Origin of the sequence: Halobacillus sp. B23F22_5, from assembly GCF_043497085.1 — a bacterium.
Classification (GTDB): domain Bacteria; phylum Bacillota; class Bacilli; order Bacillales; family Halobacillaceae; genus Thalassobacillus.
This window is the reverse complement of the sequence record NZ_JBIEKI010000001.1, coordinates 1-57671: the sequence shown is the minus strand read 5'-3', so window position 1 is coordinate 57671 and position 57671 is coordinate 1. Positions and strand designations below refer to the sequence as shown.

The following is a 57671-nucleotide window of genomic DNA, read 5'->3' as shown; positions in this document are numbered from 1 at the left end:
AGTATTCTGGAGATATCGTAAAGGCACTGGCAGCAGGTGCACATGCGGTCATGATCGGCAGTATGTTCGCCGGCGTTTCTGAAAGTCCTGGGGAAACAGAGATTTTCCAGGGCCGTCAATTCAAAGTCTATCGAGGCATGGGCAGTGTCGGTGCAATGGAAGCTGGATCCAAAGACCGCTATTTCCAGGATTCCGAAGAGAAGAAGAAGCTTGTGCCAGAAGGTATCGAAGGCCGCGTGCCATATAAAGGACCTTTGGCGGATACGCTGCATCAGCTTGTAGGGGGACTTCGTTCTGGCATGGGTTACTGCGGAACGGCTGATTTGCCGACACTTCGTGAGGAAGGTAAGTTTATCCGCATCACTGGTGCAGGATTACGGGAAAGTCATCCTCATGACGTACAAATTACAAAAGAATCCCCTAACTACTCCATTTAACCTAGATAATTTTTCGTAGACAGGGACTTTTCCCTGTCTATTTTTTTGATTCCTCCTGTGATAAAATAACAAAGATGCATAATTTATACCGTGGAGGTCGAGTAAGTTGAAACAAAAGTTTAAAACATCATGGCTGGTAGTGATGGCAGCAATGATAACCTTAATTGGGTTTGTACAACCTGGCACTACATACGCTCAAATCGATATTGAGGCGGAGTCTGCTATTCTAGTAGACGGAAACAGCGGGCAAGTCCTATTTGAAAAAGAAGCGGATTTGGCTTTGCCACCAGCCAGTATGACAAAAATGATGACAGAATACCTGGTATTCGAAGCGATAGAAGAAGGCGACATTACGTGGGAGACAACTACCCGCATCAGTGATTATCCATACAGTATTTCTGCTGATTCTACTTTCTCAGGAGTAGGTTTGAAGCAGAATAAAGATTATACAGTCCGTGAACTGTATGAAGCGATGGCTATCAATTCTGATAACGCGACAACCATCGCCCTGGCAGAACTAATTGCCGGTTCTGAAGGCGAGTTCGTAAAAATGATGAATAAAAAAGCTGAAGAAATGGGATTGAAAGACTATCAGTTTGTCAACTCTACTGGTCTTCCTAATAGTAGTTTAGGAGATAACACTCCGGAAGGAACGGATCCGGATGACAAAAACTTGATGTCAGCACGAGCCGCAGCCTTACTGGCTTATCATTTAGTCAGTGATTACCCGGAAGCTCTGGAAATTTCAAGTATTACGGAAACAGAATTTGATGGACAGCAAATTCATAACTGGAACTGGATGCTCCCTAATATGCCTGGATATCTTTCTCAATACGGGTATAAAGGCATGGATGGAATGAAAACAGGCTATACCGACCTTGCTGGCTATTGCTTTACTGGTACAGCGGAACGGGATAATAGCCGTTTGATTTCGGTAGTAATGAAAACAGACAGTGAAGAAGCGAGATTTGAAGAAACCCGGCGCTTACTTGATTATGGCTTCCAACAGTTTGAACAACAAGAATTATACCCGGCTGGTCATCAAAAAGATGACAAAGCAGATCTTCCGGTAGCTAAAGGGAAAGAAAAGCAGGTAGGAATTGAAACAGGCGAAGCAGTACAAGCTATGATAAAAAACGGTGAAGAAGATAAGTATAAATTGAACTATATTATTTCTGAAGATAAATTGAACGATGAAGGTAAGCTGACCGCCCCAGTTGAAAAGGGAGAGCAAGTCGGTACTGTCGAGCTCGTTTACAGTGGTGAAAACTCTTATGGAAACATTCTTGATGGACAGCAGGATGACAAAAGCATTCCTTTAGTAGCAACAGGTGCAGTTGAAAAAGCGAACTGGTTCATGCTGACACTTGGAGCTATCGGTGACTTTTTCGGTGATATTTTCAATAGCGCAGTAGATACCGTCAAAGGCTGGTTCTGATTTGTGCCACCTGTGTAGGCAATTGTGTGGAGTTACGTTATAATAATTAAATAGTCCTTTGAATTAAACTTTTTGTTGAAGTTAATTATATATGCTAGAAATGGGAGGAAGATGATTATGTCTAAAGTAGGTACTGATTTAGTAAAACGCGGGATGGCTGAGATGCAAAAAGGTGGCGTCATCATGGATGTCGTCAACGCAGAACAGGCTAAAATTGCAGAAGAAGCAGGTGCTGTTGCAGTAATGGCACTTGAACGTGTTCCATCTGACATCCGTGCAGCAGGCGGAGTCGCCCGTATGGCTGACCCGACTATCACGGAGGAAGTCTTGAATGCTGTATCTATTCCGGTAATGGCTAAAGCTCGTATCGGCCATATTGTTGAAGCCCGAGTACTGGAATCCATGGGTGTCGACTATATCGATGAAAGTGAAGTGTTGACTCCAGCAGATGATATTTATCATATCAATAAAAGAGATTTCACCGTGCCTTTCGTTTGTGGATGCCGTGATCTCGGCGAAGCAACCCGTCGTATCGGAGAAGGTGCTTCCATGCTTCGTACAAAAGGGGAGCCAGGAACAGGGAACGTTGTTGAAGCGGTAAACCATATCCGTAAAGTACAATCTCAAATTCGCCAGCTACGTGCGTTGTCTGAAGACGAAGTAATGGTATTTGCTAAAGAAAATGGAGCGCCATTCGAAATTTTAATGCAAATTCGTGAAGAAGGACGCCTTCCAGTCGTAAACTTTGCAGCAGGCGGAGTTGCAACTCCTTCTGATGCAGCTTTGATGATGCAATTAGGAGCAGACGGCGTATTTGTCGGCTCTGGTATCTTCAAATCTGACAACCCTGCAAAATTCGCTCGTGCGATTGTTGAAGCGACCACTCATTATGATGACTATAAATTGATTGGCGAACTTTCTAAAGATTTAGGTACAGCGATGGCTGGTATTGAAATGTCCACATTGACTCCAGCAGACCGCATGGCCGACCGCAGCGAATAAAAAGGAGACATGCAGCATGATTAAAATCGGTGTATTAGGACTTCAAGGAGCATTCCGTGAACATGTCCGCTCTGTTGAAGCTTCTGGTGCTGAAGGCATCATTGTAAAGCGTGTAGAACAACTGGACGATTTGGACGGTTTAATTATCCCGGGCGGAGAAAGCACAACGATGCGCCGCCTGATTGATAAATATGGCTTTCTCGAGCCTTTGCGTCAGTTTGGAAAGCAAGGGAAACCGATTTTCGGCACTTGTGCGGGAATGATTTTGCTTGCTTCTGAAATCGCAGGTACAGATAAGGTCCATCTTGGATTGATGGATATCAAAGTGGAACGTAATGCATTCGGCCGTCAGCGGGAGAGCTTTGAAGCCGATTTAGACATGAAGGGGATAGCAGAAGGGTACAATGCCGTTTTCATCCGTGCTCCTTACATTCTGGAAGTAGGAGCGGGCGTTGATGTCCTGGCCACTTATAACGATAAAGTAGTCTTGGCACAGCAAGGTCATTTACTGGCTTGTGCTTTCCATCCCGAGTTGACGGATGACCATCGTTTGACTGCTCATTTCGTCGAGATGGTCGAAGAATCCAAAAAAACACTTGCATCCTAAGATGAAATTCGCTATTCTTTATAAACAACAAATCTATTTCCAAAGCGATGACAGGAACTAGTAGCAAGAACCCTTTTCTTAAGAGAGTCAGTGGTGGCTGAGAACTGATGTGAAGGGCTTGTGAATCCATCCTTGAGCTGATTTGCTGAAACGATCAGTAAGCAAATCCGGTGATTCACCGTTACAGAAGATGAGCCGGGAGGCATGTTTGCCTCCAATCAGGGTGGTATCGCGGGAATACAAGCTCTCGTCCCTATATTTATAGGGATGAGAGCTTTTTTAATTGATAAAACTAATGAAATGAGGAGGAAACTGCCATGTTGGACATGAAATACTTACGCAGCAATTTTGAGGAAGTAAAAAGCAAGCTGAAAAATCGTGGGGAAGATTTATCTGATCTTGATAAGTTTGGTGATCTGGACAGCCGTCGGCGTGAGTTGATTTCAGAAACGGAAGAACTAAAAGCGAAACGTAATGAAGTTTCTAAAGAAATCTCTGTGTTGAAGCGTGAAAAGAAAGATGCCGATCCCATGATCAAAGAAATGAGGGAAGTCGGAGACCGTATCAAGGAACTCGATAATGAACTGAAAGATGTGGAAGAACAGTTGGAAACGATGCTATTGTCCATCCCGAACATTCCGCATGAGAGCGTGCCGGTCGGAGAAGATGAAGATGACAATATCGAAGCACGTAAATGGGGAGATATGCCGGATTTCGACTTCGAAGCCAAGCCACATTGGGATCTTGCCACCGAGCTTGATATCCTTGATTTCGAACGTGCTTCTAAGACAACAGGAAGCCGGTTCGTATTTTATAAAGGTTTGGGCGCACGGCTCGAGCGTGCGTTACTCAACTTCATGATGGATCTACATGCTGATGAACATGGCTACGAGGAGATGCTGCCACCATATATGGTCAACCGTACAGCAATGACTGGGACCGGCCAGCTGCCTAAATTCGAAGAAGATGCATTCCGTATCGCTGACTGGGATTACTTCCTTGTACCTACGGCAGAAGTACCAGTGACGAATTACCATCGGGAAGAAATTCTGGATGCAGAAGACCTGCCTAAAAAATATGTAGCATTCAGTGCTTCTTTCCGTTCTGAGGCAGGATCTGCCGGTCGTGATACACGTGGTTTGATCCGTCAGCATCAATTCAATAAAGTGGAACTTGTCCAGTTCTGTAAACCAGAAGAGTCTTATGATGTTTTGGAAGATCTCACAGCCAATGCAGAAAAAGTACTGCAGTTATTGAAGCTGCCATACCGTGTCATGAGCATGTGTACAGGCGATCTTGGTTTCACAGCGGCTAAAAAATATGATATCGAAGTTTGGCTGCCAAGCTATAACACCTATCGTGAAATCAGCTCTTGCTCTAACTTTGAAGACTTCCAGGCTCGCCGTGCAGGAATCCGTTTCCGACGTGATGCGAAAGGAAAACCGGAATTCGTTCATACCCTGAATGGCTCCGGACTGGCAATCGGGCGGACTGTTTCAGCTATTTTAGAAAATTACCAGCAGGAAGACGGAACAATTGTCGTTCCTGAAGTACTACGTCCATATATGGGCGGCAAAGAAGTCATTAAATAAAGTTACAGAACGAGCCTGAGATTGTTTCAGGCTCGTTTTTAATAACAAGAAGGGCCGCTTGTATGTGGAGGACAGACTCTCTTCTGCGAGTTGTTTCCTTGCCTGTTTCTTTTTTAAAAAATAGCTTTCATCGTTTAATTATCACAAAATTTAATCTTTTGGCTTTTGCGTTGACAGTAGGATGAGGGGCATGATATATTTTTATTTGTTGGACAAGACGGAGGAGTACCCAAGTCCGGCTGAAGGGAGCGGTCTTGAAAACCGCCAGGGGGTTTACGCCCCGCGGGGGTTCGAATCCCTCCTCCTCCGCCATTTTTTACAAACAAAGCGCATAAAATTTGGAGATTATATAAAAAGTCGTTGCCCCCAGGGCAGCGGCTTTTTTCTTTCTTCTTTCAGGAAAAAATTGGCTTATAGCCACTTCCTTCCTCGGCGAAAGCCTAAATGTTTCTTACACTTTAATACTTTAAAAAATTAAATTTTCTTAAAGTACAAAAAAAGAAAGCCCTCAAGGGGCTTTCTCCAGGTTTATTTTGTCAGTAAACGGCTGGACCGCCATTTGCGTGACTGATTGATGAAATGGCCGATCTTCTCTAATACAGGCTCGATGCTGTTTTCATCATTGATAACATCGTAGTCTGCGATATTCAAACGTAGTATCGGGCAGGAATTGAAGTTATCAATCCAATTTTCATAACGCTGGAACATTTCTTCCCAGTAAGAAACCGGTGTCTGCTGTTCCATCGGGCGGCCACGGTCCTGGATACGCTCTAAAATATCTTCAAACGAACCTTCCAAATAAATTAAAAGGTCTGGATGAGGGAAGTAAGGCGTCATCACCATGGCATCAAATAGATTGGTGTATGTTTCATAATCGGTTTCAGACATTGTCCCTTTTTCATAATGCATACGGGCGAAAATACCTGTATCTTCATAGATCGACCGGTCCTGGATGAACCCGCCGCCATATTCGAAAATCTTTTTCTGCTCTTTGAAACGTTCGGCCAGAAAATAGATTTGCAGATGGAAGCTCCAACGTTCAAAGTCATAATAAAATTTATCTAAATAAGGGTTTGTTTCCACTTTTTCTAATGAAGTACGGAAATTCAAAGCGTTAGCCAGTGCATTGGTCATCGTCGATTTTCCGACACCGACAGTGCCGGCGATTGTGATGACACTATCATGAGGGATGCCGTGACGTTCTCTTGCGTTCATGTAATAACTTCTCCTTTATATAGGTGATGTTCGACCTGGTCGAGAATATAGCGAAGATCATCCTGATGTTTGACGAAGTCCAGTTTGTCACCATCGATGCGAATGACTGGAATCTCGGGATGGGTCATTTCAAAATGATTCATGAAATCTTCATAATCGCGGGACAGCTGTTCCAGGTAGGAAGGCTGAATATTAGCTTCCACCCCACGGTTACGCATACGAATGCGCTCAAGAAGTGTATCAAGGCTCGCATCAAGATAAACCATCATGTTTGGACGTGGCATATCGTGGGTCAAAATATCATAAATTTGAGTGTACTTTTCAAACTTTTGACTCGGCAAGGTACGACGTGCAAAAATCATATTTTTGGTGATATGGTAATCAGCCACAACGGGCTTGTTACGTTGTAAGTATTTGGTTTCTATATCTTCTAGCTGTTTGAACCGGTTGCATAGAAAAAACATTTCCGTTTGAAAACTCCACTCTTCAATGTCATCATAAAACTTTCCTAAGAATGGATTCTCCTCTACGATTTCCTGTAATAAATGAAAATCAAAATGGGAGGCGATTTTTTTAGACAGCGATGTTTTTCCTACTCCGATTGGCCCTTCCACAGCAACAAAAGGCAGTTGTCCCATCTCTTCTCCTCCTTACCCAACAATAAGAGACATAATTCGATACGTTCAGACAGACAGCTTATATTTTACCACACAAATGGCAGGAATGGACAGTTATTGACGGAATTAAAGAGCATGAAATCTTTTCAAATGACGAGATCTTTTGTATAATATACTTTGTGTTTGAAAAACATCATGCCCCCGTAGCTCAGGGGATAGAGCATCGGTTTCCTAAACCGTGTGCCGCAGGTTCGAATCCTGCCGGGGGCGTCTCTACAGAAAAAGCGCCGCATTCAACTTTGAATGCGGCGCTTTTTGCATAGTATCGTTTTTTCATCGATGTGTGTATGCGATAAGGATGACTGGTTCATTGGTATAGGCCTTCAGTTTTTGTTCCAGGTCCTGGACCTCTCTTAACATTTGTTCATTAAGGATTGCAGTATTATATTCTTCCATTCCTCTCAATTGCTCTTCCAGCATCGTTTAACCCTCTTTTCTCAGTGAAGTTGCACTTAGGTTATGCAATGAGCTGGAAAGTACACATCCCTCATCAGCTGGCACTGAATTTCTCTTGCGACAGCTCTGCAGGATCCTGTTCTTTCTGTTTTCGGTAAATCGTTGCAATAATCGGACCGGAAATATTATGCCAAACACTGAAGATTGCACTAGGCACGGCAGCTAACGGACTAAAATGAGCGGCTGCAAGTGTGGCCCCAAGTCCGGAGTTTTGCATGCCGACTTCAATAGAGACAGCACGTTGTTTCGCAGGCTCCATTCCTAACATTTTTCCAAGTCCGAGACCAATCAAATAACCGAGCACATTATGCAGGACGACGATTGCAAAGATAAGTGCTCCTGTAGTTGCTATTTGCTGCTGATTAGCACCGACAACTGCGGCAACAATTGCCACGATGGCAATAACGGAAATCAGTGGAAATGCTTTTACTCCGCTTTCAACCTTATTGCCGAGTAAAGCTTTGACAATAATGCCAAGAATAATTGGGATTAAAACGATTTTTACAATGGACATAAATAGAGCTCCAGGAGAAACAGGCAGCCATCTGCTGGCGAACAGTAATACCAATAATGGTGTGAAAATTGGTGCAAGCAGGGTTGAAACAGATGTGATGGCGACAGAAAGCGCCGTATCTCCTTTTGATAAAAAGGTCATTACATTCGAAGAAGTACCTCCCGGACAGCAACCGACGAGAATGACTCCGGCAGCTACCTGAGGCGAAACTGGTAGAGCCAGAGCAAGGATGAATGCTAAAACCGGCATGATCAAGAATTGTGCTCCTACGCCTATGGCGACGTCCTTAGGCCGCTTGAAGACCTCTTTGAAATCTTTCATGGAAAGCGTCAACCCCATACCAAACATGATGATACCTAACAATGGCATGATGTATGGGACTATCCAGGTGAAAGCTGGCGGATAAAGAAAAGATACGATTGCAAATAGTATCACCCAGACAGCGAACGTACTCCCCATAAAACTACTGATTTTTTCTAAAGTTTTCAATGCGCTCACTTCCTTCTGATAAATTAATTTTTGATTATACCTTATAATCTGAAAAATCTAAACCTTTTTAAATAAATAATTTAAAGCGTTAATGCTTTTTCTGATAAAAGCTATAGAATAAAGGTTTTCCATATTTCTTTTGGACATGTTCTGCTGCGAAAAATCATACCTATAAGTAAGCTCAAAAAAAATACAACTTCATACGGACACAGCTTTTTAAAGAAGTGAGGTGATTGGGAGTAATGAAGAGCGCATTATCTGGTATCAAAGTGCTCGATCTGTCGAGAGTACTGGCGGGACCCTATTGTACGATGATCCTTGGTGACCTGGGGGCGGAGGTTGTTAAAGTAGAAGCTCCAGGAGGCAGTGATGAAACAAGGAAGTGGGGACCTCCTTTCCAGGAGGGTGTCAGCGCCTATTATTTATGTACGAATCGCAATAAGAAATCGATCACAATTAATTTGAAAAGTGAAGAAGGAAAACAACAGATCATGGACTTAGTCCGTGATTTTGATGTGGTCATCCATAACTTCAAAGTGGGGACGATGGAGCGGCTGGGACTAGGATACGATGCTTTAAAAGATATAAATCCCAGACTTGTCTATTGTGGTATCACGGGTTTCGGAGAGACAGGCCCCTATAAAGACCTGCCAGGCTATGATTTTATCATCCAGGCGATGAGTGGATTGATGAATATTACAGGGGATGAAACGTCAGGACCTCAAAAAGTGGGTATAGCTATTACCGATGTGCTGACCGGACTTTATGCCTGTATCGGGATACAAGCTGCTTTATTAGAAAGAAACCAGTCCGGGAGTGGGCAAAAAGTCGATCTCGCCTTATATGACACAGCCGTCAGTTCCCTGGTCAATATCGCGAGTAATTACCTGATGTCCGGAAAAATACCAAAGCGTTTAGGTAATAATCATGCCAATATTGTTCCTTACCAAACTTTCCGGACGGCAGATGGTGAAATGGTAGTGGCAGTGGGGAATGACCGTCAATTTCAACGATTATGCGATCTGTTAGAACTGTCTGAAATAGCTATGGATGATCGTTTTTCCACTAACCCGGCTCGTGTTGAAAATCGGGAAGAACTGAGAAATATCTTACAAGCAGCCTTCCATAAACAGCCATCCTTCTATTGGAAAAGGCAGCTGGATAAAGCCCTCATACCATGCGGTCCAATACAAAACTTAAAGGTGTTATCTAATGATCCCCAATTAGCTGCCAGGGAGATGTTTTTTTCTATGCAGCATCCCAAAGCCGGGGAGATAAAACTGGTCGGGAGTCCATTAAAGCTGTCCAGGACGCCTGTCTCCTATCGGTATCATCCCCCTGAAGCAGGCGAGCACCAACAGGAATTTTTTAATGGTGGGGAGTAAATAAAGAAACTGGAGGATAAACGAATGAATTTTGACTTTACGGAAGAGCAGCAATTATTACGTAAAATGACACGTCAGTTCGTGGATAAGGAAATCATGCCGTATATGCAGAAGTGGGACGAACAAGGTCGTTTCGATTCTGCCGTTTTAACCCAATTGGCGGACTTAGGGTTGATGGGTGTCTGTATTCCAGAAGTCTATGGGGGCAGTGGGATGGACTATAATTCTCTCGCTATTGTCTGTGAAGAATTAGAAAGAGGGGATACTGCTTTCCGTACCGCCGTATCGGTCCATATCGGCTTGAATAGTCTAACTTTACTGCAATGGGGAACCGAAGCGCAAAAACAAAAGTACCTTGTTCCACAAGCAAAAGGCGAAAAAATAGGAGCATTCGGCCTGACAGAACCAGGTGCAGGGTCTGATGTAGCGGCACTGCAAACAACCGCTGTCAATAAGGGCGATCATTATGTATTGAATGGGCAAAAAACATGGATATCGCTATGCGATACAGCCGATCACTTTATTGTCTTTGCCTATACCGATAAAAGTAAAAAGCATCACGGCATATCGGCTTTTATTGTTGAACGCAGCACCCCGGGATTTTCATCGAAAGCTACAAAAGGAAAACTTGGGATACGTGCAGGCAATACAGGAGAGCTTTTCTTTGAGGATATGAAGATTCCTGCTGAAAACTTGCTTGGAAAAGAAGGAGACGGGTTTAAAATAGCCATGGCTGCATTAGATAATGGCCGTTTTACAGTCGCGGCCGGAGCCTGTGGTTTGATCATGGCCTGCATGGAGGCCAGTGTCGATTATTGTCATGAACGAAAAACGTTTGGCCATGAAATTGGAAAACATCAATTGGTACAACAAATGATTGCCAATATGGAAGCAGGCCTCCAGATGAGCCGGCTTCTTGTTTACCGGGCCGGTGAGTTGAAAAATCAAGGGAAGCGCAATACAAGGGAAACGTCACTTGCCAAATGGCAAGCCTGTGATTTTGCCAATAAAGCTGCGGATGATGCGGTTCAAGTTCACGGTGCTTATGGTTATTCGAATGAATATCCAGTCGAACGTCATCTGCGAAATTCGAAAGCACCGGTCATCTATGAAGGAACCAGGGAAATCCATACGATCATGCAAGCCCAATATGTACTTGGTTATCGGAAGGATAAGCCTTTGGATCATATGCTGCCAGCATGGCCTTATGAACCTGATGAACAATAGGAGGTTTTGGATTGATTACTTTTAATAACTATATTCCTAGTATTTATATCAATGGAAGGTGGAAGAGCGCTTCTTCACGGAAAAAAACACCGGTACGTAATCCGGCTACCTGGGATATCCTTACCCATGTATCTTATGGTGATGAAGTTGATACGAAGAATGCTATTGAAGCTGCCAGTGAAGCCAAGGAAGGATGGGCCTCACTATCACCCAGAAAACGCTCCAGCATTCTATACCGGGCCTATCAATTGATGGAAGAAAGTGCGGATCGCATAGCGGCAGTCCTTACAATGGAACAAGGAAAGCCATTGCGGGAAGCGAAGGGAGAAATCAAATCAGCTGCCAGTTTCCTATTATGGTATGCAGAAGAAGCGAATCGCCTATATGGAGAATGGATTCCATCCTCCATAGAATCGAAACGACTGTCTGTCATCCCACAGCCTGTTGGAGTTGTGGGTGCTATCACCCCATGGAATTTTCCGGCATCGATGATCACGCGAAAAGTTGCTCCTGCTTTGGCAGCGGGCTGCTCCGTTGTATTGAAGCCGGCTTCTGAAACACCATTGACAGCAATCGAGATCGTTAAAATTCTGGAGAAAGCAGGAGTGCCCGATGGTGTAGTTAATCTGGTGACCGGCAACTCTGCCAAAATAGGTGATGCTTTATTGCACCATGAAGCTGTCCGGTTGATAACATTCACCGGCTCTACTGAAGTAGGAAAACATTTAATGCGTGAAAGTGCCGACCAGGTGAAAAAGTTGTCTCTGGAGCTTGGCGGGCATGCCCCGATCATTATTTTTGCTGACGCTGACCTGGAAAAGGCGGCTGAAATGACGTTGGCGAGCAAGTTCCGGAATAGTGGACAGACATGCATTTGCGCGAACCGGGTTTATGTGGAAGACAAAATCTGGGAGGATTTTAAAAAGGTACTGGTCGAAAAGGTCGAAGCAATGAGGCTTGGCGACGGTCTGGGCGACGATATTGATATGGGACCATTGATCAATGAAGGAGCTACCGAAAAAGTACACGAGCAAGTAAATGATGCGGTGTCAAAAGGGGCGGAGATCGCTTGTGGCGGCAACATTTGGGAAGGCACAGGCAAAGGCCATTATTATTTGCCAACCGTTCTTTCTGATGTCAGAAACGATATGCTGGTCATGAAAGAAGAAACTTTCGGACCGATATTGCCGCTCCAGGCATTTACAAGTGAAGAAGAAGCCATTACAGCTGCCAATGACAGCGAATATGGCCTGGCTGCTTACTTTTTCACGAAAAATCTGGATAGATCTGTCCGGGTCGCTGAAAAGTTGGACTATGGGATCATCGGCATTAATGATGTATTTCCTGCCGTAGCAGAAGCCCCTTTTGGTGGTATCAAACAATCGGGCATAGGTAAAGAGGGTGGGCACCATGGCATCCATGAATACGTAGAGTTGAAATATATATCGATGGGAATTGAAAACTGACAGCTGGAAAACCTCCGGATATTAAAAACTAACCGGAGGTTTTTTGTTTACTTACCAAAAGGGATATCTAGTAAACTCAAGGATGTTAGTTAAAAAAATGTATGATATACAGTTTTTTTGTCGAATAAAATGATAAGATCGCCATTTAGCAAGCGTGGTCTGTCAAAAAAATGTTGTTAATTCTGTGAAATTGACTCTGAGATTTAACACAGCACCAACTTAAAAAGCAGCCGAACCACCCTTTAAGGTGATAGGCTGCTTTTTAACATTGTATTATTCTGAGTCTTCCACATGCACCTTTTCCATTATGTTCACACCACGTTTTGCCATCTCATCTATATAAATATTTCCCGGGACGATTTGTTCCGGAGGATAGACCCCACGCTTTTCAATAATACCTTTTCCAAGCATTTGAGCGACAACAGATATTGAATTAGCTGTAGCACGAGCCATTGCAGTTACATTATTTTTCCGGTCCTTGAACGTCGTCATTTCATAAGAGTAAGTAGTGGATCGGCCATTTTTATCACCAGAAACAAGTACACGTAAAAGAACGGCGTCATCTTTATCTTTCAAGTCGACTATTGGATCCAATACTTTTAATAGAACTTCTCTTGGGCTGACATCATTGCCGTTGACATCGACATAGTAATCATTCTTTGTCAGATTTAAATCTACCAGCAGACCGAATTTTTCTGCATGCCCAGGGTAACGGATGGTTTTGTATTCTAAAGTATCTAAGTATGGATAAGAATAAGATAAAGTTGATGTACCTCCTGCCGTATGGAAGGCTTCTAACGGTCCAAATTTTTCAAAATAGATTCTTTCGATTTCTGATAAAGATGGGATTTCCTGTTTCATGCCATTACGAATAATCAAAGCAGGGTCGGTATAGTGATCGAAGACACCTTCCATCGAAAACACATGATTATATTCAAATGGAGGCTCAGCTTGGACAGGAATACCTCCGACATATAGCTTGATTGATTTGGCCTGATCCAGTTTGCTTACTCCATATCCCGACAAAATATTTATCATGCCTGGCGCTACGCCTAAGTCCGGGATTAAGGTTACTCCAGCAGCTTTTGCCTGATCTTTCAGCTGTAATACTCGGTCCGTCATATGGCCGATATGGCCTCCTAAATCGACAGAATGGACACCGGCTTCAATCGCTTTTTTTGCTACAATTTCATTAAAAGAATAAAAAAGTGCATTAATTACCACGTCATAATCACGAATGAAATTCCCAAGTTCTGTTTCATTACTGGCGTCAAGCTGGGCAGCTCCCAGTATTGGACTGTTCAATTGTCTGCATGCCTGCTTTGATTTCTGATAGTCGACATCAGCAAGCGCTACTTTGGTGACGCCCGGACTTTGAACTAAGTCACGGGCAGCTTCCTTTCCCATCAAACCAGAACCTAATACAGCTACTTTCATTTAAAAACCTCCTTCACATGCTAGAAAAATCCCCTATGCTTCTGTGTCGATCTGCGCACGCTGTAATTTTCCGCTGAAATCGACATAGACGCTTTTCCATTCTGTGAATACATCAAGTGCCGCTAATCCTGAATCGCGGTGACCGTTTCCGGTTCCTTTTGTTCCACCGAATGGAAGATGGATTTCAGCACCAATTGTTCCTGCGTTGACGTAGACGATCCCTGTATCTAAATCGCGCTGTGCTGCGAATACCTGGTTGACGTTCTGAGTGAAAATAGAGCTAGATAATCCGTAGCTTACTTCATTATTGATTTCAATGGCTTCTTCTAAGCTATCTACTTCAATCAAGGATACGACAGGGCCAAAAATTTCCTCTTTGGCAATTCGCATCGTTCGATCCACATCGGAAAATAGGGTAGGAGCGTAATAATAGCCATTATTGTCTTTTTCGTCATGGAGCGTATACCCGCCAGCCAGCAGCATCGCTCCTTCTTGTCTTCCGATTTGTACATAGCGGTCGATTTTCTCCAATGCTCCCTGATTGATGATGGGGCCGACCTTGATTGATTCATCCAGACCATTCCCGATCGTAAGTTTTTCCATTTCTGTCAGAAGCCGCTCTGTTAGTTCCTCTTTCACATCTTTATGGACAATCACCCGGCTGCATGCGGTACAACGTTGCCCGCTAGTTCCGAAAGCACTCCATAAGATCCCTTCGACAGCTAACGACAAATCAGCATCATCCATAACGATGACCGCATTTTTCCCACCCATCTCCAAAGAGACCTTTTTCAGTTTCATCCCGCATTTTCCAGCGATATTACGACCGGTTTCATTCGATCCGGTAAAAGAAATGACACGAATATCATCATCCGCTACCATCGCTTCTCCAACATCCGATCCAGAACCAAATACGACATTCAATACACCATTCGGCAAGCCGGCTTCTTCAAAGATCTTGGCTAGCTCATAGGCCATGATTGGTGTTTCGGTAGCTGGTTTCCAGATGACCGCATTTCCCGCTACAATCGCCGGGAATGATTTCCACGTCGCGATGGCAATTGGAAAATTCCAGGGTGTGATGATGCCGACAACTCCTACAGGAGACCGGACGCTCATCGCGAATTTGTTTTTAAGTTCGGATGGGGTAGTTTGTCCAAATAGGCGCCGTCCTTCGCCAGCCATATAAAAGGCCATATCGATGCCTTCCTGGACTTCACCGCGTGCTTCTTCCAGGACCTTACCATTTTCCATCGTCAAAAGTTTAGCCAGGTGTTCTTTTCTTTCTTTCATCATGCTTCCAACGCGGTATAATAGCTCTGCTCGTTGTGGTGCAGGTACCAGCGCCCAGCTTTTTTGTGCTTTTTTAGCCGATTTAACTGCAGCTTTTACATCATTATCCGAAGATAATGGCACTTTTGTAATCGTTTGTCCTGTCGCCGGGTTCACAACAGCCGTATAATTGTTCCTGTCCGGAAGCACCCATTCTCCATCAATATAATTGACCAGCTTCTTTTCGATATCGACCATGATCGACACCCTCCCTATAAAAATTATCTGGTTTAGTGTTTTCGTAAATCTTCGATTGTCCGCTTAGCTGAAATTTGATTCTGATCCATCGGCACTTCAATGACAGTAGGGCGGTCATTTTTAACTGTCTTACTTAAGACATATTTAAAATCTTCGAGACTATTCACAAAAAAACCATCGGCTTCCATACTTTTGGCTATCTGGGCAAATTGCACGGATCCTAAATCAGTTCCAGATACTCGCCGGGGAAAGTGGATTTCCTGATGCATCCGAATTGTGCCATACATCCGGTTGTTGAACACAATACTGATGATGGGGATGTTATAACGTACAGCCGTTTCCAGTTCCTGTATCGTCATCATGAAACCGCCATCTCCTGATAACGAAACGACCGTTTTTTCGGGGCAAGCCAGCTTGACACCTAATGCTGCTGGCATGCCATACCCCATTGCACCGGAAGTCGGTCCGACATAGGTTTGTTTGTGCTTGAATTGATAGTAGGAGTGGAGCCAGCCTGCGAAGTTTCCGGCATCATTCGTGATGACCGTATTCGCGGGCAATAGCTCCTGCATACAGGAAATTACCTGATTGTTCGTGATCGTGGTGCTGTGATCTATTTTCATTTGAGAAGCAGCTTCATAGCACTGTCTTCGTTCCTGTATCCAGTCTCTCCAGCCTGTATCCGTTTTTTGTTGTTGTAATAAAGTATCCAAAGCTTCCTTCAAGTCAGCTACAATACCAAGATCAGGAGCAAATGATTTACCTAGAACAGAAGGTGTAATATCGATGTGAATCAATGTCTGAGCAGGTGAAATAATGGAATAATCCTGTGTCGTCACTTCAGATAGACGCGTTCCCAATGCCATGATGACATCTGCTTGTCTGACCGTATCCAGAACTTTAGGGTTTGTCCCTAAACCGAGATGACCTACATACAAAGGGTGGTCATTGGGAAATACATCCTGTCTGCGAAAAGCAGATAAGACAGGAAGCTGGTTTTTTTCAGCAAATGCCAGCAGTTTTTCTTCTGCTCCCGCATGTTTTACTCCTCCTCCTGCGATGATCAGCGGCTTTTTAGACTGCTGAAAGCTTTCCATAAAGGTATCGATTTCTTTCGGAGAAGGAGCTGGTGCCGGTTTTATGACAGGAGGCCCGAACTGCATGTTTTGCTTTGTTCGCAGCATATCTTCCGGGAGAGACACCACCACAGGGCCGGGCCTCCCCGTTTGAGCAATTCGGAAAGCACGCTGGATCAGTTCAGGTACCCGCTCAACATGAGTAATTTCAACAGCCCATTTGGTGATAGGCTGAAAGAAATGGACAAGGTCGACTTCCTGAAAACCTTCTCTTCCCAGGAATTTGCTGTCTACTTGTCCTAAAAACACAACCATGGGGGTGGAATCCTGGTAAGCAGTATGCACACCTATAGATAAATTGGCTGCACCGACTCCACGTGTCGCCATCACGACCCCTGGCTTGCCACTGGCTTTGGCATATCCCTCCGCCATGAAGGAAGCGCCGCCTTCATGGCGTGCGGAAATCAAATCCATGCTCGGCTCTTCATAAATCTCATCTAACACGGGCAGATAACTTTCACCAGGTACACAAAACACCTTGGTGATTCCTTCAATTTTTAAACAGGTGACAACCCCTTTGGCACCAGTCATCAAAGCTGATTGGTTTGATGATTTCATGAATCAACTCTCCTTGGAATTCCATACTTTCATTCGCTCGGCTGCTTCCTGCAGCCGTTTCGTATCCACAGATAACGAAATTCGGAAATAATTATCTCCTGAAGGCCCGAAGGCGATTCCAGGTGTAACGATGACTCCTGCTTCTTCCAGTACCTTTTCTGCAAAGCTGGCAGAGGTGAAGCCCTCTGGCACTGGTGCCCAAATAAAGAATGTCCCTCTTGGTTTGGACACCTCAATTCCAATACTTCGTAACGCATCCAGCATAATTATCATTCGTTCTTCATAAATAGCGACATTCTCTTTTACAGCGGAAAAATCACTGCGCAGTGCAGTCGCTCCAGCTTTTTGAATCGGCAGGAACTGACTGGTGTCGGTATTGCTTTTTACAATGGATAGAGCCTTGACTAACTCTTTGTTACCGACTACATAGCCGATTCGCCAGCCTGTCATATTAAAACTTTTTGATAAGGACCCGAATTCTACTGCTACCTCTTTGGCTCCGCGGCTTTGCAGTACACTCGGTGCCTGATAACCACCGAAGGTCACAGCGCTGTAAGCCGCATCATGTAGTAAGGCCAGTTTATGTTTCCTGGCAAAATCGATCGCCTGGTCAAATGTCGACACATCAGCAGTGGCTGCTGTCGGGTTGCTGGGGTAGTTCAAAAACATGACAGAGGCAGCATCCCAAACTTCAGCTGGAACCTTATGGAATTCAGGCTGGTAGCCATTATTAGCATTAAGAGGCAGATAAGCAGTTTTCCCGCCTGCTAAATGGACGGCAGAACGATAAACAGGGTAGCCGGGGTCTGGAATAAGGGCTGTGTCCCCTGGATTCAATACTGTCATGGCCATATGGGCAATGCCTTCTTTTGAACCAATTAATGCAAGTACCTCTGTGTCAGGGTCCAGCTCGACATGATAGGTGTTTTTATAAAAATCTGCGACGGCTTGCCGGAATTCTTTGCACCCATTGTAGGAGGAGTAGATATGGTTGTCCGGTTTCTGCACCTCAGCAACCAGCCTGTTGATAATGAAAGAAGGGGTCGGCAAGTCTGGAGCACCGATACCTAAATCAATCACATCAACTCCTCTGGCTTCCAGCTCCTTTTTCTTTTGTTGGAAGATAGAGAACAAATATGGAGGTAAACTAGTGACACGATCAGCTATTGGCGGCAAATCATCCTCCCCTTTGACAATCAAATATAGTTCATTATATGAGTGAGCATGTCCGATTTATGTTTGAAAGTGGGAGATAGTAGCTGAATGGTAAAATTGGCAATAATTTTATAATGAATGATTACTAGAGGCGTGTTAGATTGTAGTGGATGAATTTTGAAGGAGGTTTTGATATGACGATCAAGAAAATGATTATTTCATCCCTGACGGCCATTATGGCTTTGACTGCAGCAATTCCTGCAAATGCCGCAAGTGGCGAGGGTCATACCGTCAAAGAAGGAGAGTCTCTATATAAAATTGGAACTAAATATGGAGTTTCCGTTGTTGATATCAAAGAAGCGAATGGAAAAGAAAATAACAATATAAACCCAGGTGAGCAGTTGACGATTCCTGTCACTGTGACTGACGCAGAAAAAGATGTACTTGCCAGGTTAGTAGAAGCTGAAGCAAAAGGTGAATCTTACGGAGGAAAAGTGGCTGTCGCTGCCGTGGTATTGAACCGGGTCGATAGTAATGAATTCCCTGATACGATTACCGATGTCATCTATGACGGCTATCAGTTCTCACCAGTATTGAATGGTACAATTAACGAACCAGCCAGTGAGGAATCTAAACAAGCGGTCAATGAAGCAATCGCTCATCACGGTCTTGGATATGGATCGCTGTATTTCTTCAATCCGGATAAAGCAAGCAATGAATATTTGAATCAGCGTGAAGTAACAAACGTTATCGGAAACCACGTTTTTGCACGATAAAATTTTAAACAAAAAGGCTGCCGCACAGGAAAATCAACCTGTGCGGCAGCTTTTTTTATTTTGGCTTATTTGATCGGAACGGTTTGGCATGCGAGGCGATAACCATGTTCCAGTTCTGATTCAATTTGTTCATGTTCCTTTGGAGTAGGTTTATTGACACTTTCTTGCCCATTGAGGAGTTCGACCTTGCAGCGCGTACAATTCCCTTTTTGGCATTTATAATCCAAAGGGACTTGTTGTTCAAACGCTGTGGCTAGCAATGATTTTCCTTTGACTGGTTCAATCGAATAAGCTTCTCCATTTTGTTTAACTTGAATCGTCTCCATGGTGCATTCTCCCCTTTGTCGTATTTCTGGATTGTGTAAATGTCTAATGTATATTGTATGGTTTCCTATCTTTCGACACAAGTCTTCATTTATTTATCCCTCAGAAATTCCAGCATTTATTAGGGCATAAGTTGCTGCCATTCTTTTTACTCTCCCATCATAAATAAGCAAAAATAGGTAAACATAATTGATACGTTCATGTAAAAAATAACCTTTGTAAAAAAGTAAGGAGAGAGAAAAATGACAGTTATCAGCGATGTGAAACAAACTGTTGCCGGCTTGAAAAGTGCGCAGGCGAATTTTGAAACATTCGCGCTTGGAACAGAGAATCAGCAGGCAAAACAACTGTATCAGCAGGCAGCTCAACAAACACAGGCAATCATAGACAGTGTCGAGCCCCGTGTAAAAGAAATTGAACAAGAAGAACCTCAATACAAACAACAATAATGGAAGCAGAATAAGGTTAGCGGACTGCTAACCTTATTCTGCAAACAGCCGTTTTTGAGGGGTGAAATGACTATGAAAAATATACTGGCCGTATTACTTATTACTATATTTATTACCGGATGTCAGGCTGGCGGCAATGGTGGGCAAGGAGAAAATAACGAACTGCCTTTGCAGATATCTAATAAAGCCGAATTAAATCAGCAAATTTCTGATCAGGCAGATCAGGCACTGCGAAATGAGAACAACCTGACTGATGTTCAGGCAGTTAATGATGAGAAAAAATTGTTGATCGCTGCCCAGGTTCCTCATAATGAACGTTTCCAATTGAAAAAGATCGAGAAAGAACTGACCAGACAGGCAGAAGAGCAGTTTTCCGATTATAATGTCACGATTTCCCTCGATAAAAAAATCCATCTGGAAGTGATGAAGCTGAAAAAGCGGCTGGCAGAAGGGAAAGTCGACAAGAAAAAATTGTCGAACGAGATAGAAAGGCTCATTAAGCTATCCAAAGAAAAAACTTAAAGTAGGTGGCAACATGTCCAACAATAAGAAAAAAAATCTTACTCCTGCTCAACAAGAATATCAGAAATTCCAAGCACAGCGTGAAGTGAAAAGGCCTGTAGTGAAGAACTGTATCAAGGCTTTTTTTGTCGGGGGATTGATTTGTTTGATTGGACAGTTTATCCAGACTTTTTTTATCTATAATTTTAATTTCACGGAGCAGACAGCGGGAAACCCTACGGTAGCTGTAATGGTATTCATCGCTATGCTGCTGACAGGTTTTGGGGTGTATGATCGTTTAGCCCAATTCGGTGGTGCTGGTACAGCCGTTCCTGTCACTGGGTTTGGAAACGCTGTCATATCAGCAGCCATTGAGCACCGAAGTGAAGGGTTCATTCTAGGCGTAGGTGGTAACATGTTCAAATTAGCAGGATCAGTTATTATGTCGGGGGTATTCGCTGCTTTTATCATCGCCTTGATTAAAACACTGCTGATCCAGTGGGGGGCTTTGTAATGCGTACCTGGGAGTTTGAAAAACGTCCGGTGATCGTAGCGACCGGTACTGTTGGCGGGCCCTTTGAAGCAAATGGAAATCTGGCAGATGACTTTGATCTATTGCATGGCGACCTGTGGTTGAATGAGGATAGTTATGAAAAAGCACATAAAGTTCTGTTTGAACAAGCGTCGCTGCGTGCAACAGAAAAAGCTGGAATCACAAAGGAACAGGTAGAATTCTTCATTGGCGGCGATCTTATCAATCAGATAACTCCGACTAGTTTTACTGCTGAAACAATCGGTGCCGCATATCTTGGCTTGTTTGGCGCTTGTTCTACCTCTATGGAAGGACTTGCTCTCAGTGCTTTCATCATCAATCATGGAGGAGCCAATTGTATTCTGACTGGATCAGCCAGTCATAATGCTGCTGTTGAAAAGCAGTTCCGCTATCCAACAGAGTATGGCGCTCAAAAGCCGCCAACCTCACAATGGACGGTGACAGGTGCTGGGGTGTCGGTTTTGAAGCCGGATGGAGAAGGACCAGTGGTGACATCGGCAACAATCGGTAAAGTAGTTGATATGGGTTTAACTGATCCTATGAATATGGGGGGAGCAATGGCGCCGGCAGCTGTAGATACCATTGAAACGCATTTACGGGATCGAAACATTGATGCCTCTTATTATGATTTGATTGTAACCGGGGATCTTGGCCACATAGGAAGAGAGACAGCGATGGATTTATTAAAAAAGCATGGCACAGAAATTCCGGAGGAAAAATTCCAGGATTGTGGGCTTATGATTTACCGGGAAGACCAGCCTGTCTTAGCAGGTGCCAGCGGCGCCGGATGTTCTGCTGTGGTTGTATACGGGCATTTATTGAACCGGATGAAAAAAGGAGAATTGAAACGCATGCTCGTAGTGGCAACTGGAGCATTATTATCCCCGCTCACATTTCAACAGAATGAGACGATTCCTTGTATTGCCCATGCTGTTTCGATTGAATATGGGGGTGGGGAACAATGATTTTTTTCTGGGCTTTTATGGTCGGCGGATTTATTTGTGTGATTGGGCAGATTATGTTCGATGTTTTTAAATTGACTCCCGCTCATACTTTAAGTGCTTTGGTTGTTGCCGGGGCTATTTTAGATGGTTTTGGTTTGTATGAACCTTTGATTGATTTTGCAGGAGCTGGTGCGACAATACCGATCACAAGTTTCGGCAACGCCCTCGTACACGGTGCGATGGAAGAAGCAGAAAAACATGGACTTGTAGGGGTAGTGACCGGAATGTTTGAAGTAACCAGTGCCGGTATTTCGGCAGCCATCATTTTCGGTACACTTGCAGCAATCCTATTCAAGCCAAAAGGATAAGGAGCAACGATTATGACAGTTGGTGCAGATCTTAAGCAATGCCTTGCCACAATTAAAAGTATCGAAGCTGGTTTATCCGCTCTTGCGATTAATACAAACGCCGCAGATGAACAAAAGCTTTTTCATGAACAGATGCTGGCAATGGAAGAAATCAAACACGATTTGATGCAGCGTATAGGAGAAGTGGAGCGAGAAGAAGAGCAATATAAGGGGTTTTAGTTCAAGGAGTGATGCAGAATGCCAGGTTGGCTGGAAGTGGTATTTAGGGGTGTGTTATTTTTATTTGTGCTTTTTTTGACGACAAAGCTGTTAGGGAAAAAGCAGTTATCCGAGCTTTCATTCTTTGAATATGTTTCAGGAATCACCATCGGTAGTATCGCTGCTGAGGTCATGATGGGATTAGAGAATAATATCTGGCATGGCATCATTGGTGTAGCTATTTTTGCTGTGCTCCCTTTTTTCGTAGAAGTGCTGTCGCTTCATAGTAAAACGGTACGGGATGTGGTCGAAGGGAAAGGGACAGTAATGATCAAGGACGGGAAAATTCTTGAGGATAACTTAAAAAAAGAGAAGTATACCACCGACGAACTGCTGCAGTTGTTACGGGGGAAAGATGTGTTCCAGGTAGATGAAGTAGAATATGCCATCTTAGAAGCAGATGGCAAATTAAGTGTGATGTTGAAAAAAGATAACCGTCCGGTTACAAGGAAGGACCTTGATTTACCCAGCGTTAATGAAAAAGAACCTCATACGATCATCATGGATGGGGAGATTTTTGATGAAAAACTGGCTTCTGCCGGAAAGAACCGGGCGTGGTTGAAAACGGAATTAGCGAAACAGAACGTTACTATTGAGAATGTATTTCTCGGACAAGTCAATTCCTATGGCCAGCTTACAATCGATTTGTATGACGATAAAATTGAAGTGCCAAAACCACAGGATAAGCTGCTGATGCTCGCTAATATGAAAAAATGCCAGGCGGACCTGGAGCTGTTTGCATTAGCGACCGACTCAGAAGCTGCCAAGCGACTATACACAGCCAATGCCAGGAAGCTGCAGGAGTCGATGGATATCCTATCCCCTCATTTAAAAGGATAAAGAATGCGTCATAAACATCAGCTGTTAGGAAAAGCTAAGCAAAACAAAAGTGAAGGAGCTGTTTTCATTGCCAGCCGTAAAGCTAACCGCCAGTGAAATTGGTATGTTGTGGACGCAATATGTCCAAAACACAATGACCATTCAATTCTTGCGCTATTTTAATGAAACTGTCGAGGATGACGAGATTAAATCTGTCGTCCAATATGCAGAAGGATTTTCTTCTACAGTGATTGAAGATATGAAGCGTATTTTTCAAGAAGACGAGCTTCTGGTTCCTGACGGTTTTAATGAAAAGGATGTCAATATGGAAGCGCCTAAACTGTTTTCGGATGCATTCATCCTGATGTTTCTCGGAAATATGGGAAAATCCGGTGTCCTGGCATATGGCGCTTCCTTAAGTACCTCGTCACGTGAAGATATACGCCAATTGTTTTCCAGGTGTGTTGCTGAAACAACAGAGCTGTTCAACCGGGCTGTAGCTGTTGGATTAGAAAAGGGGATCTACGTGCGGCCTCCTCAAATTGATGTGCAAAAAGAAATCGAGTATGTAGAAGGGAAAAAATATTTGAGTCCATTCCAGAAACGTTCGCTCAACACCATTGAAATCAGTCATTTATTTGAAAATGTTAAAACCAATATGCTTGGGGAAGCGATATGTAGTGCCTTTGCCCAGACGACGACCACGAAAGAAATTGTAGCTTATATGAAAAAAGGCGAGGATATTTCCACCAAACATATCCAGACTTTTTCTCACATACTGGATTCATCGGAAATCCATCCGCCGATGGGATCGAACAGCTTAGTCACCAATTCTACTACCCAGACATTTTCTGATCGCCTGATCGTGTTTTTGATGAGCGTACTTAGTACGACAGGTCAGGGTAATTACTCCGCAGCATCTACGGCAAGCATGCGCTATGATTTAGTCCTTAACTATCAACGGCTATCGGTGGAAGTGGCTTTATATGCAAAAGACGGTTTAGATTTAATGATTAAACATGGATGGTTAGAAGAACCTCCCCAAGCCCCTGATCGAAATGAACTAGTCATGCATTCTTCCAGCTGACGGTGTCTGCTATGAGACATTCGCCGCTGGAAGTCTTGCTATGGAGTATCGCCTTTCCGGGATTTGGGCAATTGCTGAACCGTCAGCTTGTAAAAGGAATTTTTTTTATTGTGTTAGAGGTCATCGTCAATTTGTATAGTAAGTTCAACACAGCTATTATCTACAGTTACCTTGGTGAAATTGATAAAGCGATCGAAGTCACGAATTTTCAATGGTTGATGTTTTATCCTTGTCTTTATATGTTCACCATCTGGGATGCCTATAAAGACGCCTATGCCGCCGAACCACCGAAGCTTTCTTTCTTGCCTTTCGTTTTTTCTGCCTATTTTGTAACGGTAGGGCTGGTCTACTCATCAAAGTTGAAGCTGTTCGGGATTTTATTCGGACCTGTCTGGCTTCCCATGCTGTTTGTTATTCCAGGTCTCATCATAGGGTTATTATTACGAGCGATAATGCTTCGTGTCATGGCACCCAACAATGGCTAGCTGGTAAGCTATCCATCAATTGCTAGTCCTCCATCATCTGGTTCCTTGTATAATAGGGAGAGGAGGTGGAGGTCATGATTTGGATTGCACTATTATTGCCGCTGCTTGTGGCTGGCGGCTATATGGCATACAAAAACACACAAGAAGTAAAAATTAATAAGGTGGAAGTGAAATCAGATAACACAGCCGCTCCTCTTCATATTTTGCATTTATCCGATCTTCATTTAGAAAATATCTCCATCAGCCCCGCTCAGCTCTATGAAAAACTGAAACATGAACCCTATGATATGATCGCGTTGACCGGTGATTTTCTTGACCGGAAATGGACCATTCCAAAACTTATCCCTTATTTGGAAGTCCTTAACGACTTGAATCCAAAGTACGGCATATACGCAGTGTTCGGCAATCATGATTACGTGCTCCGTCCACATAATTTCAAACGATTGAAGCAGACCTTGGAATCACACCATTGTAAGGTATTGCAGAACGCCAACGAAGCAATTCTTATTAATGGACGTAGAATTAATATCATTGGAATCGATAATTACAGTACGGGTCATAGTGACTTAAAATCTTCCTATGAAGGCATTGATAGTGGATATAACCTTGTCTTGACGCATGATCCGAATGTGGTACTGGAAATGGATGACTACCATTTTGATTATTTATTATCCGGTCATTTCCACGGCGGTCAGATTTTGTACCCGAAAGCCTATCATCTGGTGAAAATGGGTAAACTGCCACGAATGAATATGATTAAAGGACTTCATAAACATAAGGGAAGATCCTTTTATATCAGTGAAGGTCTGGGACAGACCGGGCTCAACATCCGCGTAGGAAGCCGTCCCGAAGTCACCATGCACCAAATAGCAGAATAATCGATTTTAAAAGAGCTAAGGACTGGGAGAAGCCAGTTCCTTAGCTCTTATCTTTAATTTGTGTCAATTTTGTTAAGATACCTGTTTTGCAACTGTTCTTTTGAGATGAAAATGTAGTTAGGCTGGTGGTTTTTCAGGTATCCTAAAGAAGGAGGACGCATACACAAGGTACTAATGGCTATGAATGATAAAAATTTCATGAAACGGTAATAAGGGTTAGTGATGGCGGCTGTTTCAAACCCAAGCCGATGACATCCTTTGTGGATAGCCGTAATCCCCATGACACCGGTGATCTTGCTGTTCTGCTGGTGCTTGCGTATATAGTCGGCAAGATCCGGTAAAGATTCTCGTACGGATTTATAAATGTGCATGGCTTTATGGATTTCATTATCCATTTTCCGCATCTCGTTGATGAGACGGATATTGTGCAAATGAATTTTCAATACTTTATCATGTTTTTGAATCCGGGTTCCATCTTTAAGGATCACCATTTCTCCTTTATAATCTGCGATGCGGACACGGAAAACATTTTTGATGGTTGTATTGTTCGGTTTGATGTACGTCAGCCGGGCTATCCGGTAGTATATCGGATCAAAAAGTGTCCAGATATCTACAATGTATTGTCTCACTGGTAAACACCTCCTTATAATGTTACAAAGCTTAGTGTTTGGTGTTTCCAGTGGTTTTATAGGTGGGAAATTGCGGTGTTTTTACAATCCTGGCGTTCGTACAATATGTCGCTTACGCTTTTATTTTTGTTCATAAACCGTTAACAAATGTATTTTATAATTGTTTTTATCATGATATTTCAATAAAAAGGAAGAATGTTATGCCATCAGCATGGGTAGTAGGACCGCTCATTATAAAAAGTTCATGGATCATCACGATTGTCAGTATAATAGCAGGGGGCTTGTTTTACCGCTATTATTCCCGCTTTGCTAAAGAAAAGCAGAAGCAGATGGAAGATAGCCTGTTTTCACTGCTGCTGACATTTGTGTTTACGTATTTTTTTGGGAAGATTGTTTTTCATTTTTCGCTGTTCATACAGGACCCGCCGGCAATATTGGCCTATCCCAGTGGTAAAAATGAGTTTTACTTAGCGGCAGTACTCACCTTTGTCCATGCCATGTCTTTATTACGAAAAAGAAAGATGGATGGTCGGGAACTGTTATTTAGCGGATTAATGGTATTTCTTCCTGCACTCTTGTTAAAAACATTCCTCGATACCATGCTGCTGCAAAATGGGATGGTTCTTCCTGTTATCCTGGAACTTTTGGTATTAAGTGTGTTTGTGCTGTTGTTCGCGTTTCATATCTTTAAAACCAGCCATGTCATTTATATTTGGATGGCGTGGATCTTCAGTAAATGGCTGCTTGCTTTTATTGCGCCATTTCCCACGTTATTTGGAGTGATGGTGGATAGCTGGTTCTTATTGGCTCTCATTGCAGCCGCGATAGTAATCGAAATATTGACTAGACGGAAGGTGGTCATCACATGACTTCTGATGTAACAATCTGGCTCGCTTTCGGTGCAGGAGCGATATCATTCTTATCGCCATGTACCTTGCCCTTGCTTCCTGCTTATCTTTCCTACATAACAGGAATGAGCGTGAAAGAAATCCAGGATAAGAAAGATGCTAAAGTCCGGACCAACATTTTATTACACTCGATATTTTTCCTTATTGGAGTATCATCGATTTTTATTGCGTTAGGTATTGGCGCTTCCTTTCTGGGAAGTTACATTCAAGGACTGTTGTCCGGACAATCCGGTCTATTGATCCAGCGAATTGCAGGTGTATTCATCATATTGATGGGCTTGTTCGTTGGCGGCTGGGTCAGTTTCAAATGGCTGATGAAAGATAAACGCCTGCGAAGTACCCAAAAACCGGCAGGACTCCTTGGTACGGCTTTCGTCGGAATGGGATTTGCCGCAGGCTGGACACCTTGTATCGGCCCAATCTTTGCTTCTATTCTTGTGCTCGCAGCTACAGATCCAACACAAGGGCTTATTTACACGATCATGTATGTACTTGGATTCGCTCTTCCGTTCTTATTGTTCTCGTTCTTCCTGGGATCTGCCCGCTGGGTTGTCCGGTACAGTGAAAAAATAATGAAAGTCGGCGGCGGTGTCATGATCATCATGGGTGTGCTGTTATACACCGGGCAGATGGCACGGTTGTCGAATATGTTACTGCGTTTAGTACAGGATACATGGTTAGGAAACCTTGGTTAATTCTTATAAAAGGAGGCGGTTGTGAGGCATGAAAAAAGGAATTCTGATCGGAATCGTTATAGCTATGCTGGGCTGGGCGGTATATGATATGCTAGGTGACAAAGAAACTGCTGATAACGGAGAAAAAGAACCACAGATGAGAGTAGCAGGGGACGGCCCTGAAGAAGACACAGCTGCGGAAAACGAAACTGCTTCAGGTGGAGGGGAAGTTGGCCTTGAAAAAGGGCAGAAGGCTCCTGATTTTGAACTGAAGACCATGGAAGGTGAAACCGTAAAGCTTTCCGATTACCGTGGGAAAAAGGTAATGCTCAACTTCTGGGCAACCTGGTGTCCGCCATGCCGTGCTGAAATGCCAGATATGCAAAAATTTTATGAAAACGAAGACATCGAGATACTTGCCATTAACTTGACTCAAACAGAAAGCTCTCGTGACGATGTCGGAAAGTTTGTGGATGAATTTGGATTGACTTTCCCGGTTTTAATGGATGAAAATATTGCGGTTGCCAATCAATATCAAATAAAACCGATTCCGACCTCCTACTTTATCGACTCGAAGGGCTATATTCAGTATGTTGCTTTAGGAGCAATGAATTATGATCTGATGCTCCAGCAATACGAGCAAATGGATTAACTCTGATCATTAACGAATGGTGATTATATGATAAAACAAAAAATTTTAGTGGTAGAAGACGACCCGATGATCATGGACCTGGTAGCAATTTATTTAGAGAAAGCGGGTTATGACGTAGTGAAAGCAGAGGATGGGGAAAAAGCGAAAGACATGTACTATTCCCATGACCCCTGTCTGATCATTTTAGACTTGATGCTTCCCAAGGTAAGCGGGGAAGCATTTTGTCGTTGGGTGAAAAGTCAAGCACCACGAGAGGTTTCCATCATTATGTTATCGGCAAAAGCACGTACCGAAGATAAAATTGCCGGACTTAAAATGGGTGCTGACGATTATATAACGAAACCGTTCAGCCCTGAAGAACTGGTCGCCCATGTTGAAGCGGTATTACGCCGAACCGGACAGCACTGCCAGAAAATCACTTATAAGGGATTGAGTATTAAGCCGCGTAAAGGGGAAGTCACCTTGAATGGGGATCCACTCCATTTAACGAACTATGAATTTAATCTTCTCTATGTATTCATGGAGAATCCGAACATCGTACTTTCCCGGGAACACTTGCTTAACCACATCAATCCTTATGGGGAAAATGATATTTTTGAACGGACCATCGATGTCCATGTGAAAAAGCTTAGGAGAAAAGTTGAGGAAAACCCTGCGAAACCTGAGCGGATTATCACAGTAAGAGGAATGGGGTATAAATTTGTGGCAGAAAATTAAAGCCTGGCGAGAAAAAATGGCCACACAATTACTCTGGAGACTGACGATCACTAATATTATTATTATTTCGCTATTTATTCTCTTAAGTGGTGTTGCTGTCTACCAGAGCGCTTGCTTTCTGGTGGACAGAATTACGGATGTCGGAACGGCTCGCCAGCTAAGCTTCAACTCGACATTGTTTCAGTATTTATGGATATTCAGCTTCATTGCTATTGTCGCTGGCAGCCTGATTCATTACTTTATGATGAAGCGGATGATGCAGCCGATCACTGAATTGACCCGGTCCATGAAAAGCCTGAAAGATGGTACCTATCCGGCTGTACTCGAGACAAACAGTAAGGATGAAATCGGTCAGCTTGTCGAGCATTATAATGAACTGATTATTTTATTGCGGGAAAATGAACAAAATCGTAACAAAATGCTGACCGATATGGCACACGAACTACGTACCCCGCTCTCCAACATTAATGGCTATCTCGAAGGCCTGAGTAAAGGGGTAATTGAAGGATCGCCAGAACTTTATCAGTCCCTCCATCTTGAGGCGAAACGCATCACCAACATGATGCAGCAGCTTCATCAAGTGAAGGAATGGGACAGCCTTGGCGAGCAGTCTTATCCAAAGCGTGAAATGGTAGACATAAAGGAATTAGCGGCTAACTGTGTGAATTTATTTGAATGGGAACTTTCCAATCAACAAATTGATGTGGTGTGTCAATTGGATGAAAGCCGGTTGTTCATTCATCGGGAGGGCATTCAGCAAGTATTAACCAACCTGTTACAAAATGCTATCCAATACTATCAGGGCAAGGGAGCTATTCACATCACCGGAGAGCGTTTGGAAACAGAATATAAGCTGTCTGTTTCAGGTCCAGGCTCCTTTATATCCGAAGAAAATCAGGCAGCGATTTTTGAACGTTTCTATCGTATCGAGGTTTCGAGAAGCCGGGAAACAGGGGGGAGCGGGCTTGGTCTGGCCATCAGTAAAGAAATCATCGAGCAGCATAACGGGACGCTGCAGTTGACGACGGATGGCTACTATCACACCTTTTATTTCACACTTCCACTTCCAAAGCGAATGTAAGGAGAAAATGTCAACTTTTGACATTCTGTGAAATAAGCTTTACCCTGCCGTTGTAATTATATATAATGAGAACAAACGTTCGAAATGACGGGAGGGTGTAGGATGGATAAGCATAATAAAGATCGTGGAACCATCAAATGGACGTCATTGATGCTGCCAGAGCATGTACAGTTGGTGAAAGAACTATGGAAAGAGGATGAACGAGTAGAAAAAGGGATTATTGATGAACAAAAAGCAGTGGAAATCGACTTTCTCCTGCAGCGCGCATTGAATGATAACCTGACAGTCGAACTGACCTATCATAATGGTTTTGATCATGAGCGGCGCCGAGGTAAAATCAATTCCATTTGTTCCGTCCGAAAAGAGCTTCATGGGACAGAAGAAGCGACTAAACACACGTTCACGGTAGACTTGAACGACATTGTCGATATTGCCATTCGTTAAAAGCAGAAAAGGAAAATAATTGAAATATTATCCTGCTTATATTAAGCTTGGTGGTAATAGCTTAATAAAGGGGATTGACATGGGTAGACTATTCAGTTTTAAAGGCTTAATGACCATCTTACTTATACTATTGGCAGGTGCGCTTGGCTTTTTCGGAGTAATGATATTTACCGATATCAATGGGAATGACGATACGGAGAAAGCCGCTACAGAAACCAGTGAAGCAGAAGAAAAGTCTCAGTCAGAATCAGGCAAGGAAGCGGAAGCAAGCGAAACATCAAGCAAAACAACATTTGAAGACGCCGGGGATTTAATCTCCATAGCCCATAGCTTCTATAATGATACGACGGGATATGGTGAACTGGATGACGGAGTAGACTGGAAGGCACAAAGCGAACAAGCAAGCCGCTTTTTATCTTATATCAAAAGCAAAACCTTCGAGGATCCTCCGACTTTACAGGCGGATATGGAAGCGGTATCCAGTTATTTAGAAAAAATAGCGAATGGGTCACAAGATGAGAACAATATCATACAGGCACATCGTTACTTTCATGATCTCGATATAGCCATCAATGATTATACCAACTATAAAGAGGTCTGGGATGTGACAGAGACACCAGTCAATGGCTGATTAGAAAAACTTGGCTTGTCGCCAAGTACTTATGGCGAAAGCCTTAGTATTTTCTTATACTTTAATCCTTTAACAAAGTTAAACTTTCTTAAAGTAAAATAAAGACTCTTACCTTTTCGAAGGTAAGAGTCTTTTGGATATCTGCATGCGCTTGGACAATACGTTTAATAGGCTGGTCACTTTCTGAGTTCAGCCAAATTATCTGTCGTTACAGCACCACCTTCCCGGGCTTTCGTTAAGATGCTATCGCGATGCTCCCAGAATTCCGGACGATAGTTGAATGTGATGTCCTTCCCATTTTTCAATTGAAAGAGCATATCTTTCAAGAAAATCGTGCCTTCGCTTTTATCATAGATCTGATTGATTCTTTCGATGTCTTCCCATTGATAATGTTGGGGGGAAATAGAAAATAGAGGGTTGTAAGTGATCCCCTGGTCCTGGAAGTAATAATAATTGTTGATCGATAAAACAAAGAAAAGCTCAGCAACAGGAATACCTATAGCAAGTACCCACACAGGAGGTTTTTTACGCTTTGATCGCAAAATCAAAAACAATATCAAAAGTAATCCGATCCAGACAAAGCTTGCTCCAAGCATAATATAGGCGGAAATAGGAGCCATGAAAATCCAATGACTTCTCGAAAAGTGGAAAATATCCTGCAGGATGGTCATTAAAGTGACTGGGGCAAGAATGCTGAGCATGAATGCTATAATGATAATTCCAATGGTCAGATAAGTCCATTGCGATTCTTGGTCATAACCATACATAAGCTAATCTCCTATATAAAATTTATATAAAATAGTTTAACTCATTATATAGTCAAAAAATGGTTTTAACAACCTTATTTTCCCATATGAAAAGGCAGGTGCCAGCCTATGTGGAAAGCGTATGCTTTCGTCATGCTCGCCATTATTTTATTTTCAGGAAATTTCATTGCCGGCAAAGTCGCAACGGCGGAAATCGCCCCATTTACGTTAGCCTGGTTACGTACGCTGATAGCCTTGCTGGTGCTGTTGATCTTTGCAAGGCAGGAGTTCAAATATGCACGTTCATTAATGTTGAAAAATTGGAAAGCGTTATATGGAATGGCACTGACCGGCGTTGTGCTTTTTCCTGCCTTGGTTTATACCTCATTGAACTATACAACCACTATTAATGCATCAATCGTTGAAGCGCTTACCCCATCGGTTGCCATGGTGCTCAGCTTTTTGTTTCTCAGGGAAAGGTTCACAGGCTTACAGGTAACTGGGGTGGTCATTTCATTTTCAGGGGTGCTCTATATCATCACGCAAGGATCTCTGGGGGTTCTCGTTGAGCTAGGGTTCAATATAGGGGATTTAATCATGCTGATGGCAGTAATAAGCTGGGCGTTTTATTCACTATTAGTCAATAAACATGGATCCAAGTTTCCCATGTATGGCAGTTTGTTATTTATGCTCGCGATGGGAAATGGAACGTTGCTTGTGTTATCCGCGATACTGGAATGGATCCCAGGCGGCTTTGACATCGACTGGTCAGCAAAAGTGGTTTGGAGTGTACTTTATACAGGGGTGTTTCCTGCTGTGATCGCCTTGCTGGCATGGAACCAGGCAGTCGCCATGATCGGCCCTTCCAAAGCATCTGTATTCTTGAATTTGATACCGGTTGTTACAGCGATTATGGCCTTTGTTTTCTTAGGAGAAGCAATGACGTCAGCGCAGTTTCTGGGAGGGGCTCTCGTGTTAGGCGGCGTCTACATGACCACACGAAAAAGAAGACAAAAAAAGGAAGAGAAAGCTACTCCTTAGCTCCCTCTCCATGGTTTTCATTCCATGCAACCCTTCCTGCCAACAAAAAAATGACGCTTGAGGCTAAGAAGATGAAGCTGATGATTTTTTCATTGATGACAAACAACATGACGGCACCTGTGAGAGCATTAATAATTCCTACCGTAACAAACATCCAGGAAATCATATTTTTTTGGCCCATGTGAAGTCACCCCAATCGATTGGTTCTTTTAAGTATAACGCTACTATCATCAAAGCGCATGAGCCGATACACGTGTTTAAGACAGGACTTTGGGTGGAAGATAATTTACAGGAAAACACATCCTGATTAAGAGGAGGATTATCTTGCAAACCCATATATACATTGATGGTCAATATATTGAATCTACTGGAGATGAATGGCTCGATATCATCAATCCAGCAACAGAAGAGGTGATCTCACAGACACCCCGCGGCACGAAGGAAGATATCGATCGTGCTGTCAAAGCGGCGTTCAATGCTCAGAAAGACTGGGAGCTGAAGCCAAATATTGAACGTGGAAAAATCGTACGTGAAATCGGTGACCGAATCGAAGCGAAACGCGACCGGTTCATTGAACTGCTGCAGGAAGAGCAAGGGAAAGATTATGAACTGGCGAGCGGAGAAATCGATCTTGCGATTGATTACTTCCGTTACATGTCGGAATGGGCGCGCCGAATTGAAGGGGAAATCGTACCAAGTGATCGCCCGAATGAGCATATTCACATTTATAAAAAACCGATCGGTGTCATCGGCGGTATTGTCCCGTGGAACTTCCCGATGTTCATTTTGGCTCGTAAAGTAGCAACCGCATTAGTCACCGGCTGTACAATCGTATTGAAGCCGAGCCAGCAGACACCAAATACTGCGATGGAATTTACAAAAATCATTGATGAGATGAGCGAAATTCCAAAAGGCGTGTACAACCTTGTAACCGGCACAGGCTCTGAAATTGGTAACGCCCTTGCTTCCCATGAAAAAGTCCATATGGTGACGATGACCGGAAGCATTCCGGCAGGTACAAAGGTAATGGAGGCAGCTGCTCAAAACATTACGAAAGTAAACCTGGAGTTAGGTGGGAAGGCCCCAGCCATTGTCACAGAAAATGCTGACCTTGATCTTGCCGCCGAAAATATTAAAGCTTCCCGTATTGCAAATAATGGACAAGCCTGCACTAACGCGGAGCGGGTATATGTTCACGAAAGTGTAGCAGAGGAATTTTTAGAAATACTGAAAGAAAAAATCGAAGACGTGACCATTGGCGATCCGCTGAAGAATAAAGAAGCCGATGTCGGTCCATTAGTAAGTGAAGACCGCAGGGAGACCGTCGAAGAGATGGTTACGAACGCTGTCGATGCCGGAGCTGAAGTAGTAACTGGCGGCGAGCGGCCGCAGGAGTTTGAGAAAGGCTTCTTCTATAAGCCGACCATCCTGAAAAATGTGAAGCAGGATATGGAAATCATCCAGGACGAGATTTTTGGTCCTGTGATTCCGGTGACTACCTTCTCCACGTTGGATGAAGCGATTGAAAAGGGTAACGACACGGTTTATGGATTATCTTCGTCCGTGTATACGGAGAATTACCATGAAGCGATGCGTGTCGTGAACGAATTGAAGTTCGGTGAGACGTTCATCAACCGGGAAAACTTCGAAGCAGTCCAGGGCTACCATGCCGGAATGAGACAATCCGGACTTGGCGGCGCTGATGGTAAGCATGGCGTAGAAGACTTCCTCGTCACCCAAACCGTCTACATGCAGTACAAAGACGATAAACAATAAAGAATCAATATATGGCAACTACAAAAAGCCCAGCAGTATCGATAACTGCTGGGCTTAGCTTTATTTCATGGATTCTGCTAACTGGAAGCTTAGCTTATCTTTTCTGGCTGCTTTCACTAACATGTAGGCGATTGGGGTGTCGACAGCTGCGATAAGGAATTTGAATACATATTGCGTACCGATCATTCCTAACAACGCTCCTGTCGGCATGGTGCCGGCAAATGCAATGGTAATAAATACTACGGTATCAATCAGCTGGCTCGACATCGTCGATAGATTGTTTCTGAGCCACAGCTTCTGTTCACCATGTTTCTTTTTCAACCGATGGAAGATGAATACGTCGAAATTTTGACTGGCGACATAAGACACCAGGCTTGCCAGCATCACCCGGAAGCTGCCACCGAGAATCGTTTCAAATTCGGTCTGTGATTGGAAAAATGGTGCTGCTGGAAGCTGAATCGCTACAAAAATAAAAATAAGCGCAATCACCTGGGTGAAAAATCCGGCCTGTACCGTTTTCCTGGCTGCTTCTTTACCGTATACTTCCCCGATTACATCGGTGATCAGATAAGTGACAACATATACAATGACAGCAGCAGGAAGTACGTACCCGCCAACTGAAAACAGCTTTACCCCTAAAATATTAGCTAAAATCAATAAACCTACAAATAATGCATTTAAATAAATGAACATCTGATTCCTCTCCTTATCAAAGGGAGCAAACTTTCTAAACGTTACCCTCGTCTAACGGTTGTCGATTTTTTCAGGATATAGATCGTGATTGAAGAGTCGTTGCTCTGCCATTTGTTCGAACTTCGTGCCAGGCTTGCCATAGTTGCAGTATGGGTCGATGGAAATACCGCCTCGTGGCGTGAATTTGCCCCATACTTCGATATAACGCGGATCCATTAGCTCAATCAGGTCATTCATTATGATGTTGACACTATCCTCATGGAAATCCCCGTGATTCCGAAAACTGAAGAGGTAAAGCTTCAGCGATTTGCTTTCGACCATCTTTTCATCTGGAATGTAACTGATATAAATCGTCGCAAAGTCGGGCTGACCTGTCTTTGGACAGAGTGTAGTAAACTCAGGGCAATTGAACTTTACAAAGTAATCCCGGTTTGGATGCTGGTTATCAAAAGTCTCAAGTACATCGGGGTCGTAGTCGAAGGAATAGTTCGTCCCTTGACTGCCCAGCAGGGATAAATCTTTTAAATCTTCATCTTTTCGTCCAGCCATATTGATTGCCTCCTTTATATGCTTGTATCCATTTCATTTAGAAAAACCTGGCTTGTCGCCAAGTACTTATAGCGAAAGCTTTAGCCTTTTTTTATACTTTAACCCTTTAACCAAGTTAAACTTTCCTAAAGTACAAAAAAGACCACACCCTAAGGGATATGGTCTCTGACATCATCATATATCCTTAGTTTTTTATCGAGGGTGTCGCTAAGAACCTCTCCCGTGTGTTACGGATTTTATTTAATTACAACCTTATTTATTATAGGGTTCCTTCCTGTTCCTGTCAATCAAGAGTATGATTATGTGATGCTTTTTCACCAATCTGGCAAAACTTATCCCTTATTACTTTAAAACTTTGCCGAAGTATTCTAAAATAAAAAGTAATTCACGAATTTTTAGAAAAATCCAAATAGGAGCTCTGCCGAACATAAGTGTAGCGAGTGTTTTTTTACTTAGGTAAGAAACCGTTTATAAATTATTAAATGAGGTGATTCTATGGACATGCAACCAATTCCAGCACGTGAAGGCAATCACAATATGAAAGACTACAAAGAAACATATGATCAGTTCCAATGGGATAGTGTCAAAAGCCAATTCTCTTGGAGTGAAACAGGTAAAGTAAACATCGCTTATGAGGCAATCGATCGCCATGCGGACAACCCTGATAAAAAGGATCAGACCGCTCTGATTTATTCAGCTCCCAATCGTGAAGAGAAACTAACCTTTGAAGATTTGAAATTCAAAAGTAACCAATTTGCGAATGTATTGAAAAAATATAACGTAGAGAAGGGTGACCGTGTTTTCTTATTCATGCACAGAAGCCCTGAATTTTACGCTGCGTTTCTTGGAATCTTGAAAACTGGTGCAATCGCAGGGCCTTTGTTTGAGGCATTTATGGAGCAGGCCGTACGCGACCGTTTGGAAGATAGTGAGGCAAGCATGCTTGTCACTACTCCGGAATTATTGGAGCGTGTTCCGGTTGATGAACTGCCAAATCTGAAAAAAATCGTCCTTGTTGGGGATGCACCTGACCAATCGGGTGATTATATCGATTATCACAAAGAAATGGAGCAGGCTTCCAAAGATTTTGAAATCGAATGGGTAGATTTAGAGGATGGCATGCTGCTTCACTATACATCCGGTTCTACCGGCAAACCAAAAGGTGTCTATCATGTACACAATGCCATGCTTCAACACTATCAAACTGGTAAATGGGTATTGGACCTTAAAGAAGATGACACTTACTGGTGTACAGCTGACCCGGGCTGGGTAACTGGTACAAGCTACGGTATTTTTGCTCCGTGGCTAAATGGAGTGACCAATGTAATCCGCGGTGGACGTTTCAGCCCGGATGATTGGTATGGTACCATCGACAAATACAATGTAACCGTGTGGTATTCTGCCCCGACAGCATTCCGTAAGCTGGTAAGCGCTGGAGAAGATGTGGCGAAGAAACATGATATGTCTTCTTTACGCCATGTCTTGAGTGTCGGTGAACCACTGAATCCGGAGGTTATCACCTGGGGATTGAAAGCACTGGATCTGCGAATCCATGACACATGGTGGATGACAGAAACCGGTGGCATGATGATCTGTAATTACCCGGCTATGGATATGCGTCCAGGTTCTATGGGTAAACCTTTCCCTGGAACAGAAGCGGCAATCGTCGATAATGACGGGAATGAACTGCCGCCAAACCGGATGGGGAACCTGGCACTGAAAAAAGGCTGGCCGTCCATGATGCGTGCCGTTTGGAAGAATCCTGGCAAGTATGAAAGCTACTTCCTTGGTGACTGGTATGTATCGGGAGATAGTGCTTATATGGATGAAGACGGTTACTTCTGGTTCCAGGGCCGCCTTGATGATGTTATCAACACCTCTGGTGAGCGTGTCGGACCATTCGAAGTAGAAAGTAAGCTGATTGAGCATGAAGCAGTTGCTGAAGCCGGGGTTATCGGTAAGCCGGATCCTGAGCGTGGAGAAATCATCAAAGCATTCATCACATTGAATGATGGTTATAAAGAGTCCGATGAATTGCTGGAAGATATCCGTCAGTTCGTTAAGAAAGGGTTAAGCGCGCATGCGGCTCCTCGTGAAATCGAGATCAAAGACACGATTCCGAAGACACGAAGTGGTAAAATCATGCGTCGTCTCCTAAAGTCCTGGGAGCTTGGCCTTCCGACCGGAGACACTTCTACACTAGAAGAATAAGCAATAAAAAAGATGCCTGCAACGTTATTGCAGGCATCTTTTTTGTAAATTTTTAGGTGGTTGGTTTCATCCAGCTCCAGCGCCTACCCCCTCGAGGTCTTAAGTCAATCCTCTCTGTGACAAAGAAAGTCACGCCGAGGCTTGTCTTAAGCTTGTCGGGGGTGAACAAGGCGCTTGCGCTTTTGTTCAAAATTATTTTTCCAAATCGCCTTGTGGGCCGAAGAACTCATAATTGATCTGCTCCATAGGAACGTTCCAATCTTTCAAAGAACCATAAATAGCTTTCATGAATCCTTCTGGTCCACAGAAGTAGAAATCGGAATCCTGCGGAACAATGGATTGAAGCCATTCAAGATCGACATACCCTTCTTTAGCATGAAGCTTTTCTTTCATATCCTCTTCTGTTGGTGTGTCATAGACGATATAAGTTTTAATGTTTGGATATTCTTCCCCAGCCATCTTCATATCGTGCTTCAAGGCATGGACACTGCCGTTACGTGCCGCATGAATGAAATGAACTTCCCGGTCAATTTGTTGTTTGATGATTGTCTGCAGCATACTCATCATTGGAGTAAGCCCGACACCACCACTGATTAGGACTAGTGGCTTTTTGGAATCCGTATCGAGGAAGAAGTCACCCGCAGGGGCACTGACAGGAATGACATCCCCTTCATTTACATGTTTATGAAGGAAATTAGAGACTTTTCCTTCTGGAAGCTGTTCAGTTCCTTCCTCGCGTTTGACGCTGATACGGAAGTAACCTTTGCCTGGGGCATCAGAAAGGCTGTATTGGCGTAATTGGTCGTATTCTTCATTCGGCATTTTTGCTTGAATGGTCAAATATTGACCTGGCTTATAGGTTGGCAATGCTCCTCCGTCTACTGGTTTTAAATAGAAGGAAGTAATGACATCACTTTCTTTTACCTTATCAATCACTTCAAAGTCGCGGTAGCCGACCCATCCGCCAGTCTCTTCATCAGTTTCTTTATACATGTCCGCTTCCACTTGAATGAATGCCTCTGCGATGACTCCATAAGCCTTTTCCCAGGCATTGATGATGTCATCAGTAGCAGCATCACCTAGCACGTCTTTGATAGCAAGCAGCAAATATTTCCCTACAATTGGATACTGTTCCGGTACGATATTCATGCTGCGGTGTTTATGGGCGATTTTTTCGACTGCAGGCATGATAGCGCTTAAATCATCAATATATTGAGCAGCAGCATAAACAGCATTAGCAAGCGCACGTGGCTGCTTTCCTTCTTTTTGGTGCGTCATATTAAAGACATTCTTCAGCTCCGGGTGAGCTTCAAACATCATTTGATAGAACCTTGTGGTAATTTGTTCCCCGTGTTCAGCAAGTACAGGCACAGTAGCTTTTACCGTAGCAATGGTTTGCTCATCAAGCTTAGGTAAGGTTTCTGTAGACATAATAAAAAAACTCCTTTTAAAAAGTTATTGTAATTAAAGATGTATTTTCCGTGTATCTTTATTGTTAAACATTATAAGCACTAAAGCAATATTGTAAATGCATGTTTTTGTGACAATTTGGTTAACTGTTTCACATGGAACAATTTTAGTTTACAAATAAGACAACCGTTAGATACCTGTGATACGATAATGTAAAGTAAATTATTTAAGGAGTATGCTACATGCGTCTGAAAAAATATACAGATTATGCGCTTCGCGTGCTGATATATACGGCTTCCAAACCAGAGGGAGAGCTTGCAAGCATTAAAGAAATATCGAAAGTCTTCGATATTTCGGAAAACCATCTGAGTAAGATTGTCCATCAGCTGAACAAGCTAAACATGCTGACGACCATTAGAGGCAGGTCGGGTGGGATCAAACTTGCGAAGCGGCCGGAAGAGATAAATGTCGGGGATGTGGTCAGAAAGATGGAAGATGACTTTATCCTTTTGGAATGTTTTGATCGTGGCTCTGATCATTGCGTAATTACGCCAGCCTGCAAACTGAAGCATGTGCTGAATGATGCGCTTGAGGCATTCCTGCAAATTCTTGATGATTATACACTGCACGATTTATTAAGCAATAAAAGTAGACTTAGGCAACTAATGGACATTACGGATTAAACGCCGCCTTTCTTCAGGCGGTTTTCTTTTATTCTCTAAGAAAGTTTAATAGTAAGTCTTTCTTCATAAGTGATTGGCGACAAACCAGGTTTTTTACTATTTCGTAGCGTATGATTTCAAAAGTTTATGCAGAACATGATAGAAGAATAATAAATTCACATGGAGAAGAGATGGGAGGAGCAATCCTATGGACAAAATATATGATGTTATAGGCATCGGTATTGGGCCTTATAATCTGGGTTTAGCTGCATTATTAGAAAAAACAGAACTCGAAGGGTTGTTTATAGATAAGACAGCTGAATTTGACTGGCACCCAGGCATGATGATCGAAAAAATGAACTTACAGGTGCCGTTTCTTGCGGATGTCGTGACACTTGCAGACCCGACAAGCCCGTATACATATTTGAATTACCTGCATGAACAAAACAGGATGTTTCAATTTTTCTTTTTCAGTGAATTCAAAGTCCCGCGCCAGGAATATAATGATTACTTAAAATGGGTGGTCGAAAAGCTCGAAGGCCTAATGTTCGGGCAGGAGGTAGTAGATGTCATCGATCATAACCAGGCAGAAGAAGCTCATTATGAAGTAGTGATAAAAGCAGTAGAAAGTGGAGAAATGAAAAGCTTCCGGGCAAAACATGTCGTCATGGGTACGGGCAGCAAGCCGCTGGTACTGGATGGAATGAAAGGGTTCCCGGAAGAAGATGTACTACATACCAGTGATTACCTGTATCAAAAAGGGAAGCTGCTATCTTCCGACCATGTTACAATCGTTGGTTCAGGTCAAAGTGCTGCTGAAGTCCTTCTCGATCTATTGCAGGAACAAGAATACCGTGACAACATGCATTTGACGTTATTCACCCGCTCTTCCGGTCTGTTCCAGCTGGAAAGTGCCAAGCTTGGCCAGGAATTTTTCTCTCCGGATTATGTCGATTATTTCCATGACCTTTCTTTTGAAAAAAGAAAAGATTCGCTGGACTTGTTAGGCAACCTTCGAAAAGGCATTGACCCTGATACCCTGGAAGAGCTCTATAAGACGCTTTACCACAAATCGACAGGAGATAAAAAAGCGCGCGTAACCATCCAGCCGATGACAGAAGTGAAGGGGATAGAAAGAAACGGTGATGGTTATCTGCTCAACTGTCACCAATGGCAAGTGGATGAAAAATTTGATTACCGTACGGAAAAGGTGGTACTGGCGACGGGGTATGTACCTCATATTCCAGAATGGTTCATGAATCGTTTTAAGGAAAAAATCGAATGGGAGGATGAAAAGCGGTATCGCGTAACCCGCGATGCCCGTCTTGTATTCCATGATGAAAGAAACCATCATTTTTTTGTCGCAACAAATCTGGCTCATACCCACGGTGCCGGCGCCACCAACCTTGGGCTGGCCGTCCGTCGCAATGTTCAAATCATTAATAAGATTGCTGGGGAAGAAGTTTATCAAGATAGAAGAAATGCTATTTTTCAGCAGTTTAAAATGGAAGATAAAGACAAACATGTTTAACTCACCAATGGACGGGTAAATCAAAAATGTGACTTCATTATAAACGAAATGATATATGAAGGAGGCATTTTAGTTATGAGTAAAAAAATCGCATGCTTATTGACTGACATGTTCGAAGATGTTGAATATACGGATCCAGCTAAGCAGTTCAAAGAAGCTGGTCATGAAGTAGTTACGATTGAAAAAGAAGCAGGGAAAGAAGTGACAGGTAAGCAGGGGGATGCAACAGTAAAAATCGATAAAGGTATCGATGAGGTCAACCCGGAAGACTTTGATGCATTGTTCTTGCCTGGAGGGTTCTCCCCGGATCAGTTGCGCGCGGACGAACGATTTGTGAAATTCTCCAAGCATTTCATGGATGAAAAGAAACCAGTATTCGCTATTTGCCATGGACCACAGCTGTTAATTACGGCTAAAACATTAGAAGGACGCAAAGCGACTGGCTTCACATCAATCGCTGTTGATATGGAATATGCCGGTGTTGATTATCAGGATCAAGAAGTTGTCGTCTGCCAGGATCAATTAGTCACAAGCCGTAACCCGGACGACTTGCCAGCATTCAATCGTGAATCATTGAAGCTTCTTGATAAATAAAATAATAAAGTGATGGTATCAATACCTGCGGGCCAATCAATGTCTCGCAGGTATTTTTTATTAGGATTCTGTTAAATCTCATTGTTGATTTTACAGTTAAAGCTCCCTATTGTTGAAGACTCAGTTTCGAGAGAAACTGTTTCCGTTAAAGTTGGAAGCCTCTGGAGGTCCGGGAAATCACTCGCTTTCCATGGGCGCACGGTGAGCTTCCTCGGGCTAAAGCCCCGCGGGATCTCACCATGTACTATTTTCCCATAGGAGTCTCATAATTTCCCGGATCTCCTTGCGTTTATAAGAGAATCGGAAACATCGATAAGCAGGCCTTCAACCAAAGGAGAACTACTTATAAAAGCGGGATGTAACCTTCAACCTCAAGCCATATTATTCGGTGATCGTGGATGATCTCTTCAGCTATGCGGAGGTTCGTTTCTCCATCCTTCGGATGGGTTGGTTGGGAAACTGCGAGACTCCCGTGGGAGAAGGAGCCAGGCGAGACCCCACAGGGAGTGAAACGACTGAGGAGGCTTGCCGGATTCCCCACAGGAAAGCGAGTAGTTTCCCAGCCAGCCCTGACTCTTTTATGGTAACGAACCTTTACAATCTTGAAACTGAGTCTTCCATAATCCGGCCCTTTAGTTGAATTATCGTCTTATGAAAATAATACTTCCTAAAATAAAACCATTCTATCGTGACGTAAGTACTACTTTTTCTGAAATATATGACTTATGTGGTATAGACAACTATATATATTCTCCGTTACGCTACAAATAGATTAATGTAAGCCTTTTCATCGATTTATTTCGACAAAAGAAATTCTTAAGAAGAGGAGGAAAGAAATGAAAAAGAAATCTATGAAGCTTGCTTTAGTAACGGTACTAGGGGCTTCCATGTTTACCGGGTATGGAGTCCAGGCAGAAAACAATGTCCCGCCCGAGCTTACGATTGAACAGAAAGATAAAAAGAATAGCCAACGGGGCGCCCATCCGGTCTTCACCTGGAATAATCCAGGTCCTGTATCACCAGTTCTGCATCCTGGTTCCGTGAGAGGAGCAGGCATGGTACAAGCACCACTGGAGGGGATCACCGGATTGATGGAAAGCAAGATCGAAGAAGGAGTTATGCCTGGTGCCGTGACCTTCGTAGCTCGCAGGGGCCACATAGTCCAGCATGAAGCCTATGGTCATGCCGCCTTATATGAAGATGATCAAGGAACGGTAATGGATCAGCCGGTAGCTATGAAAAAAGATACCATTTTCGACATGGCATCGATAAGTAAAGTCTTTACGACAACAGCTGCCATGCAATTGTACGAAGAAGGTATGTTCCAGTTGGACGATCCTGTTGCTGAACATATTCCTGAATTTGCGACAAATGGAAAAGAAGAAGTGACTATTCGACAGCTGATGACCCATACCTCTGGATTCACCCCATGGGTACCGATTTACACCCAGGAAGGGGATAGAGAGGACAGGCTGCAATACGTATTGGAACGTCCATTGGCTAATGATCCAGGAACCACCTATACTTACAGCGACCTGAACATGATAACGCTGAGTGTATTAATCGAACGCCTGTCGGGTCAACGACTGGATGAGTACGTCAAAGAAAATATCACTGACCCTCTCGGCATGGAAGATACGATGTACAATCCGCCGGCTTCTTTAAAAGATCGAATCGCAGCAACCGAATACCAGCCATGGACGGACCGTGGAATCGTTTGGGGAGAAGTGCACGATGAAAATGCCTGGTCGCTTGATGGAGTAGCCGGACATGCCGGTGTATTCTCCACTGCCAGGGATTTGGCGACATTCGCCCATATGTATCTCAATGATGGTACTTACGGAGGGACACAAATCCTGAAGCCGGAAACAGTCAAACTACTGGCTGAAAATCAAATTCCGCAATTTCCTGGCGATGAACATGGCCTTGGCTGGGAGCTGCAGCAAGGATGGTACATGGATGCTTTATCCGGCAGTTCTACACTTGGTCATACCGGCTATACAGGAACATCGATAGCTGTCAGTCAAAACAATGACACCATCGCAATTTTACTCACCAATCGCGTCCATCCGACAAGGGAAACAGTGTCTACCAATGTTGCGCGACGTCCATTTGCAAGACTGGTTGCAGACGCCATCCCTGTTACGATACCGAACAAAGAGGATGCCTGGTTTGCTGGATATGGAGATCGACTGAACCGGACGTTGACAGCAGAAGTGGAGCTTGATGGGGAAGCCGTTTTAACGTTTGACACCTGGCACCGGATTGAAGCGGGATATGATAAAGGATTCATTGAAGTGACTACGGACGGCGAGAATTGGGAGCAGGTCGGAGAAGTGCTTACCGGGAACAAAGACTGGCATCAGTTAGAAATAAACTTGCCGGCTGATACCCAGCAGGTAAGATTCCGTTACCAGACAGACGGCTATACCAATGGCCGTGGCTGGTATGTCAATAATCTGGAACTGAAGATTGCAGATGGAAGCATCCAGACACCGGAATTTTCTGGTGGAGGATGGGAGCTTAGAAACTATTAAGTTTCCCCGATAGTACTTTTCATAATTTACACCTGGTAAGAAAGACTATTTTACACAAGGAGGAAGCTAAATGAAGCAGAGGCGTAATAAGTGGCTGTTTTCTTTATTGGCATTTGTGCTGGTTTTGTCCCATTTAATGATCGGGGTGCCGGCAAATGAAGTGGCAGCTGCTGATCATGAAGGCGTCAAAGACTTGGTCTTACTCGAGAATGTCCCGCAGCTAGAGAAGGATGTTGATGGTGAACAGCTAAAGCTGAATGCTTTACATGTCTATGAAGCTGGGCATTTCATGGCAGTTTCTCAAGATTTGACCTGGACATCTACGAACAAGAATGTAGCAACGGTTGACGAAGATGGCACGGTTACAATGACCGGGCAAAACGGGAGGACTTTCATTAAGGTCAGCGACGGCACATACGAAGACCGGATCGCCATTGATTACAAGCCTGTGGCTAAAGCGGCTGGTACCAAAGGGAAGCCGGAATCTGAAGCAACGCTTAAGAAGGAAGATGGAAGCCGCTATGACATCATTAGCCATGCAATCGAGAACATGTCCTTAAAAGAAAAAGTAGGACAAATGCTGATGCCTGATTTCCGTAAGTGGGAAGGCGAGAATGTGACAGAGATGCTTCCGGAAATAGAACAACTAGTGAAAGAATACCATCTTGGCGGTGTCATCTTGTTCCGTGAGAACGTGGTAACAACGGAACAAACAGCGAAGCTTGTTACAGAATACCAGCAGGCAGCAGAAAAATATGGCTTGCTTTTGACGATTGACCAGGAAGGCGGCATAGTTACCCGCCTCCAGTCGGGAACCGATATGCCTGGCAACATGGCATTAGGTGCAACGCGCTCTACCGATATCGCCCAAAATGTTGGACAAGCGATCGGAGAAGAGCTGGCATCCTTAGGCATCAATATGAATCTGGCACCGGTGATGGATGTAAATAACAATCCTGACAACCCGGTTATCGGTGTCCGTTCGTTCGGTGGAGATCCTGAATTAGTGGCGGAAATGGGGGTCGCATACACCGAAGGTCTACAAAGCACAGGAGTAGCGGCAACGGCTAAACACTTCCCGGGTCATGGAGACACAGCTGTCGATTCTCATCTCGGACTTCCTGAAGTACCCCACGATAAAGAGCGACTGAAAGAAGTGGAACTATATCCTTTCCAGAAAGCGATGGAAGCTGGAATTGATGCAATTATGACCGCGCATGTCACGTTCCCTAAAATCGATGATACCAAGGTCACCTCTCAAAAAACAGGAGAAGAAATCGCTTTGCCTGCCACCCTTTCTCCTAAGGTATTGACCGGTTTAATGAGGGAGGAAATGGGATACGAAGGTGTGATTATCACCGATGCGTTAAATATGAAGGCGATTGCTGATCACTTTGGTCCTGTCGACGCCGTCATACGCTCGGTAAAAGCAGGCACAGATATTGTACTGATGCCAGTCGGGCTTGAGGAAGTAGCAGACGGACTTCTGGAAGCGATCGAGACTGGAGAAATCTCAGAAGCTACTATTGAAAATTCTGTTGAAAGAATTTTAACGCTTAAAGTAAAACGAGGGATTATTAAGGAGGAGCAGCCGCAGTCAATCGATGAAAAAGTGGAAAATGCGTTGCAGGTTGTAGGATCTGACAGCCATAAACAAGTGGAACAGGAAGCAGCTGATCGTTCCATCACATTAGTGAAAAATGACGATGTACTTCCACTTCAGTCATCTGAAGATGAAAAGATAGTAGTTGTTGGAAGTAGTTTTGTTGATTCGTTAGGGGATGCAGTTAAAAATCACCATGCGGATACTACTGTAATCGCACCAGACGGCAGTACCTTAACACCTGAACAGCTGGCAATCGTCAAGGGTGCGGATAAAGTAATTGTCGGTACCTACTCATACAATGTGTATTCCCGTTCGGCAAGCCATCCGCAAATGCAGCTGGTCAATACGATCATGAATGAAACGGATGCTCCTGTTATCGGAGTCGGTATCCGAAATCCGTATGACATTATGGCTTACCCCGATGTAGATGCTTATCTCGCACAGTATGGTTTCCGGACAGCGAGCTTTGAAGCTACAGCCGCAACGATTTTCGGTGAAAATGCTCCTACAGGAAAACTGCCTGTACAGATACCCGGGGACAATGGTATACCACTTTATGAATTTGGACATGGTTTGAATTATTGATTGCTGGGCGCTTCGTGCGCCCGGTAGATTAATACAAAAAAATTTCAGGGAGAGGATTTAATGAAAAAATGGTTGATTTCGATTGTGACGACACTGCTCATCCTATCGACATTGTCGATTGCCATGGCTGATAATAACGGAAAAGGTAAGGGACATGGCTACGGCAATGAAAAAGACAATCAATTTGAGCTCGGGGTAGAAGTATTGTTAAATGACCAGAAGAATTTAATTGAAGGTAAAAAAGTCGGGTTGATCACGAACCCTACAGGAGTCGATCAGGAACTAAACAGTATTGTCGATTTACTCCATAATGATGAGGACGTCGAACTGACGGCATTATACGGACCGGAACACGGCGTGCGTGGCAGTGCCCAGGCCGGCGATTATGTCGAGTATTATATTGATGAAAAAACAGGGCTTCCTGTCTACAGCCTATATGGTCAGACAAGGAAACCTACTCCGGAAATGTTAGAAGATATTGATGTGTTGCTGTTTGACATTCAGGATGTCGGAACTCGTTTCTATACGTACATTTATACAATGGCTTACGCTATGGAAGCGGCCCAGGAAAATGATATCCCATTCATCGTTTTAGATAGACCGAACCCGATCAGCGGAAGTAAAGTTGAAGGACCTGTCCTGGATATGGAATATCAATCGTTTGTCGGCAATTATCCAATTCCGCTCCGACATGGTATGACAGTTGGGGAGCTGGCGAAGTATTTCAACGAAGAGCATGATATCGGGGCAGACTTGACAGTCGTGGAGATGGACGGATGGAAACGCCATATGTACTATGACAAAACACCACTCGAGTTTGTCGCTCCTTCTCCAAATATGCCGACCCTTGATACGGCCTTAGTATATCCTGGCGCTGCCTGGATTGAAGGCACAAATGTTTCCGAAGGCCGTGGAACGACGCAGCCATTCGAATTGATCGGTGCTCCGTTCATAGATAGCACAGACTTAGCTGCCGCAATGAACGAACTTGAGCTTCCGGGAGTGACTTTCCGTGCGGCTTCGTTTACACCTATGTTCTCGAAGCATAGCGGAGACCTTTCTCACGGTGTACAGATTCATGTCACCAATAAGAAAATCTATCAGCCGGTCGAGACAGGCCTTGCGCTTGTGAAAACGATTCATGATATGTATCCGGAAGATTTTGAATTCCGAGCTGAAAACAGTGAAGGGGTTTCCTTCTTTGACTTATTGGTCGGAAATGGATGGATCAGGGAAGCGATTGAAGAAGGACAGAGCATCGAAGAAATCAAATCCCAATGGCAAGACGGCCTTGATGATTTCAAAGAGATTCGCGAAAACTATTTACTTTATAAGTAAAACAGATGCTGCCTGGCCCAATGAGGTCAGGCAGCTATTTTCATATCGATATTGTTGCATGAGGGCAGCGCTGCTGTAATAAATCACGCAGTGCTTCTTCGTCTTTTGGTGCCGATAACAGGTAGGACCGATGCTGGTGGTCGGTAACTTTCATGCGTTTGAGCGTCCAGGCAGGACTCGATAACGGATTATAACTGTAGTTTACCTTTCTGATATCCCTTAACGGTATTCTTTTTTTAATTGGACCGAAATGTGCAATGAAAGCGTCATCCCTCACTTCGTGGTATGATTGAAATAACGCCCACAAAAGCAGTCCTGCAATCGGAATGACAATGAGCAGACCGGTCCACCCTTCAGCAGGATCTGTGTACACTCCTAATAATCCCAGAGGCAGAAGGAAGATTGATAACAGGACAAGAAATGGGTTTTTCTTCACTTGAAATTTCATATGGTACACCTCACAATTCTTGCTATAACAAAGATATACATAGGATACGGAACAGAATGGGGTTTAGTTTCAATAATACAGGAGGGATAAGTGATGATTGTCAATCAGTCAGGAGATAACTTTATTATGATGGCTCAGCATGATCACGCGCAAGCATCAGGTAAGCTTGTCGATAACTGGAAACAGGATTTTATTATGCGTTCAAAGCTCCGTCAACTAGCGGATTGGGCAGTGGGTCAGCACGACCGCGCCTGGATTCCTCTGGATAAACATCCTAAATGGAATGAGGATAAAAATCGTCCTTATACCTTTGTCGATTATCCGTTAAAAGAGAAGCTGGATGCTTATGTACATGGAATTGATGATATAGAAAAAGATTCTTACTATGCAGCTGTGCTGTGCAGCCGTCATTATAGTTCTTTTTTTCCAAACGATTCTCACGATCCGGACATCAGGCATTTCCTCGATCATGAACAAAAACGACGGATCCGTCTGAAAAAACAGATGGATTTAGAAGTGCCGAGATACCTTTATGATCTTCACTTTAAGCGCCTGCAGTTCTGTGATGATCTTTCCCTTTATATTTGCATGCAGGAACCTGGAGTATCTAAAGAAGAGGAGTTGTCCTGGTTTAAAAACGGGTTTAGACAAACGTTCGATTTCGCTCCTCAGGGAATGATGTCCCACTGGCTGGACAAATATACGGTATCAGTAGCGCCATTTCCATTTGAGCGCCCGTTTGAATTAGCTATTCCATACCGGTTGGTCACTATGGAGGCGATTGATACCAAAGGACTCCAACGAGCATGGGATCAGGCTGATATCGAATACCGCCATGTAAAAATAGTTCCAGGAAAGTAATAGGAATAGCTTTCCTGAAAGAAATGGCTGCCTCTACCAAAAGGGGCGCCTTTTTTGGTAAGAGACAGCTAGGTGTTCAGCTTAATTTTTCAACATTGAACTGCGACTCGATTAAAGCCCAATTCTGTGGAAAGGACAATCCTAATTTCCAGTAACTCACACCTTTTAATCCAAGTTCTTTCACTAAATCGAATTTTTTTTGAATCGATCGTGCATCTTCGAACCATACTTCATGTCGTTTGCCTTCGGTGTCCTGATAAAAGAAAAACGGGGCTTGTGCTTCCTCGTCATACTCAATCGCAACGTTATTCTCCCTTGCCAGCTGAATCGCCTGCTGGGGACTCATCGCTTTGGCGAATTCTCCTCCTTCGACGAATGGGAGTGTCCAATCATACCCATATAAATTTTGTCCAAGGAATATTTTTTCCGCGGGCATTTCCGTCAAAGCATACTCTACTACTTCACGCACAGGACCAATTGGAGATACTGCCATCGGAGGACCTCCGCTATAGCCCCATTCATAAGTCATTAATACAACAAAATCTACAATCTCACCATGTGCACCATAGTCATGCGCTTCATACCAGGCGCCTTTTTGCTCGGCACTTGTCTTTGGCGCAAGCGCGGTGGAAATCAATAACCCTTCCTGCCTTAACCGTTCCTTTGCTTTACGAAGAAAGTTGTTGTAATCCTGAGCCATTTCTGGAGGCAAAAATTCAAAATCAAAATGGATATCTTTATAGCCGACCTGTTGCGCGGTTGTGATGATATTATTTAGCAAGGTATTTTGGACGTTTTCATCGGTTAAAATCGTCCTGCCGAGCTCGGCGCTGAAACCATCGTCGGTCAAATTGGTGACTACCATCATGAGAGATGCCGTACTGTTTTGTGCAATCTGCTGAAAATCATCAAGTGGAGGTGCTTCCAGGCTGCCATTTGACTGAACACGATAACTGAACGGAGCCAGGTAGGTCAATAATGGGCTCCTTCTTCTGGCTGCAGTTTCCAATGCTTGTGAGACCTGACCGCCGAAAGGTTCCACGTAAGCATTGAATGATGCATTTACCTTTGGCTGTGGCGGGATATATAACCTGGTACCTATTTGCAGGCTGGCATTCAAGGGGATTTGATTTACCTCTGCCAGTTGCTGGGCAGTTGTATTGAAGCGTTGGGCAATCGTATACAAACTGTCACCTGCCTGAACAGTGTAAAACTGTCCAGTAATCGGTATCACCAGCGCCTGACCGACAACAAGATTGCCAGGTGTCTCTAGTTCATTCGCTTCAATGATTTCCTGAGGGTTTATATTGAAGGCATTTGCAATAGTAAATAAACTGTCTCCACTTTTCACTACATAAATCTGCATGATATCACTCCCTTCAAATCACTCCTTTATCAGTTTATGACTCTTCAGGGAGGGTTTATGATTAGATAGGAGAAACATCTGCCTTCAACACATTTTCCATCATCGTCAATGCATATTGATTATCGTTCGGGTCATTGGATGCGATAGTATTCTCAGGTATCCATAATTCATACTCTCTCATATAAGCGTCATTAGCTGTGAATAAGACACATATATTTCCGGCGATACCACTTAGTATCAGTCGTTTGACACCTAGTTCATAGAGTAAGGACTGTAAAGAAGACTGGTAAAAACCTGAGTGTTTCGGCTTTATTAGAAAATAATCCCCATCGTCCGGACGGATGGCTTCTAACAGCTTTTTGTTCCCGTCATTTAGACAGTGCTGATAGATTTGTTGCAGATCTGCCCGCCAGGATGCATAATGGTCATTGATATAGATGATTGGAATCCCGTGAGCACGGGCGTGCTGTTTCAAGTTCATCATGGCCGGCAGGATGCGATAAGTTTGTTCAAGCAGTTCTTTACCATGAGTGAATTGGAAATCATTGATGACGTCAATATAGATAAGTGCAGACTGTTCTGGAGCAGCCATATAGGGATTCCTCCTTCTTTAACTTATATTCTGCTCGATGACAGGCTAAATCATGAAGAAAAGTGTGATTAATATGAATGAAGATCAAAAATGGATGCAATATGCGATTCAAGAGGCTAAGAAAGCAGCAGCTGTTGGCGAGGTTCCCATTGGAGCTGTAATTGTCAAAGACGGTGACATCATTGCTTCTGGTTATAATCTGCGAGAAACGAGCCAGCTTGCTTCCTCCCATGCAGAATTTATCGCCATCGAACGGGCGAATAATATTCTTGGCAGCTGGCGGCTGGAAGAATGTACGCTGTATGTCACGTTAGAACCTTGTCCTATGTGTGCAGGTGCCATATTACAAGCGAGAATTCCCCGAGTGGTTTTCGGTGCCCCGGATCCAAAAGCGGGTTGTACTGGTACTTTGATGAATTTGTTACAAGATGAACGGTTTAATCATCAGGCGGAAGTAGTGAATGGCGTGGAAGAAGAAACTAGTGGGCAATTGCTTTCGGATTTTTTCAAACAGCTGCGCAAACAAAAGAAAAAAGTGAAAGAATCCAAAGATTTACATTAATTTTGGATTGCATTTTAGTATGAAACTCGTTATACTGAAATATGCCGTGCTAAGCGGGGAGGTAGCGGTGCCCTGTACTCGCAATCCGCTATAGCGAGGCCGAATCCCCATCCGAGGTGGTGCGGCCTTAAGGTCTGCCTCAAGTAAGTTGTGTTGACACCCAGGTCCTGCGCAACGGGAACCAGCGAACCCTGTCAGGTCCGGAAGGAAGCAGCAGTAAGCTGACCCTCTCGTGTGCCGCGGGAGTGCCTGGGTCGAGCCATGAGCTTGAGTAACGCTTAGGGCCGCTCCATCGACGATGGGTGCGCGGCATTACATAATGAAAAACTCACCTGAACCTCAGGTGAGTTTTTTTATATCATTTTTGGCCCCGCTTGTTTTCATCTGATATGGGATTCAGGTATAATAGGGGAGAAACTATTAAAGGAGAACGGTAGTATGAGCTATCAGGCATTATATCGTGTTTGGCGTCCGCGAACTTTTGAAGACGTCGTTGGACAAACCCATATCACCCGGACGTTGCAGAATGCGATCATGCAGGATAAATTTTCGCATGCCTATCTGTTTTCAGGACCACGTGGTACCGGGAAGACCAGTGCGGCGAAAATTTTTGCTAAAGCAGTCAACTGTGAACGTTCTCCAGCGAAAGAACCTTGTAATGAATGTGCTGCATGTCTCGGCATCCAGGATGGTTCCATTTCCGATGTCATTGAAATCGATGCTGCATCGAACAACGGAGTCGAACAAATCCGGGAAATCCGCGATAAAGTAAAATACGCACCAAGTGTGGTTGAATATAAGGTATATATCATCGATGAGGTGCACATGTTGTCAATCGGAGCTTTCAATGCATTGTTAAAGACATTGGAAGAACCACCGAAGCATGTGATCTTTATTTTAGCGACGACCGAGCCGCACAAGATTCCTTTGACAATTATCTCCCGCTGTCAACGGTTTGACTTCAAACGGATAGCGCAGCAGGCGATGGTCGAGCGGATGGAGAAAATCATCAGCCAGGAAGGTATTCATGTATCCCGGGAAGCGCTCGAAGTCGTTGCGCTGACAGCAGAAGGCGGTATGCGTGATGCTTTGAGTTTACTGGATCAGGCCATTTCCTATAGTGAAGAAGAGGTTACTATTGAGGATGTGCTTGCTGTCACTGGTTCTGTATCCCAGCAAAAATTAACTGGAGTCATCGAGTCGTTGCAGCAGCAGGATGTTAGACAAGCCTTGCAGCATGTGGATGACTTGATTCAGCAGGGGAAGGACCCGGGACGTTTCGTATTTGATTTGATTTACTATTTGAGGGATTTGCTACTATATAAGAGTGCACCGGATCTGGCGGACAATTTAGAAAGAGCGATTCCTGATGATCAATTCAAGCAACTAGCCGAAATGACAGCGCCAGATTGGATTCAGCAAGCCATTAAAGAATTGAATAAGTGCCAACAGGAAATGAAGTGGTCGACCAGTCCGAAGGTATTCATTGAAATCGCCATGTTGAATCTGGTAGACAGCCAGCCTGCTGCTCAGCCTGTTGAAACAGAAGCGGTTCAACGCCTGATAAGAAGGCTGGATGAGATGGAACGCGAGTTGAAGCAGCTTAAGCAGAATCCTGCTCCGGCCCAGCCTGCTCCAGAACAAAGGCGGACACAGCCGAGAAGCAACCGTAATGGTTTCAAAGTACCATATGAGCGGATTCGTCATGTTCTGAATGAAGCTTCTAAGGAAGAAATCAAGCACGTTCTATCTAAATGGGCGAACTTCATGGAAGCACTAAAGCAGAATAATGCTCCCGCTCATGCGACGTTATTGAATAGTAAACCAAGGGCAGCTTCTGACAAAGGGCTGGTGTTAGCCTTCCGATATGAAATTCATTGTTCGCTCGCTTTGGAACATAAGCAAACGATCGAGCCGCTGTTAGCTGATTTTATCGGAAAAACGGTAGAGATCATCCCTATTCCTGAGCCCAAATGGCAGGAATTACGGGAAGAATATGTTCGGAAGCAAAAAAGTGAAGAAGCGGATAATAGTGAAAGTGGCAACAACGAAGAGGAAGAAGATCCATTAATCACTGAAGCACGCAAGTTAGCTGGTGATGATTTAATAGAAATACATGAGTGAAAATTAAAGGAGGAATTACCATGCGTGGTGGAGGAAATATGAACAACATGATGAAACAAATGCAAAAAATGCAAAAGAAGATGATGAAAGCACAGGAAGAATTACATGAAATGACATTTGAAGCTACAGCCGGCGGCGGAATGGTTAAAGTTGTAGCAAACGGGAAAAAGGAAATCACAGATGTCGAAATCAATGAAGAGGTTGTCGACCCGGATGATGTCGATATGCTTCAGGATTTGATTCTTGCCGCGACCAATGATGTGTTGAAGCAAGTGGATGATAAAACGAACGATACAATGGGACAATTCACTCAAGGCTTGCCTGGTGGAGGTATGTTCTAGGAGGAATTCAGATGTATTATCCAGAACCGATTTCCAAGCTGATCGATAGCTTTACGAAATTGCCAGGGATAGGTCCGAAAACGGCTGTCCGCCTGGCTTTTTTCGTGTTAGAGATGGAAGAAGACGATGTCTTGGAGTTTGGGAAATCATTAGTTAATGCAAAACGGGAACTGACTCACTGCTCGGTCTGCGGGCAGATTACCGATCAGGATCCATGCTCGATCTGTCAGGATGAATCACGTGATAATTCACTGATTTGTGTAGTTCAGGACCCTAAAGATGTCATCGCTATGGAAAAAATGAAAGAATTCAGTGGTAAATACCACGTATTGCATGGCGCCATTTCCCCAATGGATGGAATCGGACCAGAAGATATCAATGTGCCAAGTTTATTAAATCGACTGAAGGATGAAGGAGTGGAGGAGTTGATTCTTGCTACTAATCCTAATATAGAAGGGGAAGCGACAGCCATGTATATATCCAGGCTTGTCAAACCTTCCGGAATTCGAATTACCCGTCTGGCCCATGGACTCCCTATGGGCGGAGATTTAGAGTATGCCGATGAAGTTACACTATCGAAGGCGATGGAAGGTAGAAGAGAATTATAATAAGTAGGTGGCACAGTTGAGAAGAAAGAAAATAAAAAAGGTGATGGATCAACAGCTCCTGTCGGAAATATATTATCTGAAACAAGATTGGATGAAGTTGAAAAAGATAATCGATCATAGTATTGAGCCCACAGAAGAAGGCTTGCGCGATCTTGCGCTTGTACAGGCAAAGTATTTCTATTTGCTGCGTGAAGCCAGACATCGTAAATTGAATGCCTTGTCCTAAATAATGTGCTAATCCCTTTGCTCTGTTCATATGAATAATAGAAAGGACAAGCGAAGGGGGAGGTTGCCTTGGATCCGGTGATCGTTATAGGCGGGTTGGTTTTGGCGATTGTATTAATTCTTGTACTAGGAGCGCCGATTAAACCGATGAAATGGGTAGGACTAGCCAGTATGAAGCTGTTGATAGGCGTTTTATTATTGTTTTTCGCAAATGTATTCGGTGCAAGCATCGGATTGCATATACCGATCAATTTATTTACAGCAGTCATAACTGGGTTACTCGGAGTTCCTGGTTTACTTTCATTGACTGCACTCCAGTTATGGGTGTTGTAAAACAAAAGCGGGGAAACTTTCCCTGCTTTTTTATATGGTATGATTGTATGTTGATTTTACAATTAAGCTCCCTTTTATTGAAGACTCAGTTTCGAGAGAGACTGTTTCCGTTATGGTGGGGGGAGCATTTGGAGGTCCGGGAAATCACTCGCTTTCCATGGGCATGTGGTGAGCTTCCTCAGGCTTCGCCTTGCGGGATCTCACCGATCATGTTCATCCCATAGGACTTGAAAAAGCATCTTGAATAAACACCGCACGAAGAAAAATGCGTATCATTTTCGAGGAGTCTCGCAATTTCCCGAACCTCCTTGCGTTTGTGAGAAAAACGGAAACATTGGTTTGCCGTCCTTCAAACATAAGGTGAGCTACTCATAAAAAACGTCTTATAAACTTCATCATAGTTCCAAATTATTTGTGGAAGACATCTTCATCTATGGCAGGGGGTTCGTTTCTCTCATTCTTCGGATGGGGTGGTTGGGAAACTGCGAGACTCCCGCTGGAGAAGGAGCTAGGCAAGACCCCACAGGGAGTGTAACGACTGAGGAGGCTTGCCAGTTCCCCCGCAGGAAAGCGAGTAGTTTCCAAGCCACTCCTAACACTTTTTTGGTAAAGAACCACTTCTATCTTGAAAATGAGTCTTACATAATTCGGCTCTATTGTTGAATAAGCCTCTTATGAAAAATCAACAACAATGTTTAACAGATCCTTTTTTATAAAAAATCATAAAAAACTATTGCACACTTAAAAATACCATGATATATTATTACTTGTCGCTTTAAGCGAGCGGCGCGCAACGAGAAACAAACATAAATAAATCATTAAAAAGTTGTTGACTTTAAAACAACCGCATGATATATTTATTAAGTCGCTGTTTTGAGGCGGCGAAACGATTTGATCTTTGAAAACTGAACGAACCAACCAGTACGTCAAATTAATTTCTTCATTATATGAGGAAATAAAACAACGCACTTTAGCAGTGCAAACATGAGCAAGTCAAACTTTACTTTTATGGAGAGTTTGATCCTGGCTCAGGACGAACGCTGGCGGCGTGCCTAATACATGCAAGTCGAGCGCGGGAAGCAAGCGGATCCCCTTCGGGGGTGACGCTTGTGGAACGAGCGGCGGACGGGTGAGTAACACGTGGGCAACCTGCCTGTAAGACTGGGATAACCCCGGGAAACCGGGGCTAATACCGGATAACACCGGACTCCACATGGAGTCTGGTTGAAAGATGGCTTCTCGCTATCACTTACAGATGGGCCCGCGGCGCATTAGCTAGTTGGTGAGGTAACGGCTCACCAAGGCAACGATGCGTAGCCGACCTGAGAGGGTGATCGGCCACACTGGGACTGAGACACGGCCCAGACTCCTACGGGAGGCAGCAGTAGGGAATCTTCCGCAATGGACGAAAGTCTGACGGAGCAACGCCGCGT

General features: G+C 43.7%; 60 protein-coding genes, 2 tRNA genes, 1 rRNA gene, 1 other RNA gene and 1 other annotated feature (1 of these 65 running past the window's edge). Of the genes, 46 read left to right on the top strand and 18 right to left on the bottom strand.

The genetic code is table 11. The features are described 5' to 3' along the window. From guaB to ACGTN9_RS00295, 6 genes are all read left to right on the top strand, one after another. Positions 1–437, top strand: partial view of an IMP dehydrogenase gene (gene guaB, locus ACGTN9_RS00320; protein WP_499589411.1) — the final stretch only. The gene continues 1033 nt to the left of window position 1, outside the view; only the last 437 of its 1470 coding nucleotides appear in the window; its start codon lies beyond the left edge, outside the window; the stop codon is at positions 435–437. A 106-nt stretch (positions 438–543) separates the two neighbouring features. Beyond that, on the top strand, positions 544–1875 hold the full coding sequence (locus tag ACGTN9_RS00315) for a D-alanyl-D-alanine carboxypeptidase family protein (RefSeq protein ID WP_499589409.1): 1332 nt from the start codon (positions 544–546) through the stop codon (positions 1873–1875). 117 nt (positions 1876–1992) lie between these two features. Next, complete coding sequence (gene pdxS, locus ACGTN9_RS00310; protein WP_176791298.1) at positions 1993–2877, top strand: pyridoxal 5'-phosphate synthase lyase subunit PdxS; 885 nt, start codon at positions 1993–1995, stop codon at positions 2875–2877. A 16-nt stretch (positions 2878–2893) separates the two neighbouring features. Further along, positions 2894–3484: a pyridoxal 5'-phosphate synthase glutaminase subunit PdxT gene (pdxT, locus tag ACGTN9_RS00305; RefSeq protein WP_499589407.1), complete on the top strand. Its 591-nt coding sequence runs from the start codon at positions 2894–2896 to the stop codon at positions 3482–3484. A 38-nt stretch (positions 3485–3522) separates the two neighbouring features. Further along, positions 3523–3742: a binding site (T-box leader), on the top strand. Positions 3743–3801: 59 nt separating this feature from the next. Further along, entirely contained in the window at positions 3802–5076 is a 1275-nt protein-coding gene (serS, locus tag ACGTN9_RS00300) for a serine--tRNA ligase (protein WP_499589405.1), read from the top strand. 219 nt (positions 5077–5295) lie between these two features. Next, positions 5296–5388: transfer RNA gene (locus ACGTN9_RS00295), tRNA-Ser, on the top strand. 216 nt (positions 5389–5604) lie between these two features. Here ACGTN9_RS00295 and ACGTN9_RS00290 read toward each other — a convergent pair. Both ACGTN9_RS00290 and ACGTN9_RS00285 read right to left on the bottom strand, forming a co-directional pair. Next, positions 5605–6291 carry a deoxynucleoside kinase gene (locus ACGTN9_RS00290; RefSeq protein WP_499589403.1) on the bottom strand — a complete coding sequence of 229 codons (687 nt, stop codon included), beginning with the start codon at positions 6289–6291 and terminating at the stop codon, positions 5605–5607. After that, complete coding sequence (locus ACGTN9_RS00285) at positions 6288–6929, bottom strand: deoxynucleoside kinase (RefSeq protein ID WP_499589401.1); 642 nt, start codon at positions 6927–6929, stop codon at positions 6288–6290. Before ACGTN9_RS00285 ends, ACGTN9_RS00290 begins: the two co-directional genes overlap by 4 nt. 176 nt (positions 6930–7105) lie before the next feature. Between ACGTN9_RS00285 and ACGTN9_RS00280 the strand changes: the two genes are divergently transcribed. Continuing rightward, positions 7106–7178: transfer RNA gene (locus ACGTN9_RS00280), tRNA-Arg, on the top strand. Between the two features lie 63 nt (positions 7179–7241). Here ACGTN9_RS00280 and ACGTN9_RS00275 read toward each other — a convergent pair. Further along, positions 7242–7388, bottom strand: a complete 147-nt coding sequence (locus ACGTN9_RS00275; protein ID WP_176791295.1) for a hypothetical protein — start codon at positions 7386–7388, stop codon at positions 7242–7244. Between the two features lie 70 nt (positions 7389–7458). Then, the gene (locus ACGTN9_RS00270) at positions 7459–8427 is read right to left on the bottom strand and encodes a bile acid:sodium symporter family protein (protein WP_499589398.1); all 969 of its coding nucleotides are present in this window, start codon (positions 8425–8427) and stop codon (positions 7459–7461) included. Positions 8428–8669: 242 nt separating this feature from the next. Between ACGTN9_RS00270 and ACGTN9_RS00265 the strand changes: the two genes are divergently transcribed. From ACGTN9_RS00265 to ACGTN9_RS00255, 3 genes are read left to right on the top strand one after another with little or no spacing between them, the layout of a single operon-like run. Then, positions 8670–9812, top strand: a complete 1143-nt coding sequence (locus ACGTN9_RS00265) for a CaiB/BaiF CoA transferase family protein (RefSeq protein ID WP_499589396.1) — start codon at positions 8670–8672, stop codon at positions 9810–9812. A gap of 24 nt (positions 9813–9836) precedes the next feature. Further along, positions 9837–11039: an acyl-CoA dehydrogenase family protein gene (locus ACGTN9_RS00260; RefSeq protein ID WP_499589394.1), complete on the top strand. Its 1203-nt coding sequence runs from the start codon at positions 9837–9839 to the stop codon at positions 11037–11039. Between the two features lie 11 nt (positions 11040–11050). Continuing rightward, positions 11051–12505 carry an NAD-dependent succinate-semialdehyde dehydrogenase gene (locus tag ACGTN9_RS00255; RefSeq protein WP_499589392.1) on the top strand — a complete coding sequence of 485 codons (1455 nt, stop codon included), beginning with the start codon at positions 11051–11053 and terminating at the stop codon, positions 12503–12505. 273 nt (positions 12506–12778) lie between these two features. Here the strand turns inward: ACGTN9_RS00255 and ACGTN9_RS00250 are convergent, their stop codons facing one another. The 4 genes from ACGTN9_RS00250 to ACGTN9_RS00235 are packed head-to-tail and all read right to left on the bottom strand — an operon-like array spanning position 12779 to position 18342. Next, a complete protein-coding gene (locus ACGTN9_RS00250; RefSeq protein WP_499589390.1) occupies positions 12779–13942 on the bottom strand; it encodes a saccharopine dehydrogenase family protein in 1164 nt (387 codons plus the stop codon). Positions 13943–13975: 33 nt separating this feature from the next. Beyond that, positions 13976–15472 (bottom strand): aldehyde dehydrogenase family protein, encoded by a 1497-nt coding sequence (locus tag ACGTN9_RS00245; RefSeq protein WP_499589388.1) that lies wholly within the window; start codon positions 15470–15472, stop codon positions 13976–13978. Positions 15473–15504: 32 nt separating this feature from the next. Beyond that, complete coding sequence (locus ACGTN9_RS00240; RefSeq protein ID WP_499589386.1) at positions 15505–17166, bottom strand: thiamine pyrophosphate-dependent enzyme; 1662 nt, start codon at positions 17164–17166, stop codon at positions 15505–15507. 3 nt (positions 17167–17169) lie between these two features. Next, the gene (locus ACGTN9_RS00235; RefSeq protein ID WP_499589384.1) at positions 17170–18342 is read right to left on the bottom strand and encodes an LL-diaminopimelate aminotransferase; all 1173 of its coding nucleotides are present in this window, start codon (positions 18340–18342) and stop codon (positions 17170–17172) included. Between the two features lie 173 nt (positions 18343–18515). Here ACGTN9_RS00235 and ACGTN9_RS00230 point away from each other — a divergent pair, with 173 nt between their 5' ends. After that, positions 18516–19097, top strand: a complete 582-nt coding sequence (locus ACGTN9_RS00230; protein ID WP_499589382.1) for a cell wall hydrolase — start codon at positions 18516–18518, stop codon at positions 19095–19097. A gap of 65 nt (positions 19098–19162) precedes the next feature. Here the strand turns inward: ACGTN9_RS00230 and ACGTN9_RS00225 are convergent, their stop codons facing one another. Continuing rightward, positions 19163–19423, bottom strand: a complete 261-nt coding sequence (locus ACGTN9_RS00225; RefSeq protein ID WP_499589380.1) for a 2Fe-2S iron-sulfur cluster-binding protein — start codon at positions 19421–19423, stop codon at positions 19163–19165. 240 nt (positions 19424–19663) lie between these two features. Here ACGTN9_RS00225 and ACGTN9_RS00220 point away from each other — a divergent pair, with 240 nt between their 5' ends. The 10 genes from ACGTN9_RS00220 (at position 19664) to ACGTN9_RS00175 (ending at position 25763) form a co-directional block, all read left to right on the top strand. After that, on the top strand, positions 19664–19870 hold the full coding sequence (locus ACGTN9_RS00220) for a DUF1657 domain-containing protein (RefSeq protein WP_499589378.1): 207 nt from the start codon (positions 19664–19666) through the stop codon (positions 19868–19870). 72 nt (positions 19871–19942) lie between these two features. Further along, positions 19943–20392: a YhcN/YlaJ family sporulation lipoprotein gene (locus tag ACGTN9_RS00215; RefSeq protein ID WP_499589376.1), complete on the top strand. Its 450-nt coding sequence runs from the start codon at positions 19943–19945 to the stop codon at positions 20390–20392. A 13-nt stretch (positions 20393–20405) separates the two neighbouring features. Next, positions 20406–20885, top strand: a complete 480-nt coding sequence (spoVAC, locus tag ACGTN9_RS00210) for a stage V sporulation protein AC (protein WP_499589374.1) — start codon at positions 20406–20408, stop codon at positions 20883–20885. Next, entirely contained in the window at positions 20885–21889 is a 1005-nt protein-coding gene (gene spoVAD, locus ACGTN9_RS00205; protein WP_499589372.1) for a stage V sporulation protein AD, read from the top strand. The genes spoVAC and spoVAD overlap by 1 nt, the downstream gene beginning before the upstream one ends. Beyond that, a complete protein-coding gene (spoVAE, locus tag ACGTN9_RS00200) occupies positions 21886–22236 on the top strand; it encodes a stage V sporulation protein AE (RefSeq protein WP_499589370.1) in 351 nt (116 codons plus the stop codon). The genes spoVAD and spoVAE overlap by 4 nt, the downstream gene beginning before the upstream one ends. 12 nt (positions 22237–22248) lie before the next feature. Then, positions 22249–22455: a DUF1657 domain-containing protein gene (locus tag ACGTN9_RS00195; RefSeq protein WP_499589368.1), complete on the top strand. Its 207-nt coding sequence runs from the start codon at positions 22249–22251 to the stop codon at positions 22453–22455. A gap of 18 nt (positions 22456–22473) precedes the next feature. Continuing rightward, a complete protein-coding gene (locus ACGTN9_RS00190) occupies positions 22474–23334 on the top strand; it encodes a DUF421 domain-containing protein (protein ID WP_499589366.1) in 861 nt (286 codons plus the stop codon). 67 nt (positions 23335–23401) lie between these two features. After that, the gene (locus tag ACGTN9_RS00185; protein WP_499589364.1) at positions 23402–24400 is read left to right on the top strand and encodes a DUF3231 family protein; all 999 of its coding nucleotides are present in this window, start codon (positions 23402–23404) and stop codon (positions 24398–24400) included. 11 nt (positions 24401–24411) lie between these two features. Next, positions 24412–24885 (top strand): hypothetical protein, encoded by a 474-nt coding sequence (locus ACGTN9_RS00180; protein WP_499590469.1) that lies wholly within the window; start codon positions 24412–24414, stop codon positions 24883–24885. 74 nt (positions 24886–24959) lie between these two features. Then, on the top strand, positions 24960–25763 hold the full coding sequence (locus ACGTN9_RS00175) for a metallophosphoesterase (protein WP_499589362.1): 804 nt from the start codon (positions 24960–24962) through the stop codon (positions 25761–25763). Positions 25764–25816: 53 nt separating this feature from the next. Here the strand turns inward: ACGTN9_RS00175 and ACGTN9_RS00170 are convergent, their stop codons facing one another. Further along, a complete protein-coding gene (locus tag ACGTN9_RS00170) occupies positions 25817–26392 on the bottom strand; it encodes a YkoP family protein (RefSeq protein WP_499589360.1) in 576 nt (191 codons plus the stop codon). A 200-nt stretch (positions 26393–26592) separates the two neighbouring features. Here ACGTN9_RS00170 and ACGTN9_RS00165 point away from each other — a divergent pair, with 200 nt between their 5' ends. The 7 genes from ACGTN9_RS00165 to ACGTN9_RS00135 all read left to right on the top strand — a co-directional run bounded on the left by ACGTN9_RS00165 (position 26593) and on the right by ACGTN9_RS00135 (position 31499). Beyond that, the gene (locus ACGTN9_RS00165) at positions 26593–27261 is read left to right on the top strand and encodes a hypothetical protein (RefSeq protein ID WP_499589359.1); all 669 of its coding nucleotides are present in this window, start codon (positions 26593–26595) and stop codon (positions 27259–27261) included. Next, a complete protein-coding gene (locus tag ACGTN9_RS00160; protein WP_499589357.1) occupies positions 27258–27995 on the top strand; it encodes a cytochrome c biogenesis CcdA family protein in 738 nt (245 codons plus the stop codon). Before ACGTN9_RS00165 ends, ACGTN9_RS00160 begins: the two co-directional genes overlap by 4 nt. Positions 27996–28023: 28 nt before the next feature. Further along, on the top strand, positions 28024–28626 hold the full coding sequence (locus tag ACGTN9_RS00155; RefSeq protein WP_499589355.1) for a peroxiredoxin family protein: 603 nt from the start codon (positions 28024–28026) through the stop codon (positions 28624–28626). A 30-nt stretch (positions 28627–28656) separates the two neighbouring features. Continuing rightward, positions 28657–29343, top strand: a complete 687-nt coding sequence (locus ACGTN9_RS00150; RefSeq protein WP_499590467.1) for a response regulator transcription factor — start codon at positions 28657–28659, stop codon at positions 29341–29343. Continuing rightward, complete coding sequence (locus tag ACGTN9_RS00145; RefSeq protein WP_499589353.1) at positions 29327–30424, top strand: sensor histidine kinase; 1098 nt, start codon at positions 29327–29329, stop codon at positions 30422–30424. Before ACGTN9_RS00150 ends, ACGTN9_RS00145 begins: the two co-directional genes overlap by 17 nt. 102 nt (positions 30425–30526) lie before the next feature. Beyond that, positions 30527–30868 (top strand): YolD-like family protein, encoded by a 342-nt coding sequence (locus ACGTN9_RS00140; protein ID WP_499589351.1) that lies wholly within the window; start codon positions 30527–30529, stop codon positions 30866–30868. A 79-nt stretch (positions 30869–30947) separates the two neighbouring features. Next, entirely contained in the window at positions 30948–31499 is a 552-nt protein-coding gene (locus ACGTN9_RS00135; protein ID WP_499589349.1) for a hypothetical protein, read from the top strand. Positions 31500–31675: 176 nt separating this feature from the next. On the opposite strand, the gene ACGTN9_RS00130 is transcribed toward ACGTN9_RS00135, so the two are convergent. After that, positions 31676–32266, bottom strand: a complete 591-nt coding sequence (locus tag ACGTN9_RS00130) for a hypothetical protein (RefSeq protein WP_499589347.1) — start codon at positions 32264–32266, stop codon at positions 31676–31678. Positions 32267–32374: 108 nt separating this feature from the next. On the opposite strand from ACGTN9_RS00130, the gene ACGTN9_RS00125 reads away from it, so the two are divergent. Further along, complete coding sequence (locus ACGTN9_RS00125; RefSeq protein WP_499589345.1) at positions 32375–33286, top strand: DMT family transporter; 912 nt, start codon at positions 32375–32377, stop codon at positions 33284–33286. Here ACGTN9_RS00125 and ACGTN9_RS00120 read toward each other — a convergent pair. Further along, the gene (locus ACGTN9_RS00120; RefSeq protein WP_499589343.1) at positions 33276–33467 is read right to left on the bottom strand and encodes a hypothetical protein; all 192 of its coding nucleotides are present in this window, start codon (positions 33465–33467) and stop codon (positions 33276–33278) included. The two genes, ACGTN9_RS00125 and ACGTN9_RS00120, sit on opposite strands and share 11 nt — an antisense overlap. Positions 33468–33610: 143 nt before the next feature. On the opposite strand from ACGTN9_RS00120, the gene aldA reads away from it, so the two are divergent. After that, complete coding sequence (gene aldA / locus ACGTN9_RS00115; protein WP_499589341.1) at positions 33611–35062, top strand: aldehyde dehydrogenase; 1452 nt, start codon at positions 33611–33613, stop codon at positions 35060–35062. Positions 35063–35122: 60 nt separating this feature from the next. On the opposite strand, the gene ACGTN9_RS00110 is transcribed toward aldA, so the two are convergent. Together ACGTN9_RS00110 and queF are read right to left on the bottom strand one after the other, a co-directional pair. After that, on the bottom strand, positions 35123–35755 hold the full coding sequence (locus ACGTN9_RS00110; RefSeq protein WP_499589339.1) for a queuosine precursor transporter: 633 nt from the start codon (positions 35753–35755) through the stop codon (positions 35123–35125). A gap of 51 nt (positions 35756–35806) precedes the next feature. Next, positions 35807–36304 (bottom strand): preQ(1) synthase, encoded by a 498-nt coding sequence (gene queF / locus ACGTN9_RS00105; protein ID WP_499589337.1) that lies wholly within the window; start codon positions 36302–36304, stop codon positions 35807–35809. Between the two features lie 495 nt (positions 36305–36799). Between queF and acsA the strand changes: the two genes are divergently transcribed. Further along, complete coding sequence (gene acsA / locus ACGTN9_RS00100) at positions 36800–38515, top strand: acetate--CoA ligase (protein WP_499589335.1); 1716 nt, start codon at positions 36800–36802, stop codon at positions 38513–38515. Positions 38516–38707: 192 nt separating this feature from the next. On the opposite strand, the gene hmpA is transcribed toward acsA, so the two are convergent. Continuing rightward, complete coding sequence (gene hmpA / locus ACGTN9_RS00095; protein WP_499589333.1) at positions 38708–39946, bottom strand: NO-inducible flavohemoprotein; 1239 nt, start codon at positions 39944–39946, stop codon at positions 38708–38710. A gap of 221 nt (positions 39947–40167) precedes the next feature. Between hmpA and ACGTN9_RS00090 the strand changes: the two genes are divergently transcribed. The 6 genes from ACGTN9_RS00090 (at position 40168) to ACGTN9_RS00065 (ending at position 48778) form a co-directional block, all read left to right on the top strand. Further along, positions 40168–40608, top strand: a complete 441-nt coding sequence (locus ACGTN9_RS00090) for an Rrf2 family transcriptional regulator (RefSeq protein WP_499589331.1) — start codon at positions 40168–40170, stop codon at positions 40606–40608. Positions 40609–40795: 187 nt separating this feature from the next. Further along, positions 40796–42118 carry a lysine N(6)-hydroxylase/L-ornithine N(5)-oxygenase family protein gene (locus ACGTN9_RS00085; protein WP_499589329.1) on the top strand — a complete coding sequence of 441 codons (1323 nt, stop codon included), beginning with the start codon at positions 40796–40798 and terminating at the stop codon, positions 42116–42118. 75 nt (positions 42119–42193) lie between these two features. Next, positions 42194–42712, top strand: a complete 519-nt coding sequence (locus ACGTN9_RS00080) for a type 1 glutamine amidotransferase domain-containing protein (RefSeq protein ID WP_093042023.1) — start codon at positions 42194–42196, stop codon at positions 42710–42712. Between the two features lie 836 nt (positions 42713–43548). Continuing rightward, on the top strand, positions 43549–45249 hold the full coding sequence (locus ACGTN9_RS00075) for a serine hydrolase domain-containing protein (RefSeq protein ID WP_499589326.1): 1701 nt from the start codon (positions 43549–43551) through the stop codon (positions 45247–45249). Positions 45250–45319: 70 nt separating this feature from the next. Beyond that, the gene (locus ACGTN9_RS00070; protein WP_499589324.1) at positions 45320–47440 is read left to right on the top strand and encodes a glycoside hydrolase family 3 protein; all 2121 of its coding nucleotides are present in this window, start codon (positions 45320–45322) and stop codon (positions 47438–47440) included. 60 nt (positions 47441–47500) lie between these two features. Beyond that, positions 47501–48778 (top strand): exo-beta-N-acetylmuramidase NamZ family protein, encoded by a 1278-nt coding sequence (locus tag ACGTN9_RS00065; protein WP_499589322.1) that lies wholly within the window; start codon positions 47501–47503, stop codon positions 48776–48778. Positions 48779–48818: 40 nt separating this feature from the next. Here ACGTN9_RS00065 and ACGTN9_RS00060 read toward each other — a convergent pair whose 3' ends face one another. Beyond that, on the bottom strand, positions 48819–49226 hold the full coding sequence (locus ACGTN9_RS00060) for a PH domain-containing protein (RefSeq protein WP_499589320.1): 408 nt from the start codon (positions 49224–49226) through the stop codon (positions 48819–48821). Positions 49227–49319: 93 nt separating this feature from the next. On the opposite strand from ACGTN9_RS00060, the gene ACGTN9_RS00055 reads away from it, so the two are divergent. Beyond that, the gene (locus tag ACGTN9_RS00055) at positions 49320–50087 is read left to right on the top strand and encodes a DUF3891 family protein (protein ID WP_499589318.1); all 768 of its coding nucleotides are present in this window, start codon (positions 49320–49322) and stop codon (positions 50085–50087) included. Between the two features lie 76 nt (positions 50088–50163). Here the strand turns inward: ACGTN9_RS00055 and ACGTN9_RS00050 are convergent, their stop codons facing one another. Both ACGTN9_RS00050 and ACGTN9_RS00045 read right to left on the bottom strand, forming a co-directional pair. Beyond that, positions 50164–51453, bottom strand: a complete 1290-nt coding sequence (locus ACGTN9_RS00050) for a glycoside hydrolase family 18 protein (RefSeq protein WP_499589316.1) — start codon at positions 51451–51453, stop codon at positions 50164–50166. A 61-nt stretch (positions 51454–51514) separates the two neighbouring features. Further along, the gene (locus tag ACGTN9_RS00045) at positions 51515–52045 is read right to left on the bottom strand and encodes a cysteine hydrolase family protein (RefSeq protein WP_499589314.1); all 531 of its coding nucleotides are present in this window, start codon (positions 52043–52045) and stop codon (positions 51515–51517) included. A 73-nt stretch (positions 52046–52118) separates the two neighbouring features. Here ACGTN9_RS00045 and tadA point away from each other — a divergent pair, with 73 nt between their 5' ends. The 8 genes from tadA to ACGTN9_RS00005 form a co-directional block, all read left to right on the top strand. Then, positions 52119–52607, top strand: a complete 489-nt coding sequence (tadA, locus tag ACGTN9_RS00040; RefSeq protein WP_499589312.1) for a tRNA adenosine(34) deaminase TadA — start codon at positions 52119–52121, stop codon at positions 52605–52607. Between the two features lie 44 nt (positions 52608–52651). Then, positions 52652–52917: signal recognition particle sRNA large type (ffs, locus tag ACGTN9_RS00035), an RNA gene on the top strand. 128 nt (positions 52918–53045) lie between these two features. Further along, entirely contained in the window at positions 53046–54731 is a 1686-nt protein-coding gene (gene dnaX / locus ACGTN9_RS00030) for a DNA polymerase III subunit gamma/tau (RefSeq protein WP_499589310.1), read from the top strand. A 20-nt stretch (positions 54732–54751) separates the two neighbouring features. Beyond that, on the top strand, positions 54752–55072 hold the full coding sequence (locus ACGTN9_RS00025; RefSeq protein WP_093041995.1) for a YbaB/EbfC family nucleoid-associated protein: 321 nt from the start codon (positions 54752–54754) through the stop codon (positions 55070–55072). Between the two features lie 11 nt (positions 55073–55083). Further along, the gene (recR, locus tag ACGTN9_RS00020) at positions 55084–55680 is read left to right on the top strand and encodes a recombination mediator RecR (protein ID WP_028784542.1); all 597 of its coding nucleotides are present in this window, start codon (positions 55084–55086) and stop codon (positions 55678–55680) included. Positions 55681–55696: 16 nt separating this feature from the next. After that, positions 55697–55906 carry a YaaL family protein gene (locus tag ACGTN9_RS00015; RefSeq protein ID WP_499589307.1) on the top strand — a complete coding sequence of 70 codons (210 nt, stop codon included), beginning with the start codon at positions 55697–55699 and terminating at the stop codon, positions 55904–55906. Positions 55907–55983: 77 nt separating this feature from the next. Continuing rightward, entirely contained in the window at positions 55984–56238 is a 255-nt protein-coding gene (locus tag ACGTN9_RS00010; RefSeq protein WP_499590466.1) for a pro-sigmaK processing inhibitor BofA family protein, read from the top strand. Between the two features lie 1005 nt (positions 56239–57243). Beyond that, positions 57244–57671: ribosomal RNA gene (locus ACGTN9_RS00005) — 16S ribosomal RNA — on the top strand; the annotation flags it as partial.

Bases quoted from the DNA above. Each gene is read 5' to 3' on its own strand.
- pdxS (WP_176791298.1), top strand. From the start codon at position 1,993: ATGTCTAAAGTAGGTACTGATTTAGTAAAACGCGGGATGGCTGAGATG.
- pdxT (WP_499589407.1), top strand. From the start codon at position 2,894: ATGATTAAAATCGGTGTATTAGGACTTCAAGGAGCATTCCGTGAACAT.
- serS (WP_499589405.1), top strand. From the start codon at position 3,802: ATGTTGGACATGAAATACTTACGCAGCAATTTTGAGGAAGTAAAAAGC.
- ACGTN9_RS00290 (WP_499589403.1), bottom strand. From the start codon at position 6,291: ATGAACGCAAGAGAACGTCACGGCATCCCTCATGATAGTGTCATCACA.
- ACGTN9_RS00285 (WP_499589401.1), bottom strand. From the start codon at position 6,929: ATGGGACAACTGCCTTTTGTTGCTGTGGAAGGGCCAATCGGAGTAGGA.
- ACGTN9_RS00275 (WP_176791295.1), bottom strand. From the start codon at position 7,388: ATGCTGGAAGAGCAATTGAGAGGAATGGAAGAATATAATACTGCAATC.
- ACGTN9_RS00265 (WP_499589396.1), top strand. From the start codon at position 8,670: ATGAAGAGCGCATTATCTGGTATCAAAGTGCTCGATCTGTCGAGAGTA.
- ACGTN9_RS00260 (WP_499589394.1), top strand. From the start codon at position 9,837: ATGAATTTTGACTTTACGGAAGAGCAGCAATTATTACGTAAAATGACA.
- ACGTN9_RS00250 (WP_499589390.1), bottom strand. From the start codon at position 13,942: ATGAAAGTAGCTGTATTAGGTTCTGGTTTGATGGGAAAGGAAGCTGCC.
- ACGTN9_RS00245 (WP_499589388.1), bottom strand. From the start codon at position 15,472: ATGGTCGATATCGAAAAGAAGCTGGTCAATTATATTGATGGAGAATGG.
- ACGTN9_RS00240 (WP_499589386.1), bottom strand. From the start codon at position 17,166: ATGAAATCATCAAACCAATCAGCTTTGATGACTGGTGCCAAAGGGGTT.
- ACGTN9_RS00230 (WP_499589382.1), top strand. From the start codon at position 18,516: ATGACGATCAAGAAAATGATTATTTCATCCCTGACGGCCATTATGGCT.
- ACGTN9_RS00225 (WP_499589380.1), bottom strand. From the start codon at position 19,423: ATGGAGACGATTCAAGTTAAACAAAATGGAGAAGCTTATTCGATTGAA.
- ACGTN9_RS00220 (WP_499589378.1), top strand. From the start codon at position 19,664: ATGACAGTTATCAGCGATGTGAAACAAACTGTTGCCGGCTTGAAAAGT.
- ACGTN9_RS00215 (WP_499589376.1), top strand. From the start codon at position 19,943: ATGAAAAATATACTGGCCGTATTACTTATTACTATATTTATTACCGGA.
- spoVAC (WP_499589374.1), top strand. From the start codon at position 20,406: ATGTCCAACAATAAGAAAAAAAATCTTACTCCTGCTCAACAAGAATAT.
- spoVAD (WP_499589372.1), top strand. From the start codon at position 20,885: ATGCGTACCTGGGAGTTTGAAAAACGTCCGGTGATCGTAGCGACCGGT.
- spoVAE (WP_499589370.1), top strand. From the start codon at position 21,886: ATGATTTTTTTCTGGGCTTTTATGGTCGGCGGATTTATTTGTGTGATT.
- ACGTN9_RS00195 (WP_499589368.1), top strand. From the start codon at position 22,249: ATGACAGTTGGTGCAGATCTTAAGCAATGCCTTGCCACAATTAAAAGT.
- ACGTN9_RS00190 (WP_499589366.1), top strand. From the start codon at position 22,474: ATGCCAGGTTGGCTGGAAGTGGTATTTAGGGGTGTGTTATTTTTATTT.
- ACGTN9_RS00180 (WP_499590469.1), top strand. From the start codon at position 24,412: ATGAGACATTCGCCGCTGGAAGTCTTGCTATGGAGTATCGCCTTTCCG.
- ACGTN9_RS00175 (WP_499589362.1), top strand. From the start codon at position 24,960: ATGATTTGGATTGCACTATTATTGCCGCTGCTTGTGGCTGGCGGCTAT.
- ACGTN9_RS00165 (WP_499589359.1), top strand. From the start codon at position 26,593: ATGCCATCAGCATGGGTAGTAGGACCGCTCATTATAAAAAGTTCATGG.
- ACGTN9_RS00160 (WP_499589357.1), top strand. From the start codon at position 27,258: ATGACTTCTGATGTAACAATCTGGCTCGCTTTCGGTGCAGGAGCGATA.
- ACGTN9_RS00155 (WP_499589355.1), top strand. From the start codon at position 28,024: ATGAAAAAAGGAATTCTGATCGGAATCGTTATAGCTATGCTGGGCTGG.
- ACGTN9_RS00140 (WP_499589351.1), top strand. From the start codon at position 30,527: ATGGATAAGCATAATAAAGATCGTGGAACCATCAAATGGACGTCATTG.
- ACGTN9_RS00135 (WP_499589349.1), top strand. From the start codon at position 30,948: ATGGGTAGACTATTCAGTTTTAAAGGCTTAATGACCATCTTACTTATA.
- ACGTN9_RS00130 (WP_499589347.1), bottom strand. From the start codon at position 32,266: ATGTATGGTTATGACCAAGAATCGCAATGGACTTATCTGACCATTGGA.
- ACGTN9_RS00125 (WP_499589345.1), top strand. From the start codon at position 32,375: ATGTGGAAAGCGTATGCTTTCGTCATGCTCGCCATTATTTTATTTTCA.
- ACGTN9_RS00120 (WP_499589343.1), bottom strand. From the start codon at position 33,467: ATGGGCCAAAAAAATATGATTTCCTGGATGTTTGTTACGGTAGGAATT.
- ACGTN9_RS00110 (WP_499589339.1), bottom strand. From the start codon at position 35,755: ATGTTCATTTATTTAAATGCATTATTTGTAGGTTTATTGATTTTAGCT.
- queF (WP_499589337.1), bottom strand. From the start codon at position 36,304: ATGGCTGGACGAAAAGATGAAGATTTAAAAGATTTATCCCTGCTGGGC.
- acsA (WP_499589335.1), top strand. From the start codon at position 36,800: ATGGACATGCAACCAATTCCAGCACGTGAAGGCAATCACAATATGAAA.
- hmpA (WP_499589333.1), bottom strand. From the start codon at position 39,946: ATGTCTACAGAAACCTTACCTAAGCTTGATGAGCAAACCATTGCTACG.
- ACGTN9_RS00090 (WP_499589331.1), top strand. From the start codon at position 40,168: ATGCGTCTGAAAAAATATACAGATTATGCGCTTCGCGTGCTGATATAT.
- ACGTN9_RS00085 (WP_499589329.1), top strand. From the start codon at position 40,796: ATGGACAAAATATATGATGTTATAGGCATCGGTATTGGGCCTTATAAT.
- ACGTN9_RS00080 (WP_093042023.1), top strand. From the start codon at position 42,194: ATGAGTAAAAAAATCGCATGCTTATTGACTGACATGTTCGAAGATGTT.
- ACGTN9_RS00075 (WP_499589326.1), top strand. From the start codon at position 43,549: ATGAAAAAGAAATCTATGAAGCTTGCTTTAGTAACGGTACTAGGGGCT.
- ACGTN9_RS00070 (WP_499589324.1), top strand. From the start codon at position 45,320: ATGAAGCAGAGGCGTAATAAGTGGCTGTTTTCTTTATTGGCATTTGTG.
- ACGTN9_RS00065 (WP_499589322.1), top strand. From the start codon at position 47,501: ATGAAAAAATGGTTGATTTCGATTGTGACGACACTGCTCATCCTATCG.
- ACGTN9_RS00060 (WP_499589320.1), bottom strand. From the start codon at position 49,226: ATGAAATTTCAAGTGAAGAAAAACCCATTTCTTGTCCTGTTATCAATC.
- ACGTN9_RS00055 (WP_499589318.1), top strand. From the start codon at position 49,320: ATGATTGTCAATCAGTCAGGAGATAACTTTATTATGATGGCTCAGCAT.
- ACGTN9_RS00050 (WP_499589316.1), bottom strand. From the start codon at position 51,453: ATGCAGATTTATGTAGTGAAAAGTGGAGACAGTTTATTTACTATTGCA.
- ACGTN9_RS00045 (WP_499589314.1), bottom strand. From the start codon at position 52,045: ATGGCTGCTCCAGAACAGTCTGCACTTATCTATATTGACGTCATCAAT.
- tadA (WP_499589312.1), top strand. From the start codon at position 52,119: ATGAATGAAGATCAAAAATGGATGCAATATGCGATTCAAGAGGCTAAG.
- dnaX (WP_499589310.1), top strand. From the start codon at position 53,046: ATGAGCTATCAGGCATTATATCGTGTTTGGCGTCCGCGAACTTTTGAA.
- ACGTN9_RS00025 (WP_093041995.1), top strand. From the start codon at position 54,752: ATGCGTGGTGGAGGAAATATGAACAACATGATGAAACAAATGCAAAAA.
- recR (WP_028784542.1), top strand. From the start codon at position 55,084: ATGTATTATCCAGAACCGATTTCCAAGCTGATCGATAGCTTTACGAAA.